The following is a 57,671-nucleotide window of genomic DNA, read 5'->3' on the forward strand; positions in this document are numbered from 1 at the left end:
CGCAACTGGAGGGTTTTGGTGGTTTTCATTCTGGATTGGCCTTTATCCATATTGTTCAGCAAAATAGCGCGTTTACCCTGGTTTTTTCAAGGTTGGTCTAGTGGAGAATTCGTTGCGTGTTATTTCCCGGAATTGATGCAACCAGCCTGGCGGGGGAATGCGTTGTGGTCGGCGTCGTATTTCGCCGTCAGCGTAGGCTGTGCGCCATTGGACGGGGTTCGGCTCTACATCGAGCAGTAAGACAGGCCGGAGTGAGGGCGCGCAGTTCGCACGCCTCGCTATCCCTCCCCGCACTAAAGTACGGGGCATCTCGCGGAGAAAACCGATGAAAGACAAACCGGCCAAAGGAACGCCATCGCTTCCCGCCACCCAGATGAACGTACACAACGCCATGGTCGGCCTGCGTGGCCGTGACCTGTTCTCGACCTTGCGCCACATCGGTCGCCACGGGCTGCGCAACCCGCTGCACACCGCCCGCCACATGCTCGCCCTGGGCGGCCAGCTGGGCAAGGTCATGCTCGGTGACACGCCGCTGCAGCCCAACCCACGGGACGCACGCTTCAACGATCCGACCTGGGCCCAGAATCCGCTTTACCGCCGTGGCCTGCAGGCCTACCTGGCCTGGCAGCGCCAGACCCGCCTGTGGATCGAGGAAAGCCAGCTCGACGCCGACGACCGGGCCCGGGTGCACTTCTTGTTCAACCTGCTCAACGATGCCCTGGCACCGAGCAACTCGCTGCTCAATCCACTGGCGGTCAAGGAGCTGTTCAACACGGGCGGTCAGAGCCTGGTACGCGGTGTCGCCCACCTGATCGACGACCTGCGCCACAACCACGGCCTGCCCCGCCAGGTGGACGATCGCGCCTTCGAGGTCGGCGGCAATCTCGCCACGACACCTGGGGCGGTGGTGTACCGCAACGAGCTGCTCGAGCTGATCCAGTACCTGCCGATGAGCGAGAAGCAGCATACCCGGCCGCTGTTGGTGATCCCGCCACAGATCAACAAGTACTACATCTTCGACCTGAGTCCGAGCAACAGTTTCGTCCAGTACATGCTCAAGAACGGCCTACAGGTGTTCATGGTCAGCTGGCGCAACCCCGAACCGCGCCACCGCGAATGGGGGCTGTCGAGCTACGTCGAGGCCCTGGAGCAGGCCCTGGCTGCGTGTCGCAGCATCAGCGGCAATCGCGACCCCAACCTGATGGGCGCCTGCGCCGGCGGCCTGACCATGGCCGCACTGCAGGGGCATCTGCAGGCCAAGCGCCAATTGCGCCGGGTCCGCAGCGCGACCTACCTGGTGAGCCTGCTCGACAGCCAGTTCGACAGCCCCGCCAGCCTGTTCGCCGACGAACAGACCGTCGAAGCCGCCAAGCGTCGCTCTTACCAACGCGGCGTGCTCGACGGCGCCGAGGTGGCGCGAATCTTCGCCTGGATGCGGCCCAACGACCTGATCTGGAACTACTGGGTCAACAACTACCTGCTCGGCAAGGCGCCACCGGCCTTCGACATCCTCTACTGGAACGCCGACAACACCCGCCTGCCTGCGGCCCTGCACGGTGATCTGCTGGACTTCTTCAAGCACAACCCGTTGACCCACGCCGCCGGGCTGGAGGTGTGCGGCACGCCGATCGACCTGGGCCAGGTGAACCTGGACAGCTTCACCGTCGCCGGCAGCAACGATCACATCACCCCCTGGGACGCGGTGTACCGCTCGGCCCTGTTGCTCGGCGGCGACCGGCGCTTCGTGCTGGCCAACAGCGGGCATATCCAGAGCATCATCAATCCACCTGGCAATCCCAAGGCTTTCTATCTCGACAACCCTGCGCTGCCAAGCGATCCCCGCGCATGGTCCCACGATGCCCAGCGTCGCGAAGGCAGTTGGTGGCCAGTGTGGCTGGAGTGGATCACGGCCCGCTCCGGCCCGCTCAAAGCGCCACGCACCGACCTGGGCAACGCCACCTACCCAACGCTGGGCCCGGCGCCTGGCAGCTATGTACGCGCGCGATGAGCAAACGCCCCGGATGAAGACCCGCGACCGAATCCTCGACTGCGCCCTGCAGCTGTTCAACCAGCAGGGCGAACCCAACGTCTCGACCCTGGAGATCGCCAACGAACTGGGCATCAGCCCTGGCAACCTGTACTACCACTTCCACGGCAAGGAGCCGTTGGTCCTGGGCTTGTTCGAGCGCTTCGAGGAAGCGCTGCTGCCATTGCTCGACCCTCCGCTCGAGGTGCGCCTGGATGCCGAGGACTACTGGCTGTTCCTGCACCTGATCGTCGAGCGTATGGCGCAGTACCGGTTCCTCTTCCAGGACCTGTCCAACCTGACCGGTCGCCTGCCCAAGCTGGCGCGTGGCATGCGCAACCTGATCAACGCGCTCAAGCGTACGCTGGCGGCCCTGTTGGCCAGCCTCAAGAGCCAGGGACAGGTGGTGAGCGAGACCCAGGCACTGGGCCAGCTGGTGGAGCAGATCAGCCTGACCCTGCTGTTCTCGCTGGATTACCAGCGGGTGCTCGGGCGTGAGGGAGACGTGGGGATCGTCGTGTACCAGGTGATGATGCTGGTGGTGCCGCATCTGCAGGCACCGGCGCGGGAGGCGGCGGAGCAGTTGGCGCAGCGGTATCTGGAAGGGTAGGTCTGCGATTACGCAGTGCGCCCTTCGCGGGGCAAGCCCGCTCCCACAGGTACACCACCGCCCCAGAGAACGATGGAGTACCTGTCCCCGCGAAAGGCCCTACGCGATATCAGGCCTGGGTAGCAGCGCTTTCTGGCGCTGCGCTTGGCGCAGGTGCCGCATTGGAAGCCGGAGCGGCGCTGGCCGCCGGTGCTGCCGGTTTCGCCGCAGCAGGCTTGGCCGGCGCTTTCTTCACCGCAGGCTTCTTCGCCGCAGCAGGTTTGGCCGCTAGCTTGGCTGCCGCTTTGGCCGCTGGCTTGGCCACAGGTTTTGCCGCTGCCGTCTTCGCAGCCGGTTTCGCCGCTGCGCTTTTCGCCGCTGGCTTGGCCGCGGCCGCTTTAGCCGCAGGCTTGGCTGCAGCCTTGGCCAGTGGCTTGGCTGCGGTCTTGCCGGCCGCAGGCTTGGCCGCTGCCGAGCGCGAAGAAACCGGGGTCACCGAGGCGCCGGTCAGTTTCTCGATCTGCTTGGTCAGGCTGTCGACCTGCTGGTGCAGGGCCTTGATCTCGTTGCGGCTTGGCACGCCCAGGCGGGAGATGGCGCTGTTCAGGCGCTTGTCGAAAGCTTCTTCGAGTTCGCTCCACTTACCCAGTGCGCGATCCTTGACCCCCGAGACACGGGAGGTGGTCGAGGCCTTGGCGCCTTCGGTCACCTCTTCGGCAGTCTTCTTCGCCTGCTTTTCGGCCTTCTCGCCATCCTTTACCAGGGAGTCGAACAGTTTCGAACCATCCTGGTCGATCTTCGAGTAGATACCCAGGCCCGCCAGCCAGATCTTGCGGGAGTACTTCTCGATCCCGCCGACCCAGGAGCTGCCTTCTTTGTCGGTGTTCTTCTTGCCAGCCATCCTGCTCTCCTTATGGTTTGTGCGCGACGCGCTCGAGCAGCTCATGCAGCTGTTCAAGCTTGATGGACAACGCCTCAACGTCATGTTTAGACGGAATGCCGAGGCGATTCAAGGCGCGACCCACCCGTGCGTCGAACGCCCGCTCGATCTTGTCGAGTTGCAGTTCTACACGGCCAGGGACGCGACTGACCTGCTCGGTCGCTTCCTCGATCTGGTGGTTGGCCGCGCCCAGCGCCTTGTCGACGCGCTTCTTGCCGCGTTTTTCGACACCTTCGCCAGCCTTGACCAGCTCCTTGAAGTAATCGGAGCCTTCCTGGCCGACCCGCGCGTAAGCACCGATACCTGCCAGCCAGATCTTGCGCGCGTAGCCACGCACCTCGCCCAGGGTGCCTGTGGCGTCGTCCTTTTTCTTCGCGTTCACGTTGGCCATGCTCATTGCCTCTTGCTCGTTCAGGGAGGGAGGATGCGCCCGGGGGATCGGGCTTGAGCATAAGGTAGAGACCGAATTTAGAATCTTCACCCTAAGGTGAGGCGATCACGCCAGGGCCTTGTCCAGCGCCCGCTCGATTTCGCTCTTGATACTGCTGCCCATGATCGACAGCATCATGCCCAGCTTGAGGTCGACGCGGATGCGATCATCGAATATCTGCACGCTGCCGCTGGCACCGCTGCGCGCCACATCGACCCGGTCGCCGTTCCAGGTGGCCTTGAGATCGTATTCGCGGGCCAGCTTGTCCACCAGCGCTTCGGCCTTGGCCCGGGCGGCGTCGCGACCAAGGGAATGTTTGCGTTCGACGCTGATCTGAGTCATGCAGGCGATCCTGTACTGAAAAGACAATGGACGCATTATGCCCGTGCCCGGCGGGCGGTACACCCCGCCAAGACAAATCCGCCGGTTCACCCTAGAATGGCGGGTAATTTTTTCCGGTGAAGCGATATGAACGACCAGCGCAAAGGCGAACACGCCGAACCCACCACCCATTTCGGCTACCAGGATGTGCCCGAAAGCCAGAAGGCGAAGAAAGTCGCCGAGGTTTTCCACTCCGTGGCCGCCAAGTACGACCTGATGAACGATGTGCTGTCCGGCGGCATGCACCGCCTGTGGAAGCGCTTCACCATCGAGCTGTCCGGTGTGCGTAGCGGCAACCGCGTGCTGGACATCGCCGGCGGTACCGGCGATCTGGCCGCCAAGTTCTCGCGCCTGGTCGGTCCGACCGGCCAGGTGGTGCTCGCCGACATCAACGAATCGATGCTCAAGGTCGGCCGTGACCGCCTGCTCGACCGCGGCGTGGCGGGCAACATCGAGTTCGTCCAGGCCGACGCCGAGAAGCTGCCCTTCCCGGACAACCACTTCGACTGCGTGACCATCGCCTTCGGCCTGCGCAACGTCACCCACAAGGACGAGGCCATCCGCTCGATGCTGCGGGTACTCAAGCCGGGTGGTCGCCTGCTGGTGCTGGAGTTCTCCAAGCCGACCAACAAGTTCATGTCCAAGGCCTACGACGCCTACTCGTTCGCCTTCATGCCACTGGCCGGCAAGCTGATCACCAACGATTCGGAAAGCTACCGTTATCTGGCCGAGTCGATTCGCATGCACCCTGACCAGGAAACCCTCAAGGCCATGATGGTCGACGCCGGCTTCGACCGCGTGACCTACCACAACATGACCAGCGGCATCGTCGCCGTGCACCGGGGAATCAAGCCCTGATGCTCCTGGCCGGGCTGCTCGCCAGCGTCGAACATGGCTTGAACCGGGTCCTGCGCATGGACAGCACGGCTCTGCCACGCCTGGCCGCGCTGGAAGGCAAGGTCATCGAGATCGACTGCCGCCAGCCGGCCTTGCAGGTATTCATCCTGCCCGATGACGACGGGCTGATGCTCGCCGGCCACTGGGAAGGCGAGGTTCACTGCAGCCTGCGCGCCCCGGCTGGTAGCCTGGTGCAATTGGCCGTGGCCGGTGACAAGACGGCCGTGCTGCACAGTCCCCAGGTCGAACTGCATGGCGACAGCGCCGTGCTGCTCGACCTGTTCGGCATCCTGCAGGACCTGGAGCTGGACTGGGAACACGAACTGCAACGCTGGCTCGGTCCGGTCGCCACCTCGCTGCTGGCCGGCCATGTACGCCTGCGTGCGCGCTGGACCCGCCAGGGCCTGGCGCGCTTCAGCCAGAACCTTTCCGAGTACCTGGCCGAAGAGTCCCGCACCCTGGTCGGCAGACGCGAAGGCGAAGCCGCCTTCAGCGAACTCGATGCCCTCAAGCTCGACATAGAACGACTCGAGGCGCGCCTGCAGCGCCTCTCCCGCCACCTTGATACCAGCGATAACGCATGAAGCTGCTCGCCGTCCGCCGTCTTTTTCGCATCCAGCGTGTGGTGATCCGCTACCGTCTCGATGACCTGTTGTTTGACCTGCCGTTGCCTTGGTGGCTGATGGGCCTGCGCCTGCTGATGCCCTGGCGCTGGCTGCCGCGCAAGGCCTCGGAGCTTAGCCGCGGCGCCCGCCTGCGCCTGGCCTTGCAGGACCTGGGGCCGATCTTCATCAAGTTTGGCCAGCTGTTGTCTACCCGCCGTGACCTGCTGCCCAACGACATCGCCGATGAGCTGATGCTCCTGCAGGACCGAGTCCCGCCCTTCGACCCCAAGCGCGCCGTGGCGCTGATCGAGGCACAACTGGGTGCGCCGGTCGCCCAGCTGTTCAGCCGCTTCGACGTCGAACCACTGGCATCGGCTTCGGTGGCCCAGGTGCACGCCGCACGCCTGAAAAGTGGCGAGGAAGTGGTGGTCAAGGTGGTGCGCCCAGGCCTCAAGCCTGTGATCGCCCAGGACCTGGCCTGGCTGTTCCTGATCGCCAAGGCTGCCGAACGCGCCTCGGCCGATGCCCGTCGCCTGCATCCGGTGGAAATCGTCGGCGACTACGAGAAAACCATCTACGACGAACTCGACCTGCTGCGCGAGGCGGCCAACGCCAGCCAGCTGCGGCGCAATTTCGAGGGCTCGGAGCTGATGTACGTGCCCCAGGTCTACTGGGACCTGTGCCGGCCCAAGGTGCTGGTGATGGAACGCATCTACGGGGTCCCGGTCACCGACATGGCGACCCTGGCCGATCAGCGCACCGACATGAAGTTGTTGGCCGAGCGTGGGGTGGAAGTGTTCTTCACCCAGGTGTTCCGCGACAGCTTCTTCCATGCCGACATGCACCCCGGCAACATCTTCGTCAGCACGGTCAAACCGTGGAGCCCGCAATACATCGCCATCGACTGCGGCATCGTCGGCAGCCTCACCGCCGAGGATCAGGACTACCTGGCGCGCAACCTGATCGCGTTCTTCAAGCGCGACTATCGCCGCGTCGCCCAGTTGCACATCGACTCGGGCTGGGTACCGGCGCAGACCAAGGTCAACGAATTCGAAGCGGCGATCCGCACCGTGTGCGAGCCGATCTTCGAGAAGCCGCTCAAGGACATCTCCTTCGGCCAGGTGCTGATGCGCCTGTTCCAGACCGCCCGGCGCTTCAACATGGAAGTCCAGCCGCAGCTGGTGCTGCTGCAGAAGACCTTGCTCAACATCGAAGGCCTGGGCCGTCAGCTGTACCCCGATCTGGACCTGTGGAGCACCGCCAAACCCTTCCTGGAGCGCTGGATGCGCGAGCGCATGAGCCCCAAGGCGGTATTCGGCAACCTCTACAGTCAGGCTGAACAATTGCCGCACCTGGCCGGCATGACCCGCGACCTGCTCGAGCGCCTGTCGCAACCCCACCTGCAAGACCCGGAACTGCCGGAGCGCCGTCGTCAGGGCGACCGCTGGGCGCTGCGCCTGCTCGGCGCCGGGCTGCTCGGCGGCGGTGCGGTGCTGGCCACGGGTGCCGCCGAAGCGGCCAGCCTGGCCGCCCCCGTTGCCTGGCCGGCGTGGCTGATGCTGGCCGCTGGCCTTTACCTGATCGTGCGCCAATAGCCAGCAACGCCGCTGACTGGCACACTAGCGCAAAGGGCCCGGTACGGGAGCGGGCCCGTTTTGGAGTCGACGATGAAAGACTGGCTGGACGAGATCAAGTGGAACAGCGACGGGCTGGTACCGGCCATCGCCCAGGACCACAAGACCGGACGCGTGCTGATGATGGCCTGGATGAACCGTGAGTCGCTGGCGCTGACCGCCGCCGAACAACGCGCCATCTACTGGTCGCGCTCGCGTGGCAAGCTGTGGCGCAAGGGCGAAGAGTCCGGCCATATCCAGAAGCTGCACGAAATGCGCCTGGACTGCGATGCCGACGTGATCATCCTGATGGTCGAGCAACTGGGCCACATCGCCTGCCATACCGGCCGCGAAAGCTGCTTCTATCGCGTCTTCGAGAACGGCCAGTGGAATACCGTCGACCCGGTCCTGAAGGACCCGCACGCCATCTACAACGCAGGACACTGACATGAGCGACACCCTCGCCCGCCTGGCCGAAGTGCTGGAGCAACGCAAGCAAGCGGCCCCCGACAGCTCCTACGTGGCCAGCCTGTACCACAAGGGTCTGAACAAGATTCTGGAAAAGCTCGGCGAAGAGTCCGTCGAGACCATCATCGCCGCCAAGGATGCCGCCATCAGCCACGATTGCAGCGATGTCATCTATGAAACCGCCGACCTGTGGTTTCATAGCCTGGTGATGCTCAGCGCCCTGGGCCAGCACCCACAAGCCGTGCTCGACGAGCTGGAGCGCCGTTTCGGCCTCTCGGGCCACGATGAAAAAGCCGCCCGGCAACCGTCGGCCTGACTACAAGCGTTCTAGGAGAACACCATGGGTATTTTTGACTGGAAACACTGGATCGTCCTGCTGATCGTCGTCGTGCTGGTATTCGGCACCAAGAAGCTGAAGAACCTCGGCGGCGACCTGGGCGAATCGATCAAGGGCTTCCGCAAGGCGATGAGCGACGAGGAAAACAAACCTGCCGAGCCAACCCCGCCACCGGCCCAGCCCGTGCCACCGGTGCAGTCTGCCCAACAGCAAACCAGCGCCCCGCAGAACCAGGGCCACACCATCGAGGGCCAGGCCCAGCCGGTCCAAGAGCCACAACGGAAAGACTGACCCATGTTCGGCATCAGCTTCAGCGAGTTGCTGCTCGTCGGCCTGGTCGCCCTGCTGGTGCTCGGTCCCGAACGCCTGCCGGGTGCGGCGCGTACGGCGGGACTGTGGGTCGGTCGGCTCAAGCGCAGCTTCAATACCATCAAGATGGAAGTCGAGCGCGAAATCGGCGCTGACGATATCCGTCGTCAGTTGCACAACGAGCACATCCTGCAGATGGAACAGGAAGCCAAGCGCATCCTCAACCCGCAGACGCCACCTGCTCAGGCACCCGCTACCAACACGAGCGATGCGCCGAGCACGCCGGCAGCGCCGGTCAGCGCACCTGAGCAGCCCGAACAGCCCCAACCGCCGCGAGCCCCATGAGCGATAATCCGGAACACGACCAGCCCATGCCGCTGGTCTCGCACCTGACCGAACTGCGAACTCGCCTACTACGTTGCGTGGCGGTGATCTTCCTGATCTTTGCCGGGCTGTTCTCCTTCGCCCAGCAGATCTACACCCTGGTGTCGGCGCCGCTGCGCGACCACCTGCCGGCCAATGCGACGATGATCGCCACCGATGTGGCCTCGCCGTTCCTGACCCCGTTCAAGCTGACCATGATCGTCTCGCTGTTCCTGGCGATTCCGTTCATTCTCCAGCAGATCTGGGGCTTCATCGCACCTGGGCTGTATCGCCATGAAAAGCGCGTCGCCATCCCGCTGCTGGTGTCGAGCATCCTGCTGTTCTACGCCGGCATGGCCTTCGCCTATTTCCTGGTATTCCCGCTGATGTTCAAGTTCTTCGCCGCTGCCACACCCGATGGCGTGGCGATGATGACCGACATCGCCAGCTACCTCGACTTCGTCATGACGTTGTTCTTCGCCTTCGGCGTGGCCTTCGAGATCCCGGTGGCAGTGGTGCTGCTGATATGGATCGGCGTGGTCGACGTGAAATACCTGAAAAAAGCCCGCCCCTACGTGATCATCGGTTGCTTCGTGGTCGGCATGGTCCTTACGCCACCGGACATCTTCTCGCAAACGCTGCTCGCCGTGCCCATGTGGCTGCTGTTCGAGATCGGCGTGCTGTGTGGCAGCCTGATCCGCAAACGTGGTCACGACGAGCAACCGGCCGACGATCACAACGACCAACCGCCTGCGACCCAACCGTGAATCTGTTGCTGCTCGAAGAGGCCGATTTCGTGTCGGCCGACCGCGTCGTGTTGGCAGACCGGCGCTTCACCCACATGCAGCAGATCCATGGCGTGGTAGTGGGCGATACGCTGCGCGTTGGCCGTATCGGTGGGCTGATGGGCCAGGCCACCGTCATGCGCCTGGAACGGCACGAAGCCGAACTGCAGGTGGCCTTCGACCAATCGCCACCGGCCAAGCTGCCGTTGACCCTGGTGTTGGCCGTACCCCGGCCGAAGATGTTGCGTCGACTGTTCCAGACCATCGCCACTCTGGGCGTGCCTCGGCTGATCCTGGTCAACAGCTACAAGGTCGAGAAGAGCTTCTGGCAAACCCCGTTCCTCAGCCCCGAAAGCGTTCGGGAAAACCTCATTCTCGGCCTTGAGCAGGCGCGCGATACGGTGCTGCCCGAGGTGATCATCGAGAAACGCTTCAAACCGTTCGTCGAAGACCGGCTGCCGGCCATCGCCCACGGCACCCTTGGCCTGGTCGGCCATCCCGGCCCCTACCCAGCCTGCCCGCGCGCCGTGGAGGGCCCGGTAACCCTGGCGATCGGCCCTGAAGGGGGCTGGATTCCCTATGAGGTGGACCTGCTGACCAAGGCCGGGCTGGCCCCGGTGCAACTGGGCGACCGGATCCTGCGAGTGGAAACGGCAGTCACCGCCCTGCTTTCGCGAATTTTCTGACCAAACGGTTAGCTTTAAGCCATCAAGTTTCTCCGGCGTGGGCCGATGCCCTGGCATCACAACAACAATTCGTGCTGCCACATCGCCGGGGAGTCACCTATGTACCAATGGTTTGCCCAATCGCTGGGGAATGTAAGCGTCAATCGTAAACTGGGCCTGGGGTTCGGCCTGGTGCTATTGCTCACCTTGGCCATTACCGCCACGGGCTGGACGGGCATGGACAGCATCATCCATCGAGGTGACAAGCTGGGGAACATCTCGGTGATCCACCAGTACACTCAGGAGCTGCGCATCGCTCGCCAGGCCTATGCGCTCAATCCCGACAGCGCCACGGTGACGCAGTTGGAGGCAGCACTGGATCAGCTCGAACGACAGATCCAGCGCATGCAGGCAGTGATCGAGGAACCCCAGGACCACCAGCGCCTGGGACAGCAGCTCGATGCCGTGCGCCAATACCGACAGGCTTTCGCCGAGCTCAAGCAAGCAGGCAGCGCGGGCGCTGCGGCGCCCCAAGTGCTACAGCGCATGGCAGACCAAGGCAGCCTTCTGCTTGAGGCCAGCAAGGCCATGACCCTGTCGCAGACCAAGGTGCGCGATGACGGCGCTCGCCGGGCCAAGATGCTGCTGGCCGGGGCTACCGGCCTCGCCCTGCTCCTGGGGCTGCTCGCCGCCTGGTCGATCACCCGGCAGATCGTCGTACCGCTGCGCCAGACCCTGGCCGCAGCCGACCTCATCGCCAACGGCGACCTACGCGAAACCGCCCGAGTCGAACGGGGCGATGAGCTGGGCCAGTTGCAAGCCAGCATGCAGCGTATGACCCAACGCCTGCGGGAACTGATCTCCGGCATCGGCGACGGCGTCACGCAGATCGCCAGCGCCGCCGAGGAACTGTCGGCGGTCACCGAGCAGACCAGCGCCGGGGTCACCAACCAGAAGGTGGAGACCGACCAGGTGGCCACCGCCATGAACCAGATGACCGCCACCGTTCACGAAGTGGCACGTAACGCTGAGCAGGCGTCGGAGGCCGCACTCATGGCCGACCAGCAAGCCCGCGAAGGTGATCGCGTGGTCGGCGAAGCCGTCGCCCAGATCGAGCGACTGGCCGGCGAGGTGGTGAACTCCAGCGAGGCGATGAACCAGCTCAAGGCAGAAAGCGACAAGATCGGCAGTGTGCTGGACGTGATCAAGTCGGTTGCCCAACAGACCAACCTGCTGGCCCTCAACGCCGCCATCGAAGCGGCCCGGGCCGGCGAAGCCGGACGTGGCTTCGCAGTGGTCGCCGACGAAGTGCGCAGCCTGGCCCAACGCACGCAACAGTCGACGGAAGAAATCGAAGAGCTGATCGCCAGCCTGCAGAATGGCACCCAACGCGTCGCCAGCGTGATGCAGAACAGCCGCGAGCTGACCGACAGCAGCGTCGAGCTGACCCGCCGGGCAGGCGGTTCGCTGGATACCATCACCCGCACCGTCTCGGCCATTCAGGCCATGAACCAGCAGATCGCCACGGCGGCCGAGCAGCAGAGCGCGGTGGCCGAGGAAATCAACCGGAGCGTGATGAACGTGCGGGACATTTCCGATCAGACGTCGGCGGCGAGTGAGGAGACCGCCAGTTCCAGCGTGGAACTGGCGCGTCTGGGGACGCATCTGCAGGGGCTGGTGGGGCGGTTCAAGCTCTGATCTGAGGAATGGGTCGCTGTACTAGCCTCTTCGCGGGTAACCCCGCCAAGAGGCCGCTGCGGTTACAGCACCTGGCGCAGGAACGCCTGGGCCCGCGGGTCCCGTGGCGCATCGAAGAACGCCGCTGGCGCGGCGTCCTCGAGCAGCTTGCCGTGATCGAAGAACAGCACGCGATCGGCCACTTCCCGGGCGAAGCCCATCTCGTGGGTCACGCAGACCATGGTCATGCCTTCCTGGGCCAAAGTCTTCATGACGTCGAGCACTTCGCCGACCATTTCCGGGTCGAGCGCCGAGGTCGGCTCGTCGAATAGCATGACCTTGGGCTCCATGGCCAGGGCTCGGGCAATTGCCACGCGCTGCTGCTGACCGCCGGAGAGCCGCGACGGGTACTCGTTGGCTTTTTCCGCGATACCGACCTTTTCCAGCAGCGCTCGCGCCTTGGCCTCGCGCTCGGTCTTGCCACGCTTGCGTACCACTTTCTGCGCCAGGCACAGGTTCTCCAGCACGGTCATGTGCGGGAAAAGGTTGAAGTGCTGGAAGACCATCCCGACTTCGCGGCGGTAGGCATTGATGTCGGTCTTCGGGTCGTCCAGACACAGCCCGCCGATGGACACATGCCCGGCGTCGAAATGCTCCAGGCCGTTGAGGCACCGCAGGAAGGTGGACTTGCCCGAACCCGACGGACCGAGCACCACCACGACTTCGCCCTTGGCCACCTGGGTGGTGACGTTGTCCACCGCGCGCACCACCTGGCCGCGGGTGTCGAAGACTTTCAGCAGGTCACGAACTTCAATCACTTTGCGCAAGCCTCCGCTCGAGCCGGCTGGCCAGGTGCGACAGCGGCAGGTTGATCAGCAGGTACAAGCCTGCCACGCAGAACCAGATCTCGAAGGTCGAGAACGAGGTGGTGATGGCCTCGCGGCCGCTCTTGGTCAGCTCGGTGATGGCGATCACCGACACCAGCGAGGTGTCCTTGACCAGGCTGATGAACTGCCCGGCCAGCGGCGGCAACACGCGCTTGAAGGCCTGCGGCAGAATCACATGGCGCATCGACTGCCCGGCGTTCAAGCCCAGCGAACGGGCCGCTTCGTTCTGGCCCTTGGCGATCGACTGCACACCGGCCCGGACGATTTCCGCCACATAGGCACCCGTGAACAGCGCCAGCGCCGCTACCCCGGCGAACTCCCGTGACAGGTTGAGCACCGTACCGATGAAGAAGTAGAAGATGAAAATCTGCACCAGCAACGGTGTGCCACGCACCAGTTCGACGTACACACTGGACAGGTCGCGCAGGGTCGGGTTGCTGGACAAACGGCACAGCCCGGCGACCAAGCCGATCAGCAGCCCCATCGCCCCGGAGAGCACCGAAATCCACAAGGTCGTCCAAAGGCCCCAGGCCAAGGGGCCTGCGGCCCAGTGACGGGTCACACCGATCTGATCACCTTCGGCGACGTCATCGCCTCGGCTCAGTTGCAGGCTGTCCTTGGCCACGTCGAGCACTTGCTCATCGCCGTTTTCATCCTTGAGCGTGACACGCGCGGTGTCACCGGAAACGACGATTTCCTGCACGCTGCCATAGCCGGCTGCCCGCTGCACCTCTTCCGCCTTGTAGGCGAAATACTGAGGTACACGGTTCCAGCGCCACTCGTAGGAAATCATCGAGGTGGCCAGGTACATGCTGAAGGCCAGGCCCACCAGGACCAGCGCGGTCAGCGCATGCCAGGGCCACTGGGCTTTCTTGTGTTTGATCACGTGGAGCACTCCAGAAAGGCACAAGCCGCAAGCTGCAAGCTGCAAGAAAAAGCGGACCGAGTATTGATCCGCTTCTTCTTGCAGCTTGCAACTTGCGGCTTGACGCTGCCTTTTATTCCATTTCCTTCAGCCAGTCCTTGTTCTTGAACCACTTGTCGTGGATACGATCGTAGGTTCCGTCATGCTTGATCTGGTGCAGGAAGTTGTTGATGAAGTTGATGCTGTCGTAATCGCCCTTCTTCAGGCCGAAGGCCAGTGGCTCGAAGGTGAACGGCTTGTCGAGGAAGACCAGCTTGCCGGCGCCCATCTTCTCCACGGCCACCACGTTGTAGGGAGCATCGTAGACAAAGGCATCGGCCTTGCCGTTGACCAGGTCCATCACCGCTTCCGGCTCGTTGTCATAGCCATGGTACTTGGCCTTGCTCATCAGCTTCTTGGTCACCATCTCACCGGTGGTGCCGAGCTTGGAGGTGATGCGGTACTTCTCGTTGTTCAGGTCCTTGTACGACTTGATCTCGCCCGCCAGCTCCTTGCGGATCAGCAGGGTCTGGCCCACGACGATGAACGGTTCGGAGAAGTTCAGACGCAGGTTGCGTTCCTGGGTCAGGGTCATGCCGCTGCCGATCATGTCGAACTTGTCGGTCAACAGGGCCGGGATGATGCCGTCATAGGCAGTGGACACTGCCTCGAACTTGACGCCCATGGACTTGGCCATCGCCTTGAGGATGTCGACTTCGAAGCCGATGATCTCGCCGCGCTTGTTGGTCATCTGGAAGGGCATGTAGGTCGGGTCCATGCCCACCCGCAGGGTGCCACGCTTGACCGCGTCGTCGATGGCGCCGGCTTGCGCCGCCGTGACCGCGACCAGCGCAGTCACACCGACCAGCAGCCGCGAGAGGTATTTCTTGATCATCACCAGATCCCCTAGCAAGAGAAATTACGAATCTTTTTATAGGCACGGCCGTACCCAGCAGTGCGCAATATCGGAGAGGGATGCTAACGCATGGCGGGCCTGGGACCTAGCGCCGGGGGGGACTTTGTTGGCCAAAATAGGTCTTGGCGGGGAAAAGCGTCGCGGCTGAACCCCCTCCTACAGGCCCGATGCGAGTCCTGTAGGAGCGGGCTTGCCCGCGAATGCGACCGATCAGGCGCCGACGAGCGCCGGCTGGCCTTCGTTCTCGGGATGCAACGGCAACAGCGGCGAATGCGGATCGCTGTCGATCGAGGCCCGCCAGGCGTCGATCCATGCCGAATGATGGCCCGCCCACACCTGCTCGTGCAGGCGCGACAGGGCCACAGGGTCGCTCAGCAGCGCCAGGCGGGTGGCAAGGTCCAGCCCTTGCGGGCCGACTTCCAGCGCCTTGGCCACACGCTCGTCACGGTACGCCTCGATCGGCGCAGCCTGGCCGTGGCGTGCGGTACCCATGGCACAGGCCAGGGCATTCTGCCGGGGGTCGACCACCGCGCGCACGAAGCCGTCGCGCAGGGCGTGCCAGCGATTCTCGTGGGCGTACTGGTCGGTGGCCAGCAGCTCCTGCGGCGTTGCGTATTCCTCGGGGATGAGGAACAGCTTTTCGTCCTTGGCAGCCAGGCCCAGGCGCACGCGACTGGAAATCACCGACACCGGGATCGACAGCAGCAACGAGCCGACGATCGGCGCCAGCCACCAGAGGAAGCTCGGGTTCAACCACGCCACCAATCCGGCCCAGGCGAAGCCCAGCAGGGTCTGCGGGCCATGCCGACGCACCGCTTCGCTCCAGGGCGTGGAGTCGTCGTCGCGGCTGGGCGAATTCCAGGTCGCCGCCCAGCCGAGGAACGCGGCCAGCACGAAGCGGGTATGGAAGATCATGCGTACCGGCGCCAGCAACATGGAGAACAGCATCTCCATCAGCATCGACAGGGTCACCTTGATGCGCCCACCGAACTCGGTCGCGCCCTTGGCCCAGATCAGGATGACACTGAGCAGCTTGGGCAGGAACAACAACACGATGGTGGTGGAGAACAGCGCCACGGCTTTTTCCGGGTGCCACTGCGGCCAGAGCGGGTAGAGCTGGTAAGGCTCGATGAAGTATTGCGGCTCCATCAGGGTGTTGGTCGCCAGCAACGCGGTCGACAGCACCAGGAACAGGAACCACAGCGGCGCCGACAGATACGACATCACCCCGGTGAGGAACACCGCCCGGTGCACCGGGTGCATGCCCTTGACCAAGAACAGGCGGAAGTTCATCAGGTTACCGTGACACCAGCGGCGGTCACGCTTGAGCTCGTCGAGCAGGTTCGGCGGCAGTTCTTCGTAGCTGCCCGGCAAGTCGTAGGCGATCCACACGCCCCAACCGGCGCGGCGCATGAGTGCCGCCTCGACGAAGTCGTGGGAGAGGATCGCACCGGCGAACGCGCCCTTGCCCGGCAACGGCGCCAGGGCGCAGTGCTCGATGAACGGCTTCATGCGAATGATCGCGTTGTGGCCCCAGTAGTGGGATTCGCCCAACTGCCAGAAGTGCAGGCCGGCGGTGAACAACGGACCATAGACGCGGGTGGCGAACTGCTGCATGCGCGCATACAGGGTGTCCATGCCCGACGCTTTCGGCGCGGTCTGGATGATCCCCGCTTCCGGGTTGGCTTCCATCAGACGGACCAGACCACTCAGGCATTCACCGCTCATGACGCTGTCGGCGTCCAGCACGACCATGTACTTGTATTCGCCGCCCCAGCGACGGCAGAAATCATCGAGGTTACCGCTCTTGCGCTTCACCCGACGCCGGCGACGGCGGTAGAAGATGCGCCCGAAGCCTTTGGTTTCGGAGCACACATCCAGCCAGGCCTGTTGCTCGGCGACGGCGATGTCGGTGTCATTGGTGTCGCTGAGCACGAAGAAATCGAAACGGTCGAGGTTGCCGCTGGCGGCCACCGACTCGAACGTTGCGCGCAGGCCGGCGAACACACGCGGCACGTCTTCATTGCAGATTGGCATCACCAATGCGGTGCGTGCCTCCGGCGCGATCGGCTCATTGCCCGCACTGCTGCCGGAGATGCGATATTTGTCACGCCCGGTCAGCAGTTCGAGAAAGCCCATCAAGGCGGTCCAGAAGCCTGCCGAAACCCAGCAGAAGAGAATACCGAAGAGGATCAGGATGGAGGTCTGCAAAGCATACGGCCAGACCTGCACCACGGTGTCCCACAGCGGCTGGGCAAGAATCTCGTCAAGATCGACGAACGACCAGCCCTGATAAGGCAGGATGCCCTTCATGTACCAGCCGGCGACGATGGTCTGGCCGATCATGAGGGTCAGCAGGATGTATCGGCGGATCGAGCCGACCGTGCGCCAGCGCGCCGGCGGCAGCTCGCGTTTGGGCGGTTGCGGGGCATTGGTGCGGCCGGTCATGCGTCGCCAGACGCGGACCAGGACATTGGTGCGCCACGGTTCCGGAACCACTCGGGTGCGCTGGATCGGCGGCGCGATCTTGAGGCACACCCGACCGTTGCCGTCGACACCGAGCATTTCGGCGTCTTCCAGCTCGGCGGCGCTGCCCACGGTCAGGCGTGCGCCGACCGAGGCCTGGACGGCCTCGGCGGAGGTGGCGGCCGGTTTGGCCGCCAGGCGTTGGTGCAGCTCACCGAACGAGGTGCAGCTGGCGAGTTCCGCGCGCTGCTCATCGCTCAGTGGGAGGTGGGCCAGATACTCGCCAAGCGATTCCGGCCTTGCGCTTGAGTTACTCATCGGCAGGCAACTGATAGCTCCAGGTCTCGGTCAGCACCTGTTCGGTGGTGGCCGCGGCCCCGTTGGTGGACGCCGCATCGGCGGCAGGTTGTTCGGCCTTGGCGGCATCTGCCTTACTGGCTTTCTCGGCCTTGGCGTGCTTGGCAGCCGCCTTGTCCTGCTTGGCATCCTCGGCAGCCTTGGGCGCCTCGACCGGAACATCGCGCACCAATGCGGCTCGCATTTCGGTCGACTTGTTGGCTTCCTTGACCTTGAACCGCAGAGTCAGGCGCCAGCCCTTGATTTCCGGGTTATAGCGCAGGTTGTTCTCGACCAGTTCGGCGTTGTCGCCGACGCTGACCTGGCTGCGCAGACGAGCGTCTTCCGGCAGGGCGGCCAGCGCAGGGCCGTCGAAATCGACCAGGAAGGCAATGCTGCCGTCAGGCTGGCGGATCAGGTTGGACTGTTTGACGTCGCCGGTCGAGCGCAGGGTCTGCTTGACCCAGCCCAGTTCCTGCGGCTGAAACTTCGGCTCGTCGAGGGTCCAGTGCAGGCGGTAGGCATACTCGATCGGCTGGCCAGCCTCAGGCAGCTTTTCCGGGCTCCAGAACGCCACGATATTGTCGTTGGTCTCGTCGGCCGTGGGGATTTCGACCAGATCGACGGTACCCTTGCCCCAGTCGCCTTTCGGCTCGATCCAGGCGCTCGGGCGCTTCTGGTAGTTGTCGTCGAGATCTTCATAGTCGCTGAAGGCACGCTGGCGCTGCATCAGGCCGAAACCACGCGGGTTCTCGACACTGAAGTTGCTGACGGCCAGGTGTTTCGGGTTGTTCAGCGGACGCCACAGCCACTCGCCATTGCCGGCATGGATCGACAGACCTTCGGAGTCATGCAGAGCCGGACGGTAGTTCAGCACCTTGGATGGCTGGTTGGGGCCGAACAGGTACATGCTGGTCAGCGGGGCGATGCCCAGGCGACTGACGTGATCACGCAGGAACACGCGCGACTGCACGTCGACCACGGTGTCGGTGCCCGGGCGCAGAATCAGCTTATAGGCGCCGGTGGAGCGTGGAGAGTCGAGCAGGGCGTAGATCACCAGGTGCTTGTCGGTCGGCTTGGGCTTCTCGACCCAGAACTCGGTGAATCGCGGGAACTCTTCGCCTGACGGCAACGCGGTGTCGATGGCCAGGCCGCGCGCCGACAGGCCATAGACCTGGCCCTTGCCGACGACGCGGAAATAGCTGGCGCCGAGCAGGGTCATGATCTCGTCCTGCTTGTCCGCCTTGTTGATCGGGTAAAGCACACGGAAACCGGCGTACCCCAGATTCTTGGTGGACTCGGGGTCGTGCGGCACGTCACCGAACGCGAAGCGGCTCGGGTCGTACTTGATTTCCTTGACCGTCGTGGCGGTGACCTCGTTGATCTTCACCGGGGTGTCGAAATGCATGCCCTGGTGATAGAACGACAGCTTGAACGGAGTCTTGTCGTCGGCCCACTCGGCCTTTTCCTGCAGGAAGTGGATCTTCTGGTAGTCCGCGAACTTCATATCGCGGAACACCGCCGGAAGATTGCTTTTCGGTGCCTCGTACTTCTGGCCGGCCAGATCCTTTGCCTTGGCTGCAACATCGTCAAGATTGAATGCCCACAGCTGACCCGCGCTCATCAGGCCAAACAGTGCCACACCGGCCATGAGTGCCGAGCGCAGTCGCGTGCTGGGGATTCTTGATGCTTTTTGGGGACTTACAATCACGAGCAACCCTCGCCGAAAACAAATCATGAAACCAACGGCCAGCTACCAATGCCGGGTTGGCGAGCACTGTTCGGACCCCGTGAGGGCGTAATGATTCCCCAAACGGATCCAGACAATGCTCGAGTCGGTGTGAAACGAACCTGCGGACGCAGGCTCACGCAGCGCGCGATTATCCAGCAGGTCGCGTTACAACGCATCAGGCTGGAACAACTATTTATCGTAAAAAACCCCTTGTTTTCCGACAAACAAGGGGTTTTTGACCTCATATTTGTAACATAAATGTTACGGGGCCATCATTCACCAAATGCACCTGCATGTCTGCACCGAATCGCCCGCTGGCCACAGCTGCATGCTGGCTCTGGGCCTGCTGGCAAAGATAGTCGAAAAGCTCGGCTCCCAACGCCGGAGGCGCCGCCGTCGAGAAGCTCGGTCGCATGCCACTGCGGGTATCTGCCGCCAGGGTGAACTGCGACACCAGCAGCAGACCGCCCGAGACGTCCTTCAAAGACAGGTTCATCTTGCCCTGGGGGTCGCTGAACACCCGGTAGTTGAGCAACTTGTGCAACAGTTTGTCGGCATGCTCGCGGGTAACCGCGACCAACACCAACAAGCCCTGATCGATCGCGCCGACGATGTCCCCGCCCACCTCGACCCGCGCGCCACGCACGCGCTGCAACAGGCCCTTCATGCCTCTTCCAGGGGCAGATCGAGCAGGCGCCGAGCCATCTGGTCGGCAGCCCGGACCAGGGCGTCGGTGATGCCGGGTTCGGAGGCCGCGTGACCGGCATCGCGGATGACCTTGAGCTCACTGTTGGGCCAGGCCTGGTGCAGCGCCCAGGCGTTGTCCAGCGGGCAGATCACGTCATAGCGACCATGCACGATGACCGCCGGCAGGTGTGCGATCTTGGGCATGTCGCGAATCAGCTGGTCGGGCTCCAGGAAGGCGTCGTTCATGAAGTAGTGGCATTCGATGCGGGCGATCGACAAGGCCCGCGCCGGTTCGGAGAAGCGGTCGACCACCAGCGGGTTGGGGCGCAGGGTCGCGGTGCGCCCTTCCCAAGTGGACCAGGCCTTGGCTGCATGCATCTGGGCGATCTGGTCGTTGCCGGTCAGACGCTTGTGGAAAGCCTTGACCAGCTCGCCACGCTCCTCGGCTGGAATCGGTGCGATGTAGTCCTGCCAGTAGTCGGGGAACAGTCGACTAGCACCGGCCTGGTAGAACCATTCGATCTCCTGGGGGCGGCACAGGAAAATGCCGCGCAGGATCAGCCCGTGCACCCGCTCGGGGTGTTTCTGGGCATAGGCTAGTGCCAGGGTCGAGCCCCACGAGCCGCCGAACAGCACCCACTTGTCGACCCCCAGGTGCTGGCGAATGCGCTCCATGTCCTCGACCAGGTGCCAGGTGGAGTTGTTCTCCAGGCTCGCATGGGGCGTGGAGCGGCCACAGCCGCGTTGATCGAAGGTGATGATGCGGTACAGATTGGGGTCGAAATAGCAGCGGCTCTGGGCATCGCAACCGGCGCCGGGGCCGCCATGGATGAACAGCACCGGCAGACCTTCCGGCGAGCCGCTTTCATCGACGTACAGTACATGCGGCGCTTCCACGGCCAGATCATGCCGGGCGTAGGGTTTGATCTGCGGGTACAGGGTCTGCATTGCGCACTCCGTGTGGGGATTGATTCGGCCGTTGGCCATCATAAACCTGAATCGCCCGTTTGAGCATGCCCTGTCGAATACTCGACCGAAACCGCAGGCCTGAAGGTTTGACATATCTAACGCGTCACACGCGGGCGGTTAATCCACGCTTTGCTCCCCCTAATCGCGGAGCCATGCAATTGTCCCCTTCCAACACCCATGCCCACTATGCGCTGATCGAGCGAAAAATCCCCGAGTGGATGAAATCGGCGCCCAGCGAGACTCACCAGGCCTTGCGTAAAACAGCCACTGCACCGTTGCCCTGGCTGGAAAAGGCACGCCAGGAAAAACCGGAGATCGTCCGGCTCCTGAACGAAGACCATCCCCTGCATATCGACGCCCAGGCCAGTCTCAAAGCGCTGCTAAAGACCATCCCGACGCTGGAGTCCTTCGCCATACCGCGCTTGACCAAAGCCATCGAGCGGCGCTTCGGCCTCAAGCTCGATGTGCAACGTACCTACTTGCTCCACGCGAAAAAGGCCGCGGCCTACAAGCGGGATGATCGCAATCGTGATGAGTTGGTGGCTGCGAGCAGATCGCTCAAGCAGGCAACCCAAACCCTGCTGCACTGCGCCTTGCAGAACTTCGAGCCGTCGGAGGCGCAAGCCGGCGGGCTCGATGAAGATGAAACGTTGAAAGCGATGATACTCGACAGACGGGTCTTCGGGCTAAACGGCTATGAAGGCAAACAGATTGCCATTGCTCCAGAGCAGTTCGCTGCACTTGCCCGCGAACTGGACCTGGGCGGCGAATACCAGAAGCTGCTCAGGGCCCTGCGTATCGCTGCGCCGGCAACGCCAGGCCAGAGCGCTGTCGACGACGATCCGCTGGTTACGCGCCTGAAGGCGGCAGAGCGCGCCAGCCTGCGTCTGCATGCAGGTCTGGCGCTACTCAAGGGGCATGTCGACGCCGATATGTATGCAGCCCTGCTGCAGGTCCCCGAAATGGCCCATCCGCATTATCAAGGGACGCCCGTGTGCTGTAGTTTCCTGAAGCTATGGGACATCGAGCTGACCGGTATCGTCGCCATCGGGCCGGACCGCGACGCCGCCAGAAAGACCGTCCCGGTGGTCCTGTATATTCCCGACGACCCGATATGCCCTCTCAAACAATACACTTCGACCAGTGCATTCACCGCTGAACTGCGTGAGCGTTTACGCGATGCAAGTTACCTGGAGTTCTTCCAACGGTTCGTTCCAGCACGGTACCTGGACACGTTTCTGACCAAGCTTGAAGACTGCCTGACCCCCAAGTCCGGCTTCTTGCCTGTCGGCTACCGGCCTCGGGTACCTGACCCCAATGCGCGCCTGCCGCTTGGCGAGAGCACCGTACTCACGCGATTGCTCGCTGAATTGGCCACACAGAAGATCAATCGTCTGGAAGACGATGCAAAGTTCCACGCAGTACCCACTGCGCTGGTTGACGAACGAGCGTTCCGGGAGCGCCTGCTGTATTTCGCACAAAGGACGCTCCAGGCGCTGAACGTGGCGGCCTTCTTCGTCCCAGCCCTGGGCGAGGTCATGATGGGAGTCGCCGCGTTCGATCTGGCACACGAGGTGTTCGAAGGCATCGACAGCTGGACCAAAGGAGAGACCGAACAAGCCTTCGGCTACTTGTTCGACGTCGTCGAGAACGTCGCGCTCATAGCGGCGCTGGGCGCTGCCGGACATGCGGGCGGTATGCCTGCCATCGAACACACACCAGTCGAAATGCCTTCGTTCATCGAAGAGCTGGACAGCATCAGCATGCCTGATGGCGAACCACGCCTATGGAAACCAGACCTTAGGCCGTTCGGCCATGACGTCATTCTGCCTGGCGACCTGCGACCCAACGAATTCGGTGTCTACGAGTATCAGGGCAAGACCTATCTCACTCTGGAAGACCGGGCTTTGTCGCTCCGACCGACCGACACACCCGATGTCTACAAAATAGAGCATCCCACCAACCCCTCCAGCTACCAACCGACCATTCGCCATAACGGTGCAGGCAGCTGGATCGCGGAAACGGACCGGCCGTCGCAGTGGCAGGGCATGCAACTGTTCCGCCGCAGCGGACCTCACCATGTGTACTTCAACGATGAAGTCGCCAGCCGCATCCTGCGCATCACCGATACCCACGAGGCCGTACTGCGCCGAGTCATCGCCGAGTCCCAACGCTTGCCGGGGCAACTGGAAGACACATTACGGCGCTTCCGTCTGGATGAGCAGATCACGCAACGAACGGCTATCAGCTCCTTTTCCGCTTCTTCCAGGAGCCAAATGTTCGACGTTCTGTACGGCGATACCGCCCCCCTGCAGAGCGCCCGCGACCAGCTGATCGCCGAGGCTGGCCCAGCATTGCCAGTGCCCATCCGCCAAGAACTGCTGCGCGAAGCGAGCGCCGCCGAGCTGGCAGCGCTTGACCAGGGCCGCATGCCGCCTCGCCTGACAGCGGAAATCGAGGCCTATCTGCCCAACGTGCGTTTGACCCGCGCTTACGAGAACCTGTTCCTGCGCTCGGTAGGCTCGCTCGATACCGACAAGCTGATCCTCCACACCCTGGAGCGTCTGCCGGGCTGGCAGCAGCACCTGCGTATCGAGATCCACGACGAAACGTTCGCCGGCCCCCTGTTGGACAGCATCGGGCCGACCGACGCCTCCATCAACCGAGTGTTGAGCCGAGAGCCCGACGGTTATCGCCTGCAGCCAGTGGATGGCGGTACCGGAAAAGGTGGCCAGACACTCTACCAGGCCATCGTCGAAGCCCTGCCCGAAGAGCAACTCTCCGCCCTTGGACTCTCCTCGGACAATGCCGCCGCCGATCTGCAACATCACGTGCAACAAGCCCCCTTGATGCCTCGCCATGCGCTGCGCCGAGTGCTGGGTCTCCCTGCGCGCCAACCAGGCTTCGTGCCCCCGATGCGCCTCGCCGATGGCAGGATCGGCTACCTGCTCAGTGGCAGGGGAGCGACCGCCGGATACATTCTGCGCGATACTCTGCTCGACACGATCCGCCTGCTGGGCATCGAAGACCATTACCCAATGTCAGCGGAAACCCTGTTGGCCCGTCTCGAAGCCAGTGGTCTGACCCGCGCGCAGATCTTAGGCCGCTTGCAGCACGTGCTGGGAGAGCGCCAGACCCTGGAACTGGCGCTGTCGAACTGGGCGGACCAGTCGGCATCGCTGGTCGATCTGCCGGCTAGGGCATCGAGCCGGGCAAATATTGCAGGTGCCATCTGGCGTCATTGGTACAGCACCAGTCTGCTCGAACTCGGTCGCCTCGAATTGCCTTTCCAGTTGCAACTGGCCCATCTGGCGGACTTCCCGGCTCAACTCCCGGGTTTCATATACGAGCGTACCCGAGATCTGCGCCTGATCGACATGACCTTGGATGCACCTGGCGGCATCGTCCCCTTCAGCCCGGAGGGAGTCGAGACCCTGCAGGGCTTCCTGCAACGCTTTCCTCGCCTCACATCCTTGACGGTTTCCCGGGAGTCGGCAGCTGCCCTGGCCCCCTCGCCATTCCCTACCCTCCTGGACGCTGCCGCCCGATTCCTGCCGGAACTGCGTGAACTGCGGCTGATCAACCAGCAACTGCTTCCGAGCGAGCGAGATTTCCTGGCGCTGGGTGCGCTCGCTCAGCTGCATACCCTCGACCTCAGCGGCAATTATCTGCTGCCGCCATCGTTCATCTCGTTGCGCGGCCTTTCGCTACGCAACCTGGGGCTGAACCGTACCTCGCTCGACAGCTGGCCGGCCTGGCTGGACACCGAGTCCCTGGAAAGCCTCGAGACGCTTTCGCTGCGCGACAACCGCATTAGCGAACTGCCAGAATTCTTGCTCTCACAAACCACGCAGGGACAACGCACCACGCGGGTTTCGCTCCAAGGCAACGGGTTGCTACCTTCGCAGATCCAGCGTGTCAGCCTGGCCCCCCAAGTGCCCCAGCGGCGCTTCGATATCGAAATGGACGTCGCAGAGCCGCTTCGGCGACAGCTGGATCAATTGCGTGACGAACTCACGCAGCTTCACGAGATGATCGATCACTGGACCCACAGCTCCAGCTCCAGTGGCATCCCGGATGCCGCCACGATTGAGGCTCGAGCACAACTGGGCTCGATGCTCATCGATTTCTGGCGTACCTCTCGCACAGGGCAGCCTTTGCAGCCGCTGAACCTCGTCGATGTGAGCCTGGAACACTTCCCGCAGCAGCTACCGGCCTTTTTCCAGTCGAACGTCCGTAGCCTGGTGCTTACCCGCGTAACAGCCACTGCCGACCGCTTGAACTCATTGCTCATGTCATTTCGCAACCTCACCGAGTTGCAATTCTCGGGGCATGTACAGCCCATGACCACGTTGCCTCGCGCGCTGTCCAACATGCCGGCCCTGCAATCGCTGACGCTGCATGACCAGGCACTGCTGATCGACCAGCGCTTGATGGACAGCCTCAACGATATCAACGGGCTGTTGATGCTCGACCTTTCGGGCAACCGCATGGGCGAAATCACCCGCGCGGCACCATCGCTCTCCAGACTTCGTCGCCTGTACCTGACCAACACAGACCTGCAGGCGTGGCCGGCATGGGTCGACGAGTTACTGCCATTGAACTTGCTGGACCTGGACGGTAACCAGATCACTACGCCGCCCGAGCACATTCTCGACAATCCGCGCAGCGAGGAAATGCAGAGCGAGATCTCGCTGCTGGGCAACCCGCTCGAGCGCGACAGCATGATCCGCGCCCATACCAGCGAGGGCTTCAGTCGACAATTCAGATTCAACATGGATCTGCCAGCAGACATCCAGGAGCTCTCGCCCATGTCTCCCAGCTCCAACGGCAGCTCGCCATACCACAGCCATGAGTCGAGTCCGGAGCCGAACCCGCAACCCACCGTCGAACCGTGGCTGCGCGCAAGCCCCGAGGAGAATGAAGCGTATCGTCAGGCCTGGCAGCAACTCGAGAACGGCGCAGCTGCAGACAACCTGCTGCAACTCGTGCAACGCCTGGAGCAAACGGCGCCGTACCAGAACATTCAGACGCGCAACGGTTTTGCCGAGCGCGTCGGGCGAGTGCTCGTGCACGCTGCCCAGAACCCTGCGGATCTTCAGCTCTTCAATACCATGGCGCAAGCGGCGCTGGTGCAGCCGGACGGTAACCAGACCTGTTACGACGGAGCCTTGCTGGAATTCAACCAGATCGAACTGCGCTTGTTCAGCGAGCGAACCTTGCACGGGCTTACCGGCCCGGAGCGCGGTGCAGCGCTGCTGCGCCAGATGCGCCAGACCTTCCGCATGGGGGCATTGGACGATATTGCCCGGCTGCGACTCAGAGGGCGAGACGAGGCAGAGGTGCGCCTGGCGTATCGGGTGTACCTGGCCGAGGCGCTCGACCTGCCAGTTGCGCCTCCGAGCATGTTGTACGAGGCGACGGCAGCGGTGCAAATGGACGAACGCAACGCGGTACTGGCGGATGTCCAGCAGCGTGAGCGCGGCCCGGAATTCCTGGATTACGCCGCGAACAACGACACCTGGGTCGATTACCTGCGCACCACCTACGAAGAGCGTTTTGCCGAGGTGGAACGCGAGTATCGGTTGCGGGTGCTTGCAGTGCCCGACCGATTCCCCGGGAGGGCGCTCGAGGAGCTCGCCGACCAGTACTCGGCACTTGAACGTGGCAGGCGCGCCCAGGAATTGGCACTCATCCGCGAGTTGACCAACGCCCTCAACCATTGACCGATCATGACCCAGGCCTCTCGAAGGACAGCGGCCTGGGTCGCACTATCATGCTAACGCATCCACTTTGCGAAGCTCACTAGCATGTCCTGCCTCCTTTACGAGGCTTGATCATGACTCCACCTGAAAATGCCATTCCTCCCGATCACGAGAGCGTTGCCACCCTGATCGAAGGCAAGATTGCCCCCTGGATGCGGCATGCGTCCGCAGACACTCACCGCAGCATGCGCGCTGCCAGCAAGATCCCTATACCCTGGTTCGAGCAAGCGTGTCAGGCATCGCCACTGGACGCACGCACGCTCGTCGAAGACTACGCACGTTACCGGACACATAAAGCAAAGGTAGCTGCGCGGCTGAAGCAACTCCCTTCATTGCAATCATTCGCCCGGCAGCAATTGACGGCCGGTATCAAGGCGCGCTTCGGCGTGGAACTGGATGTCGACAACACCTACCTGTTCAACCCTGGCAAAGCGGTGAGCTACCGCCAGTACATGCACGGCGACCCGGTCAGCGACGGCATGCGCGCGCTCAGGTTGGCGACCCAATCTCTGCTGCATTGTGCCCTGCAGAACTTCGAGGCCTATGAAGCCCAACCAGGCGGACAGAACGGCGCGGACCTGCCTGCCAGCGTGCTGGACAGCGACCAGTTTCAAGGTCCCTGGCCTCTTGGAAAACAGCTGGACATCAGCGCCGACGGGTTCGCCGCACTGTGCCGCGAGCTGGACATCGGTGGCCAGTACCAACGCCTGATCGATCAACTCTATATGCCTAGCGAGGGCGAGTCGGCCGATCAAGTATGGGCGACGTTCCGTGCAACCGAACGCTGCGCCTTCGAGCTCGAGGTCGACAGAGCGTACCTGGCCAAGAAAATCGATGAACCGCTTCGCGAGGCGCTGTTGAAGCTCGCCCGCGAAGGCCACTGCGAATACCTGGGCAGCACCCTGCGCTGCGCCTTCATCGAGGCTTTCGGCTGCAGAATTGAGGGGGCCTTGATGATCGGCCTCGTGCCCCATGTCGAAAACCTGCTGTCTTACGATCCGGTCCTGTTGCCATACAAGGGCATGCTGCTGACCTACCTGCCTGGCGCACCCGATCCGCTGGCGATGCATGTCACCGGCCAGGCGTTGCAAGCCCACATGCGTGAGCAGCTCTGGGCGTGCGATGTGCCGGCTCTGCTAGGGCAGGTTCGCGCCTCGGAGCGCAGTGATTTTCTGCAAAAGCTGCTCGATTGCCTCAATCCCATAGATTGGAACACCGTGAAGATGTTTCCAGGTCATCTGGGGGGCGAAGCACTGCGGGCTCGGGATCCAAACGCGTGGGTGCCGCTGACGCTGCAAGCGTTCAACCGGCCCCTGATCGACGAGCTGGTCGAAGGGAAACGCCAGCGCCTCAAGGACGATGCCCTGTTCCACGCCGTGCCCACCGCCAGCGAAGACCAGAAAAGCGCGGCCAGGCGCTGGGCGTACTTCTCGCAGTTGGCAATGAACGCGATCAACCTCGGCGCCTTCTTCGTCCCGGGCCTGGGCCAGTTGATGATGGGCTTGAGCGTGGCGCAACTGAGCTACGAAGTGTTCGAGGGCCTGGAAAGCTGGGCCGAAGGCGAACGCGATCAGGCTGTGAACTACCTGCTGGACGTGGTCGAGAATGTCGCATTCACCGCCGCCCTCGGTGCGACAGGCGCCGCCACCGGCATCCCCGCCGTGGAAAGGATCCCAGTCGAAACGCCTTCTTTCATCGAAGAACTCAAGACCGTCACCTTGCCCGATGGCAGTACCCGGCTGTGGAAACCAGACCTGCTGCCGTTCGCACATGACATCGTGCTGCCCGCAGGGCTGGAGCCCGATGAGTTAGGTTTGTACTACCACGAGGGCAAGACCTGGCTGGCTTTGGAAGACCGGTTCTTCGAACTGGGATCCGATGCGCAGAAAGGCGTGCACTATCTGGTCCATCCGCACAAACCGTCGAGCTACCAGCCGCCCCTGCAGCACAACGGTGCCGGCGCCTGGCTGCACGAACTGGACCAGCCCCGCAGCTGGACGCGCATGACCCTGTTCCGCCGCGCCAGCCCGCTGAGCGGGCAATTCGACGAGGCGACAGCTCAACACATCCTGCAGGTCAGCGACATCCACGAAGACGCGCTCAGGCGCATCGTGAGCGAAAATCAGAGACTGCCTGCGCTGATGGAGGACAGCCTGACCCGTTTCGATCTGGATCGTCAGATCCGCGAGACCCAGCCAGACGCCACACCCCAGCAACTGCACGAGGCCTTCGCCGACCAGTACGCCGGATTGCCCCAGCTATCCATGCCCGGAACCAGTATCCTGCACAGCCGCTATCCACGCCTGCCGACCAGCGTGGTCGAGGCGCTCGTGCGCGATGCGTCCAGCGCAGAGCGGCAGGCCCTGGCCGATGGACAGATACCCCTGCAGGTCGCCCAAGAGGTTCGAGGCTATCAGCAACAGGTGCGACTGGCCCGCGCCTACGAAGGACTCTACCTCGATTGCCCGCGCAACGACGACAGCGATCGCCTGATCCTGCATAGCCTGCCCCACCTTTCCGGATGGCCTGCGGACCTGGCCCTGAGCCTCGAGCTGCGTCAACGCTGGCCATCGCACCTCGATTCCATCGGCCCCAACGACGCCCCCGTGCACAGGCATATCATCAGTACTCGCAACGGCTATCTGATGATGCCTGGACAAGGCACCGCCCCTGCGTCGATGCACCCTTCGTTGCACCAGGCATTGTTCGAAACGCTGACCCCGGCCCAGCGCCAATCGCTGGACATCGACACGCCGCAAGTCCTGCGCCAACGTCTGCGCCAAGCGCCACCCCTGCCGCGCGCGGCCCTCAGGCAAGTGCTGGGCCTGCGGGAGATTCGCCCTGGATACCGCTCGCCCCTGCGGCTTGCCGATGGCCGCTTCGGTTATCCGTTAGGGGGCATGGGAGGCATGAGAGGAAACATCACTCGACGTGCCCTGCTCGCGCAGATCCAACAGGTCGGCCTGGACCAGGCCTTGTCCCGATCAGCGGAACAATTGCTGACTGCCCTGGAAAATGCGGGGCTGAACCGCTCCGATATACGCAGCCGCTTGCGTGAACTGCTGGTGCAGCGCGATGCCTTGCAAAGCTCACTGCAAGATTGGCGAACACGTCTGTCCGCCATGCCCGAACCACCGCAAATCGACTTCGACCGCTTACAGGATGCACTTCAGCAGCACTGGTACGAAAGGGCGCTGCCGGAGCTTGATCGCAGGGAGCCTGTGCTGCGACTGCATAACGTTTCTCTGTCACATTTTCCGCTCGACCTGCCCGCGTTCTTCAGGGAAAGCATCAACCATCTACTGCTGCAACAACCCCTCTTGGAAATCATCCCCGGTTGGACGCAACAAAGCCGGCATATCACCCGTTTTCTGCGCCAATTTCCCAACCTGCGTTCATTGGAGATGTACGGCCCGGCACAGCCCATCGCGTTTGTGTTCGCGATCCCCGTCATCGCCGAGAATTTGCCACGACTCGAGAGCTTGACCCTGATGGATCTGAACATCGGGGTTTCCGCCCCCGATATCGCCAGCCTACGTGGGCTGCCGCATCTGCGGTATTTGAACCTGGCAGGCAATCGCCTGCGTCTGAGCTCACCACCGGACTTCAGCGAACTCTCGCTGGACACCCTCATACTCGATCGCATGGGGCTGGGCCAATGGCCAGAGGGGCTGGGCATCAACGCCTTACAGCGTATCGGCCTACTGGCCATGCGCGAGAACGGGCTGAGGTTGTTGCCGGCTTTTCTGCTGGAGAACCAGCTAGACCTGGCACGTCATCCGGCGATTTCGTTGCAGGGCAACGACATCATCGGCGAACACCTGCAACGCGTACTGCTCAATGAAGATGGTCGCGCTCCGCTGTTCGATGTGGACGTGTCCGACATCCTCAACGCACGACTGGCACGCTTCCGACAGCAACGGCAAGTCATTCACGACATCCTGGACAATTGGGCAAACGCCTCGGGCTCAAGCAGCTCACCAGACCCCACCATCACCGCGCAGCGCAACAGGATCGGCGATGCCATCAATACCTTCTGGCGCCACCAGGAACAAGGCATACAGCATGCACCGTTGCGGCTGGAAGAGGCCGATCTGGCCCATTTCCCGATGCGCTTGCCCTCGTTCCTGGAAGAGCGGGTGCTCAGCCTGACCCTGTCCCAGGTCACCGGTACCACGGAGCAACTTGCCGTACTGCTTCGGCGTTTTGCCAACGTCACCGAACTCAACATCGATGGCCGGGTGAATTCCGACTCGAATCTACCCAGCGCACTGCTGCAGCGCCCTGGCCTACTGGACCTGGGGTTGCGCAACATGGGCCTGGAAGTCGACGATGCACTGCTCACCACCCTGGCAGGCTTGGGCAACCTGCGCTCTCTGGATCTGTCCGGCAACCGGATGGGCAATGTCGACACTCCCCCCACCGAGTTACAGTCGTTACGCCGCCTCGACCTCAACGATATGGCTCTGACCGAATGGCCGAGCTGGGTCAACCAGTTGTTGCCGCTGGATGTACTGGAGCTCAGCGGTAATGAGCTGACGGACCTGCCCCCCTTCGTGCTGAGCAACCTGGAAAACAGGTTCCCCATTTCGTCCATCGCGCTGTACGGCAACCCGCTGAGCAACGAAACCATCACGCGCGCGCGCACATCCTCGGAAAGCCAGCACAGCTTCACGTTCGCCATGGACCTGCCGCACGACATACAAGAGCTGCATTGGTCGGACGAAGAAATCGAACAGGGCCATTTGCACATCCCCATCCCCGACGCTGTTGAGGACGAGCACAGTGCCACGGACTGGCTGCATGCTTCCGTGGACGAAAACAACGCGCTGCAGAGCGCTTGGGAGGGGCTCGAACAAAGCGGACAAGCACCCTATCTCCTGGAGCTGATCGGGCGGCTCCGGCAGACGAAAGTCTATGACAACCCCCTGCTGCGCACGGAGTTGTGCCGACGTGTACGCAGGGTATTGGCCATTGCGTTCACCAATGCGCAGCAACGCTATCTGTTTAACCTGATCGCCGAGGATGAGTTGTCGCAGCCCTACCCCACATGCCGCGACGGCATACTGCTGTTGTTCCAAAGCATCGAAATGCTGATCGCCAACCAACGTATACTCGCCACTGCATCCGACACCCCGCAGGGGATGTACCGCGAACTGCGCCGCCTGTTCCGCGTACAAGCACTGGATGAGCACGCGATCCGCATGGCCGCTGGCCGGGACGAAGCCGAGGTACGCCTGGCCTTCAGGCTCAATCTGAATGAAGACCTCGCGCTGGGTCTGCCTCCAGATGAAATGAGTTTCGCATCCTGCGCCGACCTGAAGCAGCCGGAAGTGCTGGCTGCCAGGACGGAAGTCCAGCGAGCGGAGCATGGCGAGCCCTTCCTCCTGTTCGCAGTCCAGCAGGAAGGATGGAGACGCTACCTGCGCCACCAATACGCCGACCGCTTCGAGGCCATCGAGCAAGACTACCAGTCCCGGGTGCTGGCATTGCCGGATGCTTTTCCGGGCACTCCTATCGAGCACCTGGGCGCCGAGTACAAAGCGCTGGAAAATGACAAAGCGTCCAGGGAGAACGAGCTGATTCGCGAACTGACCATTCTCGCCAACCCAGAGCGCGAGGCGCTGTGAATCAACCGCCGTAACGTGCGCTGCCCCAGTGCAGCGCAGTCTCCAGCAACCGCCGCAAGACGGCCTGGGTAGGTCGTGCCAGGTCGTCGCGGTAGGTGAACGGCTCCACTTCATCCATGTAGGTGCTTTGCGCCAGCTCCAACTGCACCGCATGGATGTCCTTGGCCGGGTCGCCGTAGTGCCGGGTGATGTAGCCACCTTTGAAACGACCATTGAGCACGTGGCTGTAGCCTTGGGCTTGGCGGCAGGCATCCTCGAGCCGCGCGGCCAGGTCGGCGTCGCAGCTGGCACCATCGAATGTGCCGAGATTGAAGTCCGGTAGCTTGCCGTCGAACAGGCGTGGGACCTGCGAGCGAATCGAATGGGCGTCCCAGAGCAGTGCATAGCCAAAGGTGTCGCGCAGGCGTGCCAGTTCCTGGGCCATGGCTGCGTGGTAAGGCCGCCAGATTCGCTCAAGGTAGGTGTCGCGCTCGCCAGCGCTGGGGGCTTGGCCCGCCTTGAACAGAGGCTCGCCATCGAACAGCGTGGCCGGATACAAGCCTGTGGTGGCACCGGTGTAAAGCGGCTTGTCGTCATCCGGACGATTGAGGTCGATGACGAACCGCGAGTACTCGGCCGCGACCACGCTGGCGCCCATCTCGCGGGCGAAATCGTACAGCTGCGGGATGTGCCAATCGGTGTCGGGCAGGCTACGCGCCTGATCGACCAGACCCTCGCGCACGGCGGGCGTGAGGTTCAGGCCTGCGTGGGGCATGCTGATCAGCAGCGGCAACCGGCCATTGTGGTAATGCAGTACGTTATCCATCCTGGCCTCGCTCAATTGGAGATTTCATGGCCCTTGCGCACCACGCGCTTGGGCAGGTCGCCGCCGAGCCAGTAGGCCAGGTCGGCAGGGCGTTCGATGTGCCAGGCGACGAAGTCGGCCACCTTGCCGACCTCCAGCGATCCATGGCTGTCGCCCAGACCCAGCGCCGCGGCGGCATGCAGGGTGACGCCGGCCAGGGCCTCTTCCGGGGTCAGGCGAAACAGCGTGCAACCCATGTTCAGCATCAGGCGCAACGACAGCCCTGGCGAGGTGCCTGGGTTGAGGTCGCTGGCCAGGGCGATCTTCACGCCGTGGCGGCGCAAGGCATCGAGCGGCGGCAGTTGGGTTTCACGCAGGAAGTAGAAGGCGCCTGGCAGCAGCACCGCCACGGTGCCGGCCTGGGCCATGGCGCGGGCATCGTCTTCGGTCATGAATTCCAGGTGATCTGCCGACAATGCCTGATAGCGTGCAGCCAGGCTCGAACCGTGCAGTGACGACAACTGCTCAGCATGCAACTTGACCGGTACGCCCAGTTCGCGCGCTTTGATGAAGACCTTCTCGACTTGCGCCGGCGAGAACGCCAGGTGCTCGCAGAAGGCGTCCACCGCATCCACCAACCCTTCGCCTACCAGCGCAGGAAGCATCTCGTCGCAGATGTGGGCGATGTAGTCGTCGGCCCTGCCGGCGTACTCCGGTGGCAGGGCGTGGGCGGCCAGGCAGGTGGCGCGCACCGCCAGCGGCAACTCGTCGGCCAGACGCCGGATCACACGCAGCATCTTGCGCTCGTTGGCCAGATCCAGACCGTAACCGGACTTGATCTCGATGGTGGTCATGCCATCCCGCATCAAGGCCTGGACCCGTTGTCGGGCACTGGCGAACAGTTCGTCCTCGCTGGCCGCCCGGGTGGCCCGCACAGTGCTGGCGATGCCGCCACCCTGGGCGGCGATCTCGGCGTAGCTCACACCTTGCAGACGCTGCTCGAACTCACCGCTGCGGTTGCCACCGAACACGGCGTGGGTGTGGCAGTCGATCAGACCTGGGGTGACCCAGGCGCCGTTCAGCTCCACCGTGCGGCCAATCTCCAGCGGCGGCAGTTCGCCACGCGGGCCGATCCACTCGATCAGGCCGGCGTTGCTGACAATGGCCGCGTCCTCGATGATCGAGTAGCTGCCTTGGGCCATGGTTGCCGCGTGGCAATGCTGCCAAAGGGTTCTCATGCGGGTACTCCTGTCAGAGGCTGGGCAGCACACCGGCTGGCAACAGCGCGGTCAACCTGCCTTCAGCCAACAAGGCGCTGGCCACTTCGATGTCCGGCGAGAAGAAGCGGTCGCGGTCATAATGCGGCACCTCGCGGCGCAGCACCTGGCGCGCCTGCTCCAGCTTCGCCGAGGTTTTCAACCCCTCGCGCAGGTCCAAGCCCTGGCAGGCGCCCAACCATTCGATGGCCAGCACGCCACGGGTGTTCTCGGCCATTTCCCACAGGCGCTTGCCAGCGGCTGGCGCCATGGACACATGGTCTTCCTGGTTGGCCGAGGTCGGCAGGCTGTCGACGCTGTGTGGATGGGACAGGGCCTTGTTCTCGCTGGCCAGCGCGGCGGCGGTGACCTGGGCGATCATGAACCCAGAGTTGACGCCACCGTTTTCCACCAGGAACGGCGGCAGCTGGGACATGTGCTTGTCCATCATCAGCGAGATGCGGCGCTCGCTCAGCGCGCCGATCTCGGCGATGGCCAGGGCGATGTTGTCGGCGGCCATCGCCACCGGCTCGGCGTGGAAGTTGCCGCCGGATATCACATCGCCCTGCTCGGCGAACACCAGCGGGTTGTCGGACACGGCATTGGACTCCACCGCCAGCACCTGCGCCGCCTGGCGCAACTGGGTCAGGCAGGCGCCCATGACCTGAGGCTGACAACGCAGGGAGTATGGATCCTGGACCTTGCCGCAGTTCTGGTGCGAGCGCGACACTTCGGTCGATTCGCCGAGCAGGTCACGGAAGCAGGCCGCGGTATCGATCTGCCCAGGTTGGCCGCGCGCAGCATGAATGCGGGCATCGAACGGCGCCCGCGAGCCAAGCGCGGCTTCCACGGTCAGCCCGCCACAGGTGATGGCTGCCGCGAACAGGTCTTCGGCCTGGAACAGGCCGCGCAACGCATAGGCCGTGGAGGCCTGAGTTCCGTTGAGCAGTGCCAGGCCTTCCTTGGCAGCCAGCGTCAGCGGCTCGAGACCGGCAATGGCCAGGGCTTCGCTGGCCGGCAGCCATTCACCTTGGTAGCGCGCCTTGCCTTCGCCCAGCAGCACCAGCGACATGTGCGCCAGCGGCGCGAGGTCGCCGGAAGCGCCGACCGAGCCCTTGAGCGGGATGTGCGGGTAGACTTCGGCGTTGACCAAGGCGATCAGCGCATCGATGACCTTGCGCCGAATACCTGAAAAGCCCCGGCTCAGGCTGTTGATCTTCAGCACCATGATCAGCCGCACCATGGCATCGTCCAGCGGCGCGCCGATACCGGCGGCGTGGGACAACACCAACGAGCGCTGGAGGTTCTCCAGGTCATGGCTGGCGATACGGGTCGAGGCCAGCAGGCCGAAACCGGTGTTGATGCCGTAGGCCGTGCGGTCTTCGGCGATGATGCGCTCGACGCAGGCGACGCTGGCGTCGATGCCTGCGTCAGCGCTCGGGTCCAGGGCCAGGCGAACCGGTGCGTGATGGATTTGGCGCAATTGCGCCAAGGTGAGGCTGCCGGGAACCAGGTTGAAAGCTTGCATGTGCAGGCTCCTTGTTGTTGTTCAGTTCAGCGCCGACAGCACAGGCTGCGGCAACCGGGGATCTTTGAGCAGGGCTGCGGCACAGGCGATGTCCGGTGCCAGCCAACGGTCCTGCAGGTAGGCTGGGACCTGCTCGCGCAGCAGACGCCAAGCAGCGTCGGTACCGATGCCCAGGCGTTGCTCCATGAGGAACTCGAAGGCCTGGGCTGCCAGCAGATACTCGATGGCGAGGATCTGGGTGCAGTTTTCCAGCACTTGATGCAGTTTCAACGCAGCATTGGTGCCCAGGCTGAGGTGGTCTTCCTGCAAGCCCGAGGTGACGAAATTGTCGAGCACGGCCGGTTGCGCCAGCTGACGGTTCTGCGCGCACAGCGAGGCCGCGACGTACTGGGCGATCATCATCCCCGAATTGACGCCAGGCTCGCTGACCAGGAAGGCCGGCAGCCCGCTGACGTGCGGGTTCACCAGGCGGTCCAGACGACGCTCGGCGATCGAACCGATCTCGGCCATGGCGATGGCCAGCAGGTCTGCGGCCATGGCCACCGACTGACCATGGGGATTGGCCTGGGAGACCACACGGAAGTCTTCCGGGGTGCCCAGCAGCAAGGGGTTGTCGTTGGCGCCATTGAGTTCTGCCTCGATCTGCCGTGCCGCATGGGCGAACTGGTCGCGGGCAGCGCCATGCACCTGCGGAATCGAACGAATGCTCAGGGCATCCTGGGTGCGCATGCCTTTGCTGGTGGCAATCACCTCGCTGCCCTGGAGCAAGGCACGCAAATTCGCACCTACCACCTGCATGCCCGGATGCGGCTTGAGTGCAATGATCTCCGGATCGAAGGCGGCGATCTGTCCACGCAACGCCTCGAAGCTCATGGCCCCGATCACATCAGCCCATTGCAGCAAGCGGCTGGCATCGTCCAACGCCAGGCTGGCCAAACCGGTCATGCACGGCGTGCCGTTGACCAGGCACAGGCCATCCTTGGCACCCAGCTGGACAGGCGCCAGCCCCTCGGCGCCCAGGGCCTGGGCAGCTTCCACGACCTGCCCGCGATAGCTGACCTTGCCGATACCCAGCAGGCACACGCCGACATGGGCCATGTGGGTCAGGTAACCCACCGAACCCTGGGACGGCACCTGGGGCGTGATGCCATGGTTGAGCAGCGCCAGCAGCGCCTCGACCACGCCCCGCTGCAGGCCGGACTTGCCATGGCTGTAGTTGACGATGGCGGCGCAGATGATCGCCCTGGTCTGCTCATCGGGCAGCACCGGCCCCACACCACAGGCGTGACTGAGCAAGGTGTTGCGCGACAGCGCGCTCAGCTGATCGCCTTGCAGCGAGACGTTGCACAGCGCGCCGAGGCCGGTGTTGACCCCGTAGGCCCGCTCGCCGCTCTCGACGATATGCCGCACGATGGCCTCGGCATTGTCGATGCGCGCCCACACCGCAGGTGCCAGCTCAAGCCGAGCGCCATGGCGGGCGACGGCGGCGATGTCCTGCCAGCGCACCGGGGCGCCAGTGATGACCACGGTTTCGCCTTGCGACATGGCGCTTCTCATACCGCAACCGCGCGGCGCTGGACGAAACGATCAACGTATTCATCAGCGGGGTTGTGCAGAATCTGGTGCGGCGTACCGACCTGGATCAGGCGACCATCCTTGAGAATGGCGATGCGGTTGCCGATGCGCACGGCTTCATCCAGGTCATGGGTGATGAACACGATGGTCTTGTGCAGGGTCTTCTGCAGATCGAGCAACTGATCCTGCATTTCGGCGCGAATCAGCGGGTCCAGAGCGCTGAACGCCTCGTCCATGAGGATGATGTCAGTGTCCGCTGCCAGGGCACGGGCCAGGCCGACACGCTGGCGCATGCCCCCCGACAGCTGGTGCGGATACTTCTTCTCGTAGCCCTTCAGGCCTACGGTCTCGATCCACTGCTGGGCACGCTCGGCGCACAGTTGCTTGCTCTCGCCACGCACTTTCAGGCCATAGGCGACGTTGTCCAGGACATTACGGTGCGGCAACAGGCCGAAGCTCTGGAACACCATGCTGATCTTGCGCCGACGAAATTCGCGCAAGGCTTCCATGTCGTACTGAAGAATGTCCTCGCCATCGACCAGGATCTGCCCGCTGGTGGGGTCGATCAGACGATTGAAGTGGCGCACCAGAGTGGATTTGCCGGAACCGGACAGGCCCATGATCACGAAGATCTCGCCACTGCCGATGGACAGCGACAGGTCGTTGACCCCCACCACGCAACCGGTCTGCGCCAGCACCTGGTCCTTGCTCTGCTTGTTGCGGATCAGCCGCAACGCTTCCTCGGCGCGGTCACCGAAGATCTTGAAGACATTCTTCACCTCGATCTTGTTGATCGCCTGCGTGTTCATTTGCTCACCTCATGGCGTGGCCGGCCATAGGCCTGGGTAATGCGGTCGATCACCACCGCGAGAATGACGATAGCCAGGCCCGCTTCCAGGCCACGGCCGACGTTGAGGGTCTGGATCCCGACCAGCACGTCCTCGCCCAGCCCACGGGCACCGATCATCGAGGCGATCACCACCATCGACAGCGCCATCATGGTGGTCTGGTTGATGCCGGCCATGATGCTTGGCAGTGCCAACGGCAACTGTACGCCGAATAACTGCTGCCAGCGGTTGGCGCCGAAGGCGTTGATGGCCTCCATCACTTCGCCGTCGACCTGACGAATGCCCAGGTCGGTCAGGCGGATCAGAGGCGGCGCGGCGTAGATCACGGTGGCGAAGATAGCCGGCACCTTGCCCAGGCCGAACAGCATCAGCACCGGAATCAGGTACACGAAGCTTGGCATGGTCTGCATGATATCCAGCAGCGGCATCAGCACTGCGCGCAGGCGGTTGCTGCGCGCAGACAGAATCCCCAGCGGGATGCCCACCAGCACCGAGATCAAGGTCGCCACCAGCATCAGCGCCAAGGTCTGCATCAGCTTGTCCCAGAGGCCGACAGCGCCGACCAGGAACAGCAGGCCGGCGATCACCAGGGTCGGCAGAATGCGCCGCGTGGCGTGCCAGGCGATGGCGGCCACCACCGCCAGCATCAGCCACCAGGGTGTGGCGCGCAGCAAGCCTTCGAGGCTGACGATTGCCCAGAGCAGGGTGTCGGAAATGTGCCGGAACACATCCCCGTAGTTGGTCACCAGGGCGTCGACCCAGCCATTGACCCAATCGGCGATGGAGAATGTCAGGTTGTCAGGAAACATAGGTTCCACTCATCAGCTGAGGACGCTCAGAGCGCCGCGTTGATCTTCTTGGCGGCATCCGCGCCGACCCAGGACTGCCAGACTTCAGGATGTTCCTTGAGAAACGCCTTGGCCAGTTCCGGCGACTCGATCCGATCCTTGGTCATGCGCGCCAGGTTCTGGTTGAGCAGATCGATCGGCAGATTGACCTTCTCCAGCACCGCCACCAGTTCGGGGGCTTGGTCATGGAACACCTTGGACAGGCCGACCTTGATCGTCACGGATTTGTTCACGCCCGCTTTCTCCTGCAGCTTGACCAGGTCGACCTGGCCCATCAATGGAGTCGGCGTCCAGTAGTAGAAGAGGATCGGCTCGCCGCGCTTGTAGCTCGACAGCACTGCGGCATCCAGTGCCGGGCCCGTGCCGGGACGGAAGTTGGTGTAGCTGCTTTCCAGGCCGTATTCCTTGAGCATCTTGGAGTTGTCCAGCTCACAGGTCCAACCGGCCGGACAGTTGTAGAAGCGGCCTTTGCTCGGCTCCTCCTGGTCCTTGAACACGCTGGAATACTTGGCCAGGTCGGCGACGTTGTGCAGGTCTGGTGCCTTGGCTTCGAGCTTGCGCTTGGCATCGCCTTCGATCACATAGCGCGGCACGTACCAGCCCTCCTCTGCGCCCACGACCGGGGCACCGACCCCCACCACCTTGCCGGCGGCTTCGGCCTTGTTCCAGACCTCGCTGCGGCCCACCCACTCCTCGGCGAACACCTGAATGTCATTGGTGCCCAAGGCGTTCTCCATGGTGATGGAGTTTCCGGGCAGGCTGTCGGTCTCGCAGCCGTAGCCGTGCTTGAGTACGAATTGCATCACGTCGGTCAGCAGCATGCCGCTTTCCCAGTTCAGCCCGGCGAACTTCACCGGCTTGCCGGATTCACACCAGCCTGCGGCCTGACTGCTACCGGCAGCACCGAGCAAACCCAGGGCGAACAGCGAGGCGAGCAGGGTCTTGTTGGTTTTCATTGCGTGACGCTCCCAAACTTGTAAGTGGACATCGGCAGGGATTGAAAAGAGGGGCCGAGGCCCCTTGCCGGCTCGTCAGCCAGTGATCATCGGCAGGTTCAGGCCCTGCTCTTTGGCGCAATCGATCGCAATCTGGTACCCCGCATCGGCATGGCGCATCACGCCAGTGGCCGGATCGTTGGTCAGCACGCGGGCGATACGCTCAGCAGCTTCGTCGGTGCCGTCACAGACGATGACCATACCCGAATGCTGCGAGAAGCCCATGCCCACCCCGCCGCCATGGTGCAGCGACACCCAGGTGGCGCCGCTGGCGGTGTTGAGCAGGGCGTTGAGCAGCGGCCAGTCAGATACGGCATCGGAACCGTCGCGCATGGCTTCGGTTTCGCGGTTGGGGCTCGATACCGAGCCGGAATCCAGATGGTCACGGCCGATCACGATCGGTGCCGACAGCTCGCCGCTGCGCACCATTTCGTTGAACGCCAGGCCCAACTTCGCCCGCAGGCCCAGGCCAACCCAGCAGATACGCGCCGGCAGGCCCTGGAAGCTGATGCGTTCACGGGCCATGTCCAGCCAGCGGTGCAGGTGGGCGTCGTCCGGGATCAGTTCCTTGACCTTGGCGTCGGTCTTGTAGATGTCCTCGGCATCACCGGACAGCGCCGCCCAGCGGAACGGGCCAATGCCACGGCAGAACAGCGGACGGATGTAGGCCGGCACGAAGCCTGGGAAGTCGAAGGCGTTGCTCACCCCCTCCTCCTTGGCCATCTGACGGATGTTGTTGCCATAGTCGAAGGTCGGGATGCCCTGTTTCTGGAAGTCGAGCATGGCCTGGACGTGCACGGCCATGGACTGCTTGGCGGCCTTGACCACCGCAGCCGGTTCGGTCTGGGCACGGTCGCGGTACTGCTCCCAGGTCCAACCGGCCGGCAGGTAGCCATTGAGCGGGTCGTGGGCGCTGGTCTGGTCGGTGATCATGTCCGGACGCACCCCACGCTTGACCAGCTCAGGCAGAATCTCGGCGGCGTTACCGTGCAAGGCGATGGAGATGGCCTTGCCTTCGGCGGTGTACTTGGCGATGCGCGCCAGGGCGTCGTCCAGGTCGGTGGCCTGCTCATCCACGTACCGAGTCTGCAGGCGGAAGTCGATGCGGCTCTGCTGGCATTCGATGTTCAACGAGCAGGCACCGGCCAGGGTCGCGGCCAGCGGCTGGGCGCCGCCCATGCCGCCCAGGCCGGCGGTCAGTACCCATTTGCCCTTGAGGTTGCCGTTGTAGTGCTGGCGACCGGCCTCGACGAAGGTTTCATAGGTGCCCTGCACGATGCCCTGGCTGCCGATGTAGATCCAGCTGCCGGCGGTCATCTGGCCGTACATGGCCAGGCCCTTGGCATCGAGCTCGTTGAAATGCTCCCAGTTGGCCCAGTGCGGCACCAGGTTGGAGTTGGCGATCAACACACGCGGGGCATTGGCGTGGGTCTTGAACACGCCGACCGGCTTGCCCGACTGCACCAGCAGGGTTTCGTCATCGTTCAGGTTGGTCAGGCTCTCGACGATCTTGTCGTAGCAGGCCCAGTTGCGCGCGGCGCGGCCGATGCCACCGTAGACCACCAGCTCCTTGGGGTTCTCCGCCACTTGCGGGTCGAGGTTGTTCATCAGCATGCGCAGCGGTGCTTCGGTCAGCCAGCTCTTGGCGGTCAGCTTGTTGCCACGCGGGGCACGAATCTCGACGTCACGGAATTTGTTCAGGTTGTTGTCAGTCACGAAAAGTGCTCCTTAAGCGATCTATCCAAACCCGACGTGATCGGCGGGCCAGTGGTGCGTTGTGTCACACGCGAAAGGGACGGCCTATCCACTTTCGCGCACTTGGCTTTACTTGTACATACAAGCATATGCAATTGAATTGCCAAGTCGCTTACCTGGGCACGCGGCCGCCACCTGTGAAGAGCAGGAAAACCCCGTCATTCGGGGGCTGGGGGACGTGAGAAAAATCTGAAAGGACGATGCGAGGAAAGATTCAGGTCAAGGCGGCATTGCGCCACCTTGGGACATTCGGTAACAGAATGCGCGATTGCAGTGCGTTACCGGGAAACGTCGCTCAGTTCGATGACACAGCACAACCCAATGATCGCCAGCTCCACCAGCTGTTCGTTGTCGCTCAGGCGCAGGCAGTCATAACGGTCGAGGTCATCCACAGGCTGGCCGCCGACACTCAGTTGCAGCTGAGCCTGCCCGCTGAACACCAGCAAGGTGCTCGCGGCACTGAACAATCGGGTGCAGCCATTGAACCACTGCAGGCGTGCCCGGTAACGCTCCGGAGCATAGATGAGGTTGAAATCGCGAATCCGCCCACCCAGCAGGTGACAGCTCACCTGGCTGTGGCCATCGAAGGCGAACGCATCGAACGGTAACAATGGCCGCGATGCGACACCATCGACACTGAGGCGCATGCCGTCACCCTGCAACACCGTGATGATCCGCTGGTAGCCGGCGAAGCTGGAAAATCCGCCTGATGCTTCGATATCGGCAATGGAAAGCCGCCAGCCGAAACCGTCCAGACCATCCCCCGAATCGCGGGTGATCTCTTCCGTGAAACCGCCACCGTTCTTCCAAGGCATGCGCGGGTAATCCCGAGCGCGTAAGCACTGCAACTGGCTCATTTGCTGAAACGTCCTTCCAGGCGATGACGGGAACCGGGGTGGATCAACCGCGCAGCGGTCACCGGTAGACGACCCGACCAGGTACGGCGGCGGATCAGCAGGCAAGGCTCGCCACGCTCGATCTGCAGCAATTGGCACTCATCGGGGTCAGCGAGGATGGCCTCGACCACGTGCTCGCCTTCGGTCAGCGGTGCGACCTGGGACAGGTAGGCATAGGGAGTCTGGCGGGTGAAATCCTGCTTGAGGTAATCCGGGGCGATCGCCGCATTGACGTAGCGGTCCTCGATCTGCACCGGTACGCCATTCTCGTAATGCACGATCAACGAGTGGTACACCCGCTGACCTTCGCGCATGTCCAAGGCCAGCGCGCGCTCGGAGCCGGCCGCCTCTTCGGCGAGGGTGATGACCTGACAGCTATGCTGGTGGCCACGGGCGGCAATTTCGTCGGCGATGTTATGAACTTCGAATAGCGCCGAACGGGTCTTGGGTTCGGCGACGAAGGTACCCACGCCCTGCATGCGGATCAAGAGGCCCTCCGCGGTCAACTCGCGCAGCGCGCGGTTGATGGTCATGCGGCTGAAACCGAGCTCGCTGACCAGCTCGCTCTCCGAGGGAACCCGATGGTGTGGCGGCCAGCTGCCGTTTTCGATCTGCTGGATGATCATCTGCTTGACCCGCGCATACAGCGGCGCCGGCCCTTCGCCCATCTGGGCGACCAACGTGGAGACAGGAGGTGTCGGCACGGCGTTTGTCCTTGTGCGAATTGATTGAGCGGTAGCTTGCCGGAGTTTACCCGGCAGGCAAACGGCTGTATATGTATATACAAGCTAAACACCAACAGGATAGCCCGATGCCCGCCTACTTTGCCGAACGCGCCCTCCTGCCCAGCGGTTGGGCTCACGATGTCCGTCTGGAGGTAGCCGACAATGGCTATCTGACAGACGTGCGAGCCAATGCCAGCGCTGATGGCGCCGAGCGGTTGAGCGGACCGCTGCTGCCGGGCATGCCTAACCTGCATTCCCACGCCTTCCAACGTGCCATGGCAGGTCTGGCCGAGGTGGCGGGCAACCCCAACGACAGTTTCTGGACCTGGCGTGAGCTGATGTACCGGATGGTCGGCAAAGTCTCGCCGGAACAACTGCAGATCATCGCCCGCCAGCTCTATATCGAGATGCTCAAGGCCGGCTATACCTCGGTGGCCGAATTCCACTACGTCCATCATGATCCGACTGGAAAGGCCTATGCCGACCCAGCCGAGCTGTCCCGACGCATCAGTGCCGCCGCCGCTAGCAGCGGCATCGGCCTGACCTTGCTGCCGGTTCTGTACAGCCATGCAGGCTTTGGTGGCCAGGCTCCCAATGACGGCCAGCGCCGCTTCATCAACTCCACCGAACAGTATTTGAGCCTGCAGGCGCAGCTCGCCGCTCTCCTGGCAGCAGAACCCGCCCAACAGCTGGGCCTGTGCTTCCATTCCCTACGTGCGGTCACCCCAGAGCAGATCGACCATGTGCTGGCAGCAGTCAACCCGCACTGCCCTGTTCATATCCACATAGCCGAGCAACAAAAAGAAGTCGATGACTGCCTGGCCTGGAGCGGTCTGCGCCCGCTGCAGTGGTTATACGAGCACGTCAGCGTCGATCCGCGCTGGTGTCTGGTGCATGCCACCCACGCCAACTCCGCTGAAGTGACGGCCATGGCCCGCAGTGGCGCCGTCGCCGGCCTGTGCCTGACCACCGAGGCCAATCTGGGTGACGGTATCTTCCCGGCGGTGGACTACCTGGCTCAAGGTGGGCGATTTGGCATAGGTTCGGACAGCCATGTCTCGCTGAGCGTAGTGGAAGAGTTGCGCTGGCTGGAATACGGCCAGCGCCTGCGAGACCAGCGCCGCAACCGGCTGTATGGCGAGCACCAGCCCATGGTAGGACGCACGTTGTATGACGCAGCGCTGGACGGTGGAGCCCAGGCGTTGGGCCAACCCGTCGGTAGCCTGGCAGCGGGCAAGCGAGCTGACTGGCTCGTGCTGGACGGGCAGGACCCGTACATCGCAACCGCCGATGGCGACGGCATTCTGAACCGTTGGCTGTTCGCCGGGGGTGATCGCCAGGTGCGGGACGTAATGGTCAATGGACAGTGGGTCGTGCGCCAGGGGCACCATGCCCAGGAAGCGGAGAGCGCGCGGGCGTTCGCTGACGTATTACGGCAACTGCTGGGATGATGCGTTGAAATCGGCGGCCCTCTCGACAGCCAGCCTCCTGCGTCACGCCGGAGGCTGGCGATAAGGCTGATATCAATGCATCTGCACGATCTGCTTGTCGGGGGTGCGCCAGATCAGCCGGCTAGTGTCGTAGCCTTGCTGTCGGGCCTTGGACATCAGGCTCTCGCGCTCCCACGCCGGCATCGTCGGCGTGCGCGACAACAGCCACAGGTACTTGCGATCCGGGCTACCGACCACCGCCGTGCGGTAGTGCTCGTCGACGTAGAGGATCCAGTACTCGCCCTTGGCCACGCCCGGTACCAGGCGGGTGAACCAGTTGTCGAACTCGACCCATAACCTGTCGGTGTGCCCCGGCTCCTGGATGTTGGCATGGCCTTCGGCGCGCAACCACTCATCGCCCAGGGTGCGACAGCGATTGAGTACGCCGTAGGAACCATCCGGTTTGAGGTTGTAGTGCGCCTCGGACTGCGCGCAATCGGCCTGGTACTTCATTGGCAGGCGGGCCAGCTCGTACCATTTGCCCTGGTAACGCTTGAGGTCGACGTCACCGGCGGTCTTTGGCGCCAGCGGGTCGTTGGCGGAGGTCGCGCAGCCGCCCAGCAGCATCGCCAGGCACAACCCCAGCAACAGGTGCAGACGGGTCATTTGAGGCCCTGCCCGGAGTACATCAACACCTTGTCCGCGGCATATTGCACGCTGATGAAGCTCTTCTCGTCACCCCAGGTACAGCTGCTCATGCCCAGTGCGCCGGAGCATTCGGTAGGCGTGCCGAGCAGCTGCTCGACCTCGGCCTTGTTCATACCGGCCTTGAGCTTGGAATAGTTTTCCTGGTTGATCTTGCTGCAGGCAGTCAGGACGACGCACAAGGACAACAAGGCGAGAGAACGCAACGACATGAAGGGACACTCCTGGACAATAGCTACAGGCAAGTGGCCTGCAGTGACCTTCGACGAAAAAAACGGTCCCTGGTTCCCTACCCTCCCCCCTTTCGTTGTCAGCCGTTGGTCGGCTGGTACTGCGCAAACGATAAAGCTTTGCCCGGTTGGTGACGACACAGCGTGTACGCTGTGGCCCGTCGCCATGGCAACCCTCTAAGAAGTGCCTTGCGCAGACCAAGAAAATGACCAAGAACCTGAAGTTCAGCCACAAGATCCTGTTGGCCGCCGCCCTCGTGGTGGCCGTCGCCTTTAGCTGTTTCGTGCTGTTCAACGACTATCGTCAGCGTCAGTCGCTGCGCGATGACGTCCAGACCAACCTGCAAGACCTCGGCAGCCTCACCGCCGGCAACATCCGCAACTGGCTCGACAGCCGCATCCAGTTGGTCAATTCGCTGGCCGAGCAGGTCGCCGTGGACGGCCCTGGCAAGGCCAGCCTGGATCGCAGCCTGGCGTTGCCGGTGTACAGCCGCAATTTCCAGCTCACCTATTTCGGCGGCCAGGACGGCAGCATGCAGTCGGTGCCGGTGGGCAACCGCGCCGCCGACTACGACCCACGGGTGCGCGGCTGGTACAAGGCTGCCAGCGCCAGCAACCAGACCATCGTCACCGAACCCTATATTTCGGCATCGGCCGGCAAGCTGGTGATCACCCTGGCCACGCCGGTCCAGCAAGCGGGCCGGTTGATCGGCGTCAGCGGCGCCGACACCGACCTGCAGACCATCAGCAACCTGATCAACGCCTTGGACTTCGACGGCCACGGCCACGCCTTCATCGTCAACGGCGAAGGCAAGATCCTCATCCACCCCAAGGGCGAGTTGGCGCTCAAAGGCCTCGCCGATGCCTACCCGCAAGGCGCACCACGCATCGCCGGCGGGCTGCAGGAGGTCGCTGAAGGCGATCGTGAGCAGTTCATCAGTTTCACCCATGTGGACGGCGTGCCATCGGCAGACTGGTACGTAGCGCTGGTCCTGGACAAGGACGCCGCATTCGCCATGCTCGGCGAGCTGCGCACTTCGGCCATCGTCGCGACGCTGATCGCCGTGGTCGCGATCATCGCCTTGCTCGGCCTGCTGATTCGCGTGCTGATGGCCCCGCTGCACGTGATGGGCCGCGCCATGCACGATATCGCCGAGGGCGAAGGCGATCTCACCCGGCGCCTGACCATCCATGCCCAAGATGAATTCGGCAGTCTCGGCCAGTCGTTCAACCGCTTCGTCGAGCGCATCCACGAGTCGATCCGTGAAGTCGCCTCAGCCACCGGCCAGGTCAATGCCGTGGCCGCGCAGGTAGTGAGTGCGTCCAATGCCTCGATCGACAACGCCGACCAGCAGTCCAGCCGGACCAGCAGCGTGGCGGCGGCGATCAATCAGCTGGGTGCCGCCGCCCAGGAAATCGCCCAGAACGCGGCGCTGGCCTCGCAGCATTCGAGCGAGGCCCGTGGTCTGGCCGAAGATGGTCAGCAGGTGGTCGGTAATACCATCGAGGTGATGAACCAATTGTCGGCGCGCATCAGCGACGCCTGCGGCAATATCGAAACCCTCAATGCGCACACCGCCAATATCGGCCAGATCCTCGACGTGATCAGCGGCATCTCGCAGCAGACCAACCTGCTGGCGCTCAATGCCGCGATCGAGGCGGCGCGTGCCGGCGAAGCCGGACGCGGCTTCGCGGTGGTGGCGGACGAGGTGCGTAACCTGGCCCACCGCACCCAGGAATCGGCGCAGCAGGTGCAAAGTCTGATCGAAGAGCTGCAGGCCGGCGCGCAGACGGCGGTCAGTACCATGAACCAGAGCCGTCAGCACAGTGATCACAGCGTCGGCATCGCCAACCAGGCCGGACAACGCCTCGGCAGCGTCACTCAACGCATCGGCGAGATCGACGGCATGAACCAGTCGGTGGCGACGGCGACCGAGGAACAGACGGCCGTGGTCGAGTCGATCAATGTCGACATCAACGAGATCAATACCTTGAACCAGGAAGGTGTACTGAACCTGCAGAGCACCTTGCGTGCCTGCACCGACCTGGAGCGCCAGGCCGAGCGGTTGCAGCATCTGGTGGGCAGTTTCCGAATCTGAAACCACTGGGGCTGCTTTGCAGCCCCACTGGCACTAGAACCTGGATCCAGGCTCCAGGAGGAAATCCATCTCTTCGCTGGTGCTCGGGCGATTGAGCATCAGGTTGCGATGCGGGAAGCGCCCGAACCGGGCGATCACCCGCTGATGCTGCTCGGCGTAGTCGAGGAAGCCTTCGAACAAGCGCTTGTTGGCCTCGGGCTGCTCTTCGAGCAGCACCTGGTAACGCTCCACGCACAGGTTCTGCCAGTCGAGGACCTCGGCGTGCTCGAGCACCAGCAGCACGAACACCCGCTGGATCGGCAGCAGCTGGTAGTCCCAGGCCTTCTGCAACCCCTGCATGGCCACCACCTGGGCCCGCCGGTCGCCTTCGAAGGCGCGCGGGGTGTCGCGGTAGATCATGCGCGGCAACTGGTCCAACAGAATCAGCAGGCCCAGCCAGCCTTGCGGCGACTGTTGCCACTCGTCGAGCCCGCCCGCCAGGGCCTGTTCGACCAGCTCGCCAAACAGCGCCTGGGCCTCGGCATCGTGGTGCTTGCCGAACCATAGCGTGCTTTTCTCGTCAGCCACGGCCTGGGGACTGGTGCCCCAACCGAACCACCACTCCAGCAACGGCTGCCAAGGTGCGAGCATGACTTACTCCTTGTGGTAGGCGGTGACGCGCTCCACCTCTTCCTTCGAGCCGAGGATGACCGACACGCGCTGGTGCAGGCTGTCCGGCTGGATGTCGAGGATTCGCTCGTAACCGTTGGTGGATGCGCCGCCTGCCTGCTCGATGATGAACGACATCGGGTTGGCCTCGTACATCAGGCGCAGCTTGCCCGGCTTGCTCGGTTCACGGGCATCACGGGGATACATGAACAGGCCGCCACGGGTCAGGATGCGGTGCACGTCGGCCACCATCGAGGCGATCCAGCGCATGTTGTAGTTTTTCTTCAGCGGCCCGGTCTCACCGGCCAGCAGCTCGCCCACGTAGCGCTGTACCGGGGCTTCCCAGTGGCGCTGGTTGGACATGTTGATGGCGAACTCGGCGGTGGTTTCCGGAACGCGGATGTTCTCGTGGGTCAGGACGAAGCTGCCCAGCTCACGGTCCAGGGTGAAACCCTTGACGCCATTGCCCAGGGTCAGGATCAGCATGGTTTGTGGACCATAGATCGCATAACCGGCGGCGACCTGCTGGGTGCCTGGCTGGAGGAAGGCGTTTTCGTTGAGGGTTTCGTTCTGGCTCAGGTATTCGTTGGGGCAACGCAGGACCGAGAAGATGGTACCGACCGAGACGTTGACGTCGATGTTCGACGAACCATCCAGCGGGTCGAACACCAGCAGGTAGGCGCCTTTGGGGTATTTACCCGGAATCTGGTAGGCATTGTCCATTTCCTCGGAGGCCATGCCGGCCAGGTGGCCGCCCCACTCGTTGGCTTCGAGCAGGATGTCGTTGGAAATGACGTCGAGCTTCTTCTGGACTTCGCCCTGCACGTTTTCAGTGCCCATGCTGCCCAATACGCCGCCCAGGGCGCCCTTGGACACGTGGTGGCTGATTTCCTTGCACGCACGCGCCACCACTTCGATCAGGAAGCGCAGATCGGCAGGGGTATTGTTGCTGCGGGTCTGCTCAATCAGATAGCGACTCAGGGTAACGCGGGACATGTATGGCTCCGAAGGATAGGGGGAGAAAACCCCCGCAGTTTACAGGGAGAGTTGCAGGCTAGCGAGCAAAGAGACTCGAGTTCCTGCCGTGAGTTCAGCAGGTACCCGGTCAGCGGTCGGTTGGGGCTGCCTTGCCGGCGATGGGGCCATGGGTTGGCCCCGCCGCTCAATCCAGGGCTTTCCAGATCTCCCCGGCATACTCGCGAATGGTCCGGTCCGAAGAGAACCAGCCCATCCGTGCGGTGTTCAGCACTGCCATGCGCCACCACTCCTGAGGCCTGTGCCAGAGCTCCTCGACCCGGCACTGGGCGTCCCAGTAGGCCTCGAAATCGGCGCATACCAAGAAGCGGTCGTAGGCCACCAGTCCATCCACCAGCCCGGTGTAGCGCGCAGGATCATCCGGCGAGAACACCCCACTGCGGATCGCCTGCAGCACGTCGTTCAGGCGACTGGAGGCAGCGATGGCGGCACTGGCACCGAAGTCGCCCGCGCGCCGGCGCGCTTCCACCTGCTGCGCAGTGAGACCGAAGATGAACATGTTCTCGGCACCGACGTGCTCGCACATTTCCACGTTGGCACCGTCGAGGGTGCCGATGGTCAGCGCGCCGTTGAGGCCGAACTTCATGTTGCTGGTCCCCGAAGCCTCGTAGCCTGCCGTGGAGATCTGCTCGGACAGATCGGCCGCCGGAATGATGCTTTCGGCCAGACTGACGTTGTAATTGGGCAGGAACACCACCTTCAGCAGCCCACGCAGAGTCGGGTCGTTGTTGACTACCCGGGCGATGTCGTTGGCCAGCTTGATGATGAGCTTGGCCTGGTGATAACTGGCCGCAGCCTTGCCGGCGAAGATCTTCACCCGAGGCACCCAGTTGGCGCCGGGATCATTACGCATGGCCTGATACAGGGCCACGGTGTGCAACAGGTTGAGCAACTGACGCTTGTACTCGTGGATGCGTTTGACCTGCACGTCGAACAGCGCTTCCGGATTGACCGTGACGCCCAGGCGGTCCTGGATGATGCTGGCCAGTGCGCGCTTGCTGTGCAGACGTTGAGCGGCGAACTGCTTGCGGAAAGCCGCCTTGTCGGCGTATGGCACCAGGTTGACCAGCAACCGTTCGGGATCGTCCTTGAGTTCAGGCCCAAGCGCTTCGACGAGCATCTCGGTCAATTGCGCATTGGACTGGTACAGCCAGCGGCGGAAAGTGATGCCGTTGGTCTTGTTGTTGATCCGCGTCGGGTAGAGCTTGTGCAACTCGGCGAACACCGTGCTCTTCATCAACTTGCTGTGCAGCGCCGAGACCCCATTGACGCTGTGCGACCCCAGAAACGCCAGGTTGCCCATGCGTACCCGGCGACCGTTGTCTTCCTCGATCAGCGACACCGCGCGCAGCACGTCGAAGTCGTGCATGCCTTTCGCCCGCAAGGCGTCGATGTGGTAGGCGTTGATCAGGTAGATGATCTGCATGTGCCGCGGCAACATGCGTTCCATCAGTGCAACCGGCCAGGTTTCCAGGGCCTCGGGCAGCAAGGTGTGGTTGGTGTAGGCCAAGGTGCCGACGGTCAGCTCCCAGGCGGTATCCCAGGGAATTTCGTGCTGGTCGACCAGCAGGCGCATCAGTTCGGCCACGGCGATCGACGGGTGGGTGTCGTTCAATTGGATGGCCGCTGCATCCGGCAGGTTGAGCAGGTTGTCGTGCATGTTCAGGTGCCGCCGCAGCAAGTCCTGCAGCGAAGCCGAAACGAAGAAATACTCCTGGCGCAGACGCAACTCCTGGCCGGCCTCGGTACTGTCGGCTGGGTACAACACCCGTGAGATGCTCTCGGCGCGCGCCACCTCGGCCACCGCGCCCAGGTGGTCGCCGGCATTGAAGCGCTCAAGGTGGAGCTCTTCCAGGGCTCGCGCCCGCCATAGGCGCAGGGTGTTGACGCTGGAGCCACGCCAGCCCACCACCGGCGTGTCATAGGCCACTGCCCGCACCGTCTCGCCCGGCCACCACACCTGACGTTGCTGGCCGTGGGTATCGTGGACGGTCTCGACACTGCCACCGAAGCTGATCGGGTAAATCACCTCGGCCCGCTCGAACTCCCAGGGGTTGCCGAAGTCCAGCCAGTTCTCGGTCTGCTCCTGCTGCCAGCCATCGACCAGGGCCTGGCGGAACAGGCCATGCTCGTAGCGGATACCGTAGCCATGGGCAGCGATGCCCAGGGTCGACATGCTTTCCATGAAGCACGCAGCCAGCCGCCCCAACCCGCCATTGCCCAGCGCCGCGTCGGGTTCGAGCAGGCGGATGCGTTCGAGGTCGACGTCCAGGCCGTCGAGGGCCTCGCGGGCGATGTCCAGCAGGCCGAGATTGCTCAGGCTGTCGTAGAGCAGACGGCCAATGAGAAACTCCAGGGAAAGGTAATACACGCGCTTCTGGCTACGCCGGTAAGCCTGTCGGGTGTGATCCATCCAGTGATCGACCATGTGATCGCGCGCAGCCAGGGCAATGGCCTCGAACCAGTCATGGTCGAAGGCATGCTCGGGGTCCTTGCCGACCGCATAGGTCAGCTTGTCCAGTACAGCGGCGCGAAAATCGGCCACCTCGGCGTCACGTGCTTTAGGTTCCTGAGACATGCGGCATCCTCGGGCAAGTTGACGAATTCAGAGGGAGACTGTTCAGCCTAGACGCTTCGACCGAGGGCGACAGCCTGGGTTCGCGGTTTTCATCTGCCTTTACTTTCGGGCGGGGGCAATCGATCAAAAGGTTGTTCACAAATTGAACAACTCCGGTATGATCGCGCGCCCAAAGACCGTGATCCGCCCTATATAACGATGAAAACCACCCTGATCGCCGCCGCCGAAGTCGACCGCCTGGAGACCTGGCAGCGCTACGCCAGCCACATGTGCCACGGCTGCCATTCGACCTGTTGCACCCTGCCGGTGGAGGTGAAGATCAAGGATCTGATCCGCATTGGCGTGGTGGATGAGTTCGAAAAGGACGAGCCACCGAAGAACATCGCCAAACGCCTGCAGAAGGACGGCATCATCGAGCGCTTCAACCAGAAGTCGGGGATCTTCACCCTGACCCGGATGAGCAACGACGATTGCCTGTACCTGGATCGCAAGAGCCGGCTGTGCACCATCTACGACAAGCGTCCGGATACCTGCCGCAACCACCCCAAGGTCGGGCCGCGACCGGGGTATTGTGCTTACAAACCGAAGGTGGTTGGCCGTTGACGGTCCCACCCAGACCCAATAGACTTTCACCTGTCTCGATGTACACGGAGCTTCCGTCAGGAAGTGTCTAGACGCCGCCACTTGGTTCCGGCCGTGCCGGTTGATGGGATTTTTCCCTAAGGGCATCCGCGATACGACCTCCTTCATTGGGGGTTTCGTATTTTTACGGACTGCTATCGCCTCACAGGCCGTCGAATCGGCTCATTTCTCAGTTTTTTCAGCATCAGCAACCAGCCTTTGATTTTCTCGTGCCGCTTCTGCGCCGTAGGCCGACTCGAAGGATGGCTAGGGTCACACCGCGCCCTTGACGGCATTGCCGTGGAGCGTAGCGGCAACCTGCATTGATATCCGTTGCTTAGCGGGGCTCCCACAGATACCCGCTGGGCCGCGTACTACCTCAGCGCCCTGGCAAAGGCCTTAATGGACGACGCCGAGCTGGGCATGACAGGCTGAGCATTCCCGCAGACAAACAAAAACGCCCCCGGCCTTTCGACCGGGGGCGTTTTCATTCAGCCTGAGCTAACTCAGTTCTTGGCTTTCTTGGCAGCGCGGGTACGCTCGCCTTCGTCCAGGATCTTCTTGCGCAGACGGATCGACTTCGGCGTGACTTCGCACAGCTCGTCGTCCTGGATGAATTCCAGGGCCTGTTCCAGGGTGTGACGAACTGGCGGTACCAGGGCGATGACTTCGTCCTTGCCCGAAGCACGCATGTTGTCGAGCTTCTTGCCTTTGGTCGGGTTCACGCCCAGGTCGTTGTCACGGCTGTTCAGACCGATGATCTGACCGTTGTAGATCTCCTGGCCGTGTTCAACGAACAGCTTGCCACGCGCCTGCAAGGTTTCCAGCGAGTAGGTCAGTGCCTTGCCGGTCTCGACCGAAACCAGTACGCCGTTGAGGCGGCCGGACATCTGGCCCGACTTCATGGTGTCGTAGCGATCGAAGATCGAGGTCAGGATGCCTGCACCGTTGGTCAGGGTCAGGAATTGGTTACGGAAACCGATCAGACCACGGGCTGGAATGTTGTATTCCAGGCGAACACGGCCCTTGCCATCCGGCACCATGTTGGTCAGGTCGCCTTTACGCAGGCCCATCTCTTCCATGACCTTGCCCTGGGAGTCTTCAGGGATGTCGATGGTGACGTTCTCGAACGGCTCCTGCTTGACGCCGTCGACTTCGCGGATGATCACTTCAGGACGGCCCACGGCCATCTCGAAGCCTTCGCGACGCATGGTTTCGATCAGCACCGACAGGTGCAGCTCACCACGGCCCGAGACCTTGAACTTGTCAGGGGAGTCGGTTTCCTGAACACGCAGAGCAACGTTGTACAGCAGCTCCTTGTCCAGGCGGTCCTTGATGTTACGGCTGGTGACGAACTTGCCTTCTTTACCGCAGAACGGCGAATCGTTGACCTGGAAGGTCATGGAAACGGTCGGCTCGTCAACGGTCAGCGGCTTCATCGCTTCCACCGCATCCGGGGCGCACAGGGTGTCGGAAATGAACAGCTCGTCGAAACCGCTGATGCAGACGATGTCGCCAGCTTGGGCTTCTTCGACGTCGACACGGTGCAGGCCGTGGTGGCCCATCAGCTTGAGGATACGACCGTTACGCTTCTTGCCGTTGGTGTCGATGGCGACGACCGGGGTGTTCGGCTTGACGCGACCACGGGCGATACGGCCAACGCCGATAACACCGAGGAAGCTGTTGTAGTCCAGTGCGGAGATCTGCATCTGGAACGGACCGTCACGGTCAACGCTCGGTGCCGGTACGTTGTCGACGATCGACTGGTACAGCGCGGTCATGTCTTCGCCCATGTCAGTGTGGTCCAGACCGGCGATGCCGTTCAGGGCCGAGGCGTAGACGACTTTGAAGTCCAGCTGTTCATCGGTGGCGCCGAGGTTGTCGAACAGATCGAAGATCTGGTCCAGAACCCAGTCAGGACGCGCGCCCGGGCGGTCGACCTTGTTGATCACGACGATCGGCTTGAGGCCGGCTTCGAAGGCCTTCTTGGTCACGAAGCGGGTTTGCGGCATCGGGCCGTCTTGAGCGTCGACCAGCAGCAGCACGGAGTCGACCATCGACATTACACGCTCGACCTCGCCACCGAAGTCGGCGTGGCCGGGGGTGTCGACGATGTTGATGTGGTAGCCGTTCCAGTTGATGGCGGTGTTCTTCGCCAGAATGGTAATGCCGCGCTCTTTTTCCTGGTCGTTGGAGTCCATCACGCGCTCGTCGTTGAGCTCGTTACGCTCCAGGGTGCCGGACTGGCGCAGGAGTTTGTCGACCAGGGTGGTTTTACCATGGTCAACGTGGGCGATGATGGCGATGTTACGCAGATTTTCGATCACAACTGTATCTCGATCAGAGGATTCGGTTGCCACCTAGTCTAGGCGGCCAATATGTACTGTTTAAGGCTCAGCGGGCCCGGCGGTCGGGAGGGCGATGGCGAATACTGCCGCCATACAACCCCGGCGTCTTATGTCGGACGATAAACACGCACATTGGCATGTCCCTCACTGAGCAGGTGGTGTGCGTGCAAACGGCTCATCACACCCTTGTCGCAATACAGCAGGTACTGGCGATTGGCATCCAGGTGCTTGAACTTGCTGTTGATCGCGTAGAACGGCATGGCCTGGACTTCGATGCCCTCGAGCACCAGGGGTTCGTCCTCCTGGGCATCGGGATGGCGGATGTCGATGACGATCTGGCCGGGCAGGGCCTCCCCCACTTCCTCGATCTCGATGTCCTTGCCCAGTTCGTCGATCACATGGTCGATGGAGATCAGCTTGGCGCGCTCCAGGGCGCGCTCCAGCACCTGCATGTCGAACTGCTTCTCTTCGTGCTCCATGCGGTGGCGCTTGGCGTGGGTGGTCGGATTCACCGAGATCACCCCACAGTATTCGGGCATATGCTTGGCGAAATCGGCGGTGCCGATCGCGTAGGCCTGGTCGATGATGTCCTGCTTGTGGCTGGCCAGCAGCGGGCGCAGGACCAGCTTGTCGGTAGCTGAATCGATGATCGACAGGTTCGGCAGGGTCTGGCTGGACACCTGGGAAATCGCCTCGCCGGTGACCAGCGCGTCGATCTCCAGGCGGTCGGCCATGCGTGCAGCGGCGCGCAGCATCATGCGCTTGAGGGTCACGCCCATGTAGCTGTTGTCGACCTTGCCCAGGATCTCGCCGACCACTTCCTCGAACGGCACGCTGATGAACAGCACGCGCTGGCTGCTGCCGAACTTCTTCCACAGGTAGTGGGCCACTTCCATCACGCCCAACTCGTGGGCACGGCCACCGAGGTTGAAGAAGCAGAAGTGGGTCATGAGGCCACGGCGCATCATCTGGTAGGCCGCCACGGTGGAGTCGAAGCCACCGGACATCAATACCAGGGTCTGCTCCAGGGCGCCCAGCGGGTAGCCACCGATGCCCTGGTGCTGGTTGTGGATCACGTACAGGCGCTGGTCGCGAATCTCGATACGCACCATGACTTCCGGCGCTTTCAGGTCGATGCCGGCGGCACCGCACTGCTGGCGCAACTGGCTGCCGACATAGCGGTCGACGTCCATCGAGGTGAAGTCGTGGTGACCGCCACGCTTGCAGCGCACGGCGAAGCGCTTGCCGGCCAGCAGGTGACCGAAGTGCTGCTTGCACTTGGCGACGATGTCGTCGAAGTCGCCCAGCGGGTATTCCTCGACCTGCAGGAAGTGGGTGATACCTGGGGTGCAGGTGAGCCGCTCGATCATCTCGCGCTGGACCTTCTCGTCCTCGACGCGGGTGACCACTTCGAGGTTGTCCCAGACACCATCGACCGCGAGCTCGGGATCGAGATCCTTGAGCACGACGCGGATGTTCTTGCCGAGCTGACGGATGAAGCGCTTGCGCACCGGCCGGCTCTTGATGGTGATTTCTGGGAAGACTTTGACGATAAGTTTCATTGGGTTAACAGCGCGCGCAGGGCCTGCCGAAAATGAGGGGCGCGAATTATAGCGGAAATTGCTCAGGTTTTGACCAACTTTTGGTCAGGGCGTTTGAGACGGGGGCCAAGGGCGGGTTTGTCGTGGCCGGTGAGATCGAGCGCCGCCCGCGCGGCGCTCGATCTCGGGCGCACCACAAAAACCACGACTCGCACACATTTGGTGCGCACCCACCAATAAACGCATTCAAAAGGTGCACTTTTTCACGCCGGACCCTGCCCAAATGCCCGCAAACGCCCCCTTTTATCCCGCCCTCGCCATTTTCGGGCACTGGCATGCAATTTGCTCCCTTGTGAGGCAGGTAAGCTTGGCCGACTATCCGCGCCCGGCAACACCCTTTTTCCAGGGCAGCGGCTCACCGCGCTCTCGTTCATCCGGAGGACAACATGTCGAAGTCGGTTCAACTCATCAAAGATCATGACGTCAAGTGGATTGATCTGCGTTTCACGGACACCAAAGGCAAGCAGCACCACGTCACCATGCCGGCTCGCGACGCGCTGGAAGACGACTTCTTCGAAGCAGGCAAGATGTTCGACGGCTCGTCGATCGAAGGCTGGAAAGGCATCGAAGCCTCCGACATGATCCTGCTGCCGGATGATTCCTCCGCCGTGCTGGACCCGTTCACCGAAGAGCCGACCCTGATCCTGGTCTGCGACGTGATCGAGCCGTCCACCATGCAAGGCTACGACCGCGACCCACGCGCCATCGCCAAGCGTGCCGAAGAGTTCCTGAAGTCCACCGGTATCGGTGACACCGTCTTCGTAGGCCCGGAGCCAGAGTTCTTCATCT

Annotated in this window: 46 protein-coding genes and 1 pseudogene (1 of these 47 running past the window's edge); 20 read left to right on the top strand and 27 right to left on the bottom strand. The window is 62.8% G+C overall.

Annotated elements, in window-relative coordinates; all coding sequences use genetic code 11:
* Nucleotides 1-18: 18 nt before the first annotated feature.
* The 3 genes from KY379_RS27360 (at nt 19) to KY379_RS07295 (ending at nt 2,636) form a co-directional block, all read left to right on the top strand.
* Nucleotides 19-240: a transposase gene (locus KY379_RS27360; RefSeq protein WP_261239601.1), complete on the top strand. Its 222-nt coding sequence runs from the start codon at nt 19-21 to the stop codon at nt 238-240.
* An 85-nt stretch (nt 241-325) separates the two neighbouring features.
* Nucleotides 326-2,008, top strand: coding sequence for a class II poly(R)-hydroxyalkanoic acid synthase (phaC, locus tag KY379_RS07290; protein ID WP_196171364.1), 1,683 nt, complete (start codon nt 326-328; stop codon nt 2,006-2,008).
* A gap of 13 nt (nt 2,009-2,021) precedes the next feature.
* On the top strand, nt 2,022-2,636 hold the full coding sequence (locus KY379_RS07295) for a TetR/AcrR family transcriptional regulator (protein WP_133324850.1): 615 nt from the start codon (nt 2,022-2,024) through the stop codon (nt 2,634-2,636).
* Between the two features lie 109 nt (nt 2,637-2,745).
* On the opposite strand, the gene KY379_RS07300 is transcribed toward KY379_RS07295, so the two are convergent.
* The 3 genes from KY379_RS07300 to KY379_RS07310 form a co-directional block, all read right to left on the bottom strand.
* Nucleotides 2,746-3,516: a phasin family protein gene (locus KY379_RS07300; protein ID WP_261239538.1), complete on the bottom strand. Its 771-nt coding sequence runs from the start codon at nt 3,514-3,516 to the stop codon at nt 2,746-2,748.
* 10 nt (nt 3,517-3,526) lie between these two features.
* Nucleotides 3,527-3,946: a phasin family protein gene (locus tag KY379_RS07305; RefSeq protein ID WP_133324854.1), complete on the bottom strand. Its 420-nt coding sequence runs from the start codon at nt 3,944-3,946 to the stop codon at nt 3,527-3,529.
* Nucleotides 3,947-4,051: 105 nt separating this feature from the next.
* Nucleotides 4,052-4,327 (bottom strand): polyhydroxyalkanoic acid system family protein, encoded by a 276-nt coding sequence (locus tag KY379_RS07310; RefSeq protein ID WP_133324856.1) that lies wholly within the window; start codon nt 4,325-4,327, stop codon nt 4,052-4,054.
* 126 nt (nt 4,328-4,453) lie between these two features.
* Between KY379_RS07310 and ubiE the strand changes: the two genes are divergently transcribed.
* The 10 genes from ubiE (at nt 4,454) to KY379_RS07360 (ending at nt 12,106) form a co-directional block, all read left to right on the top strand.
* Entirely contained in the window at nt 4,454-5,224 is a 771-nt protein-coding gene (gene ubiE / locus KY379_RS07315) for a bifunctional demethylmenaquinone methyltransferase/2-methoxy-6-polyprenyl-1,4-benzoquinol methylase UbiE (RefSeq protein ID WP_133324858.1), read from the top strand.
* Entirely contained in the window at nt 5,224-5,847 is a 624-nt protein-coding gene (locus KY379_RS07320) for an SCP2 domain-containing protein (protein WP_133324860.1), read from the top strand. The genes ubiE and KY379_RS07320 overlap by 1 nt, the downstream gene beginning before the upstream one ends.
* The gene (ubiB, locus tag KY379_RS07325; RefSeq protein WP_133324862.1) at nt 5,844-7,463 is read left to right on the top strand and encodes a ubiquinone biosynthesis regulatory protein kinase UbiB; all 1,620 of its coding nucleotides are present in this window, start codon (nt 5,844-5,846) and stop codon (nt 7,461-7,463) included. Before KY379_RS07320 ends, ubiB begins: the two co-directional genes overlap by 4 nt.
* 72 nt (nt 7,464-7,535) lie before the next feature.
* Nucleotides 7,536-7,928: a phosphoribosyl-AMP cyclohydrolase gene (gene hisI / locus KY379_RS07330; protein WP_133324864.1), complete on the top strand. Its 393-nt coding sequence runs from the start codon at nt 7,536-7,538 to the stop codon at nt 7,926-7,928.
* Nucleotide 7,929: 1 nt separating this feature from the next.
* A complete protein-coding gene (locus KY379_RS07335; protein WP_133324866.1) occupies nt 7,930-8,265 on the top strand; it encodes a phosphoribosyl-ATP diphosphatase in 336 nt (111 codons plus the stop codon).
* A 24-nt stretch (nt 8,266-8,289) separates the two neighbouring features.
* Nucleotides 8,290-8,577 (top strand): twin-arginine translocase TatA/TatE family subunit, encoded by a 288-nt coding sequence (locus tag KY379_RS07340; RefSeq protein WP_133324868.1) that lies wholly within the window; start codon nt 8,290-8,292, stop codon nt 8,575-8,577.
* Between the two features lie 3 nt (nt 8,578-8,580).
* Nucleotides 8,581-8,940: a Sec-independent protein translocase protein TatB gene (gene tatB, locus KY379_RS07345; protein WP_261239539.1), complete on the top strand. Its 360-nt coding sequence runs from the start codon at nt 8,581-8,583 to the stop codon at nt 8,938-8,940.
* Nucleotides 8,937-9,725, top strand: a complete 789-nt coding sequence (gene tatC / locus KY379_RS07350; protein WP_133324872.1) for a twin-arginine translocase subunit TatC — start codon at nt 8,937-8,939, stop codon at nt 9,723-9,725. Before tatB ends, tatC begins: the two co-directional genes overlap by 4 nt.
* Nucleotides 9,722-10,429: a 16S rRNA (uracil(1498)-N(3))-methyltransferase gene (locus KY379_RS07355; protein ID WP_133324874.1), complete on the top strand. Its 708-nt coding sequence runs from the start codon at nt 9,722-9,724 to the stop codon at nt 10,427-10,429. The genes tatC and KY379_RS07355 overlap by 4 nt, the downstream gene beginning before the upstream one ends.
* 99 nt (nt 10,430-10,528) lie before the next feature.
* Complete coding sequence (locus KY379_RS07360) at nt 10,529-12,106, top strand: methyl-accepting chemotaxis protein (RefSeq protein WP_133324876.1); 1,578 nt, start codon at nt 10,529-10,531, stop codon at nt 12,104-12,106.
* Nucleotides 12,107-12,168: 62 nt separating this feature from the next.
* On the opposite strand, the gene KY379_RS07365 is transcribed toward KY379_RS07360, so the two are convergent.
* From KY379_RS07365 to pip, 7 genes are all read right to left on the bottom strand, one after another.
* Complete coding sequence (locus KY379_RS07365) at nt 12,169-12,903, bottom strand: amino acid ABC transporter ATP-binding protein (RefSeq protein WP_133325162.1); 735 nt, start codon at nt 12,901-12,903, stop codon at nt 12,169-12,171.
* The gene (locus KY379_RS07370; protein ID WP_133324878.1) at nt 12,896-13,858 is read right to left on the bottom strand and encodes an amino acid ABC transporter permease; all 963 of its coding nucleotides are present in this window, start codon (nt 13,856-13,858) and stop codon (nt 12,896-12,898) included. Before KY379_RS07370 ends, KY379_RS07365 begins: the two co-directional genes overlap by 8 nt.
* Before the next feature lie 112 nt (nt 13,859-13,970).
* Nucleotides 13,971-14,768: a transporter substrate-binding domain-containing protein gene (locus KY379_RS07375; RefSeq protein WP_133325163.1), complete on the bottom strand. Its 798-nt coding sequence runs from the start codon at nt 14,766-14,768 to the stop codon at nt 13,971-13,973.
* 234 nt (nt 14,769-15,002) lie between these two features.
* Complete coding sequence (mdoH, locus tag KY379_RS07380) at nt 15,003-17,576, bottom strand: glucans biosynthesis glucosyltransferase MdoH (protein WP_133324880.1); 2,574 nt, start codon at nt 17,574-17,576, stop codon at nt 15,003-15,005.
* On the bottom strand, nt 17,569-19,245 hold the full coding sequence (locus KY379_RS07385; RefSeq protein ID WP_261239540.1) for a glucan biosynthesis protein G: 1,677 nt from the start codon (nt 19,243-19,245) through the stop codon (nt 17,569-17,571). Before KY379_RS07385 ends, mdoH begins: the two co-directional genes overlap by 8 nt.
* Nucleotides 19,246-19,567: 322 nt before the next feature.
* The gene (gene dtd / locus KY379_RS07390) at nt 19,568-19,993 is read right to left on the bottom strand and encodes a D-aminoacyl-tRNA deacylase (protein WP_261239541.1); all 426 of its coding nucleotides are present in this window, start codon (nt 19,991-19,993) and stop codon (nt 19,568-19,570) included.
* Nucleotides 19,990-20,961 (bottom strand): prolyl aminopeptidase, encoded by a 972-nt coding sequence (pip, locus tag KY379_RS07395; RefSeq protein WP_261239542.1) that lies wholly within the window; start codon nt 20,959-20,961, stop codon nt 19,990-19,992. Before pip ends, dtd begins: the two co-directional genes overlap by 4 nt.
* A gap of 179 nt (nt 20,962-21,140) precedes the next feature.
* Between pip and KY379_RS07400 the strand changes: the two genes are divergently transcribed.
* A complete protein-coding gene (locus KY379_RS07400; RefSeq protein ID WP_261239543.1) occupies nt 21,141-26,708 on the top strand; it encodes a dermonecrotic toxin domain-containing protein in 5,568 nt (1,855 codons plus the stop codon).
* A gap of 113 nt (nt 26,709-26,821) precedes the next feature.
* A complete protein-coding gene (locus KY379_RS07405) occupies nt 26,822-32,377 on the top strand; it encodes a dermonecrotic toxin domain-containing protein (RefSeq protein ID WP_261239544.1) in 5,556 nt (1,851 codons plus the stop codon).
* A gap of 1 nt (nt 32,378) precedes the next feature.
* Here KY379_RS07405 and hutG read toward each other — a convergent pair whose 3' ends face one another.
* From hutG to hutC, 10 genes are all read right to left on the bottom strand, one after another.
* Entirely contained in the window at nt 32,379-33,182 is an 804-nt protein-coding gene (hutG, locus tag KY379_RS07410; protein ID WP_261239545.1) for an N-formylglutamate deformylase, read from the bottom strand.
* Between the two features lie 11 nt (nt 33,183-33,193).
* A complete protein-coding gene (gene hutI, locus KY379_RS07415; RefSeq protein ID WP_261239547.1) occupies nt 33,194-34,399 on the bottom strand; it encodes an imidazolonepropionase in 1,206 nt (401 codons plus the stop codon).
* Between the two features lie 13 nt (nt 34,400-34,412).
* The gene (gene hutH / locus KY379_RS07420) at nt 34,413-35,945 is read right to left on the bottom strand and encodes a histidine ammonia-lyase (RefSeq protein WP_133324894.1); all 1,533 of its coding nucleotides are present in this window, start codon (nt 35,943-35,945) and stop codon (nt 34,413-34,415) included.
* A gap of 21 nt (nt 35,946-35,966) precedes the next feature.
* Nucleotides 35,967-37,490 (bottom strand): histidine ammonia-lyase, encoded by a 1,524-nt coding sequence (gene hutH, locus KY379_RS07425; RefSeq protein ID WP_261239548.1) that lies wholly within the window; start codon nt 37,488-37,490, stop codon nt 35,967-35,969.
* 8 nt (nt 37,491-37,498) lie between these two features.
* Nucleotides 37,499-38,329, bottom strand: coding sequence for a glycine betaine/L-proline ABC transporter ATP-binding protein (locus tag KY379_RS07430; protein WP_133324898.1), 831 nt, complete (start codon nt 38,327-38,329; stop codon nt 37,499-37,501).
* A complete protein-coding gene (locus tag KY379_RS07435; RefSeq protein WP_133324900.1) occupies nt 38,326-39,177 on the bottom strand; it encodes an ABC transporter permease in 852 nt (283 codons plus the stop codon). The genes KY379_RS07430 and KY379_RS07435 overlap by 4 nt, the downstream gene beginning before the upstream one ends.
* Nucleotides 39,178-39,203: 26 nt before the next feature.
* Entirely contained in the window at nt 39,204-40,172 is a 969-nt protein-coding gene (locus KY379_RS07440) for an ABC transporter substrate-binding protein (RefSeq protein WP_261239549.1), read from the bottom strand.
* Nucleotides 40,173-40,247: 75 nt separating this feature from the next.
* On the bottom strand, nt 40,248-41,927 hold the full coding sequence (gene hutU / locus KY379_RS07445) for a urocanate hydratase (RefSeq protein WP_261239550.1): 1,680 nt from the start codon (nt 41,925-41,927) through the stop codon (nt 40,248-40,250).
* Nucleotides 41,928-42,244: 317 nt separating this feature from the next.
* Nucleotides 42,245-42,823, bottom strand: coding sequence for a HutD family protein (locus KY379_RS07450; protein WP_261239551.1), 579 nt, complete (start codon nt 42,821-42,823; stop codon nt 42,245-42,247).
* Nucleotides 42,820-43,530 carry a histidine utilization repressor gene (gene hutC / locus KY379_RS07455; protein WP_196171388.1) on the bottom strand — a complete coding sequence of 237 codons (711 nt, stop codon included), beginning with the start codon at nt 43,528-43,530 and terminating at the stop codon, nt 42,820-42,822. Before hutC ends, KY379_RS07450 begins: the two co-directional genes overlap by 4 nt.
* Before the next feature lie 143 nt (nt 43,531-43,673).
* Here hutC and KY379_RS07460 point away from each other — a divergent pair, with 143 nt between their 5' ends.
* Complete coding sequence (locus KY379_RS07460) at nt 43,674-45,038, top strand: formimidoylglutamate deiminase (protein WP_261239552.1); 1,365 nt, start codon at nt 43,674-43,676, stop codon at nt 45,036-45,038.
* 72 nt (nt 45,039-45,110) lie between these two features.
* Here KY379_RS07460 and KY379_RS07465 read toward each other — a convergent pair whose 3' ends face one another.
* Entirely contained in the window at nt 45,111-45,683 is a 573-nt protein-coding gene (locus KY379_RS07465) for a lipocalin family protein (protein ID WP_133324917.1), read from the bottom strand.
* On the bottom strand, nt 45,680-45,934 hold the full coding sequence (gene bamE, locus KY379_RS07470) for an outer membrane protein assembly factor BamE (protein WP_079230016.1): 255 nt from the start codon (nt 45,932-45,934) through the stop codon (nt 45,680-45,682). The genes KY379_RS07465 and bamE overlap by 4 nt, the downstream gene beginning before the upstream one ends.
* A 224-nt stretch (nt 45,935-46,158) precedes the next feature.
* On the opposite strand from bamE, the pseudogene KY379_RS27365 reads away from it, so the two are divergent.
* Together KY379_RS27365 and KY379_RS27370 are read left to right on the top strand one after the other, a co-directional pair.
* Nucleotides 46,159-47,196, top strand: a pseudogene (locus KY379_RS27365) (cache and HAMP domain-containing protein); the annotation flags it as partial.
* A gap of 129 nt (nt 47,197-47,325) precedes the next feature.
* On the top strand, nt 47,326-48,051 hold the full coding sequence (locus KY379_RS27370; RefSeq protein ID WP_409977265.1) for a methyl-accepting chemotaxis protein: 726 nt from the start codon (nt 47,326-47,328) through the stop codon (nt 48,049-48,051).
* Nucleotides 48,052-48,084: 33 nt separating this feature from the next.
* Here KY379_RS27370 and KY379_RS07480 read toward each other — a convergent pair whose 3' ends face one another.
* The 3 genes from KY379_RS07480 to KY379_RS07490 form a co-directional block, all read right to left on the bottom strand.
* Entirely contained in the window at nt 48,085-48,681 is a 597-nt protein-coding gene (locus tag KY379_RS07480; RefSeq protein WP_133324921.1) for a DUF924 family protein, read from the bottom strand.
* A 3-nt stretch (nt 48,682-48,684) separates the two neighbouring features.
* A complete protein-coding gene (locus tag KY379_RS07485; RefSeq protein ID WP_133324923.1) occupies nt 48,685-49,695 on the bottom strand; it encodes a class 1 fructose-bisphosphatase in 1,011 nt (336 codons plus the stop codon).
* A 166-nt stretch (nt 49,696-49,861) separates the two neighbouring features.
* On the bottom strand, nt 49,862-52,312 hold the full coding sequence (locus KY379_RS07490; protein ID WP_133324925.1) for a glycogen/starch/alpha-glucan phosphorylase: 2,451 nt from the start codon (nt 52,310-52,312) through the stop codon (nt 49,862-49,864).
* Nucleotides 52,313-52,510: 198 nt separating this feature from the next.
* On the opposite strand from KY379_RS07490, the gene KY379_RS07495 reads away from it, so the two are divergent.
* The gene (locus KY379_RS07495) at nt 52,511-52,915 is read left to right on the top strand and encodes a YkgJ family cysteine cluster protein (protein WP_261239553.1); all 405 of its coding nucleotides are present in this window, start codon (nt 52,511-52,513) and stop codon (nt 52,913-52,915) included.
* A 524-nt stretch (nt 52,916-53,439) separates the two neighbouring features.
* Here the strand turns inward: KY379_RS07495 and typA are convergent.
* Together typA and thiI are read right to left on the bottom strand one after the other, a co-directional pair.
* Nucleotides 53,440-55,260, bottom strand: coding sequence for a translational GTPase TypA (gene typA / locus KY379_RS07505; RefSeq protein WP_261239554.1), 1,821 nt, complete (start codon nt 55,258-55,260; stop codon nt 53,440-53,442).
* Between the two features lie 128 nt (nt 55,261-55,388).
* Nucleotides 55,389-56,843 (bottom strand): tRNA uracil 4-sulfurtransferase ThiI, encoded by a 1,455-nt coding sequence (gene thiI / locus KY379_RS07510; RefSeq protein WP_133324931.1) that lies wholly within the window; start codon nt 56,841-56,843, stop codon nt 55,389-55,391.
* 425 nt (nt 56,844-57,268) lie between these two features.
* On the opposite strand from thiI, the gene glnA reads away from it, so the two are divergent.
* A protein-coding gene (gene glnA / locus KY379_RS07515) for a glutamate--ammonia ligase (RefSeq protein ID WP_038411143.1) crosses the window boundary here: on the top strand, nt 57,269-57,671 show its 5' end (the start). The gene runs 1,004 nt beyond the window's last position; the window shows 403 of its 1,407 coding nt (coding positions 1-403); the start codon lies at nt 57,269-57,271; its stop codon lies beyond the right edge, outside the window.

Source organism: Pseudomonas sp. HD6422, assembly GCF_025377065.1.
Classification (GTDB): domain Bacteria; phylum Pseudomonadota; class Gammaproteobacteria; order Pseudomonadales; family Pseudomonadaceae; genus Aquipseudomonas; species Aquipseudomonas putida_U.

Excerpts from the sequence above, each read along its gene's own strand:
- phaC (WP_196171364.1), top strand. The coding sequence starts at position 326 with ATGAAAGACAAACCGGCCAAAGGAACGCCATCGCTTCCCGCCACCCAG.
- KY379_RS07295 (WP_133324850.1), top strand. The coding sequence starts at position 2,022 with ATGAAGACCCGCGACCGAATCCTCGACTGCGCCCTGCAGCTGTTCAAC.
- KY379_RS07300 (WP_261239538.1), bottom strand. The coding sequence starts at position 3,516 with ATGGCTGGCAAGAAGAACACCGACAAAGAAGGCAGCTCCTGGGTCGGC.
- KY379_RS07305 (WP_133324854.1), bottom strand. The coding sequence starts at position 3,946 with ATGGCCAACGTGAACGCGAAGAAAAAGGACGACGCCACAGGCACCCTG.
- KY379_RS07310 (WP_133324856.1), bottom strand. The coding sequence starts at position 4,327 with ATGACTCAGATCAGCGTCGAACGCAAACATTCCCTTGGTCGCGACGCC.
- ubiE (WP_133324858.1), top strand. The coding sequence starts at position 4,454 with ATGAACGACCAGCGCAAAGGCGAACACGCCGAACCCACCACCCATTTC.
- KY379_RS07320 (WP_133324860.1), top strand. The coding sequence starts at position 5,224 with ATGCTCCTGGCCGGGCTGCTCGCCAGCGTCGAACATGGCTTGAACCGG.
- ubiB (WP_133324862.1), top strand. The coding sequence starts at position 5,844 with ATGAAGCTGCTCGCCGTCCGCCGTCTTTTTCGCATCCAGCGTGTGGTG.
- hisI (WP_133324864.1), top strand. The coding sequence starts at position 7,536 with ATGAAAGACTGGCTGGACGAGATCAAGTGGAACAGCGACGGGCTGGTA.
- KY379_RS07335 (WP_133324866.1), top strand. The coding sequence starts at position 7,930 with ATGAGCGACACCCTCGCCCGCCTGGCCGAAGTGCTGGAGCAACGCAAG.
- KY379_RS07340 (WP_133324868.1), top strand. The coding sequence starts at position 8,290 with ATGGGTATTTTTGACTGGAAACACTGGATCGTCCTGCTGATCGTCGTC.
- tatB (WP_261239539.1), top strand. The coding sequence starts at position 8,581 with ATGTTCGGCATCAGCTTCAGCGAGTTGCTGCTCGTCGGCCTGGTCGCC.
- tatC (WP_133324872.1), top strand. The coding sequence starts at position 8,937 with ATGAGCGATAATCCGGAACACGACCAGCCCATGCCGCTGGTCTCGCAC.
- KY379_RS07360 (WP_133324876.1), top strand. The coding sequence starts at position 10,529 with ATGTACCAATGGTTTGCCCAATCGCTGGGGAATGTAAGCGTCAATCGT.
- mdoH (WP_133324880.1), bottom strand. The coding sequence starts at position 17,576 with ATGAGTAACTCAAGCGCAAGGCCGGAATCGCTTGGCGAGTATCTGGCC.
- KY379_RS07385 (WP_261239540.1), bottom strand. The coding sequence starts at position 19,245 with ATGGCCGGTGTGGCACTGTTTGGCCTGATGAGCGCGGGTCAGCTGTGG.
- dtd (WP_261239541.1), bottom strand. The coding sequence starts at position 19,993 with ATGAAGGGCCTGTTGCAGCGCGTGCGTGGCGCGCGGGTCGAGGTGGGC.
- pip (WP_261239542.1), bottom strand. The coding sequence starts at position 20,961 with ATGCAGACCCTGTACCCGCAGATCAAACCCTACGCCCGGCATGATCTG.
- KY379_RS07405 (WP_261239544.1), top strand. The coding sequence starts at position 26,822 with ATGACTCCACCTGAAAATGCCATTCCTCCCGATCACGAGAGCGTTGCC.
- hutG (WP_261239545.1), bottom strand. The coding sequence starts at position 33,182 with ATGGATAACGTACTGCATTACCACAATGGCCGGTTGCCGCTGCTGATC.
- hutI (WP_261239547.1), bottom strand. The coding sequence starts at position 34,399 with ATGAGAACCCTTTGGCAGCATTGCCACGCGGCAACCATGGCCCAAGGC.
- hutH (WP_133324894.1), bottom strand. The coding sequence starts at position 35,945 with ATGCAAGCTTTCAACCTGGTTCCCGGCAGCCTCACCTTGGCGCAATTG.
- hutH (WP_261239548.1), bottom strand. The coding sequence starts at position 37,490 with ATGTCGCAAGGCGAAACCGTGGTCATCACTGGCGCCCCGGTGCGCTGG.
- KY379_RS07430 (WP_133324898.1), bottom strand. The coding sequence starts at position 38,329 with ATGAACACGCAGGCGATCAACAAGATCGAGGTGAAGAATGTCTTCAAG.
- KY379_RS07435 (WP_133324900.1), bottom strand. The coding sequence starts at position 39,177 with ATGTTTCCTGACAACCTGACATTCTCCATCGCCGATTGGGTCAATGGC.
- KY379_RS07440 (WP_261239549.1), bottom strand. The coding sequence starts at position 40,172 with ATGAAAACCAACAAGACCCTGCTCGCCTCGCTGTTCGCCCTGGGTTTG.
- KY379_RS07450 (WP_261239551.1), bottom strand. The coding sequence starts at position 42,823 with ATGAGCCAGTTGCAGTGCTTACGCGCTCGGGATTACCCGCGCATGCCT.
- hutC (WP_196171388.1), bottom strand. The coding sequence starts at position 43,530 with ATGGGCGAAGGGCCGGCGCCGCTGTATGCGCGGGTCAAGCAGATGATC.
- KY379_RS07460 (WP_261239552.1), top strand. The coding sequence starts at position 43,674 with ATGCCCGCCTACTTTGCCGAACGCGCCCTCCTGCCCAGCGGTTGGGCT.
- KY379_RS07465 (WP_133324917.1), bottom strand. The coding sequence starts at position 45,683 with ATGACCCGTCTGCACCTGTTGCTGGGGTTGTGCCTGGCGATGCTGCTG.
- bamE (WP_079230016.1), bottom strand. The coding sequence starts at position 45,934 with ATGTCGTTGCGTTCTCTCGCCTTGTTGTCCTTGTGCGTCGTCCTGACT.
- KY379_RS07480 (WP_133324921.1), bottom strand. The coding sequence starts at position 48,681 with ATGCTCGCACCTTGGCAGCCGTTGCTGGAGTGGTGGTTCGGTTGGGGC.
- KY379_RS07485 (WP_133324923.1), bottom strand. The coding sequence starts at position 49,695 with ATGTCCCGCGTTACCCTGAGTCGCTATCTGATTGAGCAGACCCGCAGC.
- KY379_RS07490 (WP_133324925.1), bottom strand. The coding sequence starts at position 52,312 with ATGTCTCAGGAACCTAAAGCACGTGACGCCGAGGTGGCCGATTTTCGC.
- KY379_RS07495 (WP_261239553.1), top strand. The coding sequence starts at position 52,511 with ATGAAAACCACCCTGATCGCCGCCGCCGAAGTCGACCGCCTGGAGACC.
- thiI (WP_133324931.1), bottom strand. The coding sequence starts at position 56,843 with ATGAAACTTATCGTCAAAGTCTTCCCAGAAATCACCATCAAGAGCCGG.